Origin of the sequence: Pseudomonas sp. RG1 (assembly GCF_025910115.1) — a bacterium.
Taxonomy (GTDB): domain Bacteria; phylum Pseudomonadota; class Gammaproteobacteria; order Pseudomonadales; family Pseudomonadaceae; genus Aquipseudomonas; species Aquipseudomonas atacamensis.
Genome location: NZ_JAPCIK010000043.1, coordinates 1 through 57,671, shown reverse-complemented (window position 1 = coordinate 57,671; position 57,671 = coordinate 1). Strand labels below are relative to the sequence as shown.

General features: G+C 60.6%; 48 protein-coding genes and 2 pseudogenes (1 of these 50 running past the window's edge). 23 read left to right on the top strand and 27 right to left on the bottom strand.

The genetic code is table 11. From position 1 onward, the window contains the following. Nucleotides 1–692 carry the 3' portion of a quinolinate synthase NadA gene (gene nadA, locus OK411_RS21760; protein ID WP_024014083.1) on the top strand. Its footprint begins 367 nt before the window's first position, so only the last 692 of its 1,059 coding nucleotides appear in the window; its start codon lies beyond the left edge, outside the window; its stop codon occupies nucleotides 690–692. 177 nt (nucleotides 693–869) lie between these two features. On the opposite strand, the gene OK411_RS21755 is transcribed toward nadA, so the two are convergent. From OK411_RS21755 to arcD (OK411_RS21695), 12 genes are all read right to left on the bottom strand, one after another. Next, nucleotides 870–1,358, bottom strand: a complete 489-nt coding sequence (locus OK411_RS21755; protein ID WP_016773510.1) for an RDD family protein — start codon at nucleotides 1,356–1,358, stop codon at nucleotides 870–872. Nucleotides 1,359–1,455: 97 nt separating this feature from the next. Next, a complete protein-coding gene (locus OK411_RS21750) occupies nucleotides 1,456–1,668 on the bottom strand; it encodes a cold-shock protein (protein WP_003227496.1) in 213 nt (70 codons plus the stop codon). A gap of 403 nt (nucleotides 1,669–2,071) precedes the next feature. Further along, nucleotides 2,072–3,196: a glycine cleavage system aminomethyltransferase GcvT gene (gene gcvT, locus OK411_RS21745; protein WP_264365676.1), complete on the bottom strand. Its 1,125-nt coding sequence runs from the start codon at nucleotides 3,194–3,196 to the stop codon at nucleotides 2,072–2,074. A gap of 110 nt (nucleotides 3,197–3,306) precedes the next feature. Continuing rightward, nucleotides 3,307–4,683 carry an L-serine ammonia-lyase gene (locus OK411_RS21740; protein WP_024014080.1) on the bottom strand — a complete coding sequence of 459 codons (1,377 nt, stop codon included), beginning with the start codon at nucleotides 4,681–4,683 and terminating at the stop codon, nucleotides 3,307–3,309. Nucleotides 4,684–4,885: 202 nt separating this feature from the next. Further along, on the bottom strand, nucleotides 4,886–7,738 hold the full coding sequence (gcvP, locus tag OK411_RS21735; RefSeq protein WP_206421671.1) for an aminomethyl-transferring glycine dehydrogenase: 2,853 nt from the start codon (nucleotides 7,736–7,738) through the stop codon (nucleotides 4,886–4,888). 11 nt (nucleotides 7,739–7,749) lie between these two features. Beyond that, complete coding sequence (gene gcvH / locus OK411_RS21730; RefSeq protein ID WP_039758162.1) at nucleotides 7,750–8,133, bottom strand: glycine cleavage system protein GcvH; 384 nt, start codon at nucleotides 8,131–8,133, stop codon at nucleotides 7,750–7,752. A gap of 450 nt (nucleotides 8,134–8,583) precedes the next feature. Continuing rightward, entirely contained in the window at nucleotides 8,584–10,092 is a 1,509-nt protein-coding gene (locus OK411_RS21725; protein ID WP_264365675.1) for a sigma-54-dependent transcriptional regulator, read from the bottom strand. A gap of 246 nt (nucleotides 10,093–10,338) precedes the next feature. Continuing rightward, the gene (locus tag OK411_RS21720; protein WP_264365674.1) at nucleotides 10,339–10,701 is read right to left on the bottom strand and encodes a DUF5064 family protein; all 363 of its coding nucleotides are present in this window, start codon (nucleotides 10,699–10,701) and stop codon (nucleotides 10,339–10,341) included. Nucleotides 10,702–10,764: 63 nt separating this feature from the next. Next, on the bottom strand, nucleotides 10,765–11,694 hold the full coding sequence (arcC, locus tag OK411_RS21715) for a carbamate kinase (RefSeq protein WP_136492856.1): 930 nt from the start codon (nucleotides 11,692–11,694) through the stop codon (nucleotides 10,765–10,767). A gap of 191 nt (nucleotides 11,695–11,885) precedes the next feature. Continuing rightward, nucleotides 11,886–12,896 carry an ornithine carbamoyltransferase gene (locus OK411_RS21705; protein WP_024014074.1) on the bottom strand — a complete coding sequence of 337 codons (1,011 nt, stop codon included), beginning with the start codon at nucleotides 12,894–12,896 and terminating at the stop codon, nucleotides 11,886–11,888. A 69-nt stretch (nucleotides 12,897–12,965) separates the two neighbouring features. Beyond that, nucleotides 12,966–14,222 (bottom strand): arginine deiminase, encoded by a 1,257-nt coding sequence (gene arcA, locus OK411_RS21700; RefSeq protein WP_016773516.1) that lies wholly within the window; start codon nucleotides 14,220–14,222, stop codon nucleotides 12,966–12,968. Nucleotides 14,223–14,257: 35 nt separating this feature from the next. Continuing rightward, on the bottom strand, nucleotides 14,258–15,685 hold the full coding sequence (gene arcD / locus OK411_RS21695) for an arginine-ornithine antiporter (protein ID WP_016773517.1): 1,428 nt from the start codon (nucleotides 15,683–15,685) through the stop codon (nucleotides 14,258–14,260). Nucleotides 15,686–16,122: 437 nt separating this feature from the next. Here arcD (OK411_RS21695) and arcD (OK411_RS21690) point away from each other — a divergent pair, with 437 nt between their 5' ends. Further along, a complete protein-coding gene (arcD, locus tag OK411_RS21690; protein WP_122507699.1) occupies nucleotides 16,123–17,550 on the top strand; it encodes an arginine-ornithine antiporter in 1,428 nt (475 codons plus the stop codon). A gap of 194 nt (nucleotides 17,551–17,744) precedes the next feature. Here the strand turns inward: arcD (OK411_RS21690) and OK411_RS21685 are convergent, their stop codons facing one another. The 9 genes and pseudogenes from OK411_RS21685 to gap form a co-directional block, all read right to left on the bottom strand. Continuing rightward, the gene (locus OK411_RS21685) at nucleotides 17,745–19,094 is read right to left on the bottom strand and encodes a CoA transferase (protein ID WP_264365673.1); all 1,350 of its coding nucleotides are present in this window, start codon (nucleotides 19,092–19,094) and stop codon (nucleotides 17,745–17,747) included. A 185-nt stretch (nucleotides 19,095–19,279) separates the two neighbouring features. Beyond that, nucleotides 19,280–19,807: pseudogene (locus tag OK411_RS27235) on the bottom strand (methyl-accepting chemotaxis protein); the annotation flags it as partial. Between the two features lie 378 nt (nucleotides 19,808–20,185). Next, nucleotides 20,186–21,145: pseudogene (locus tag OK411_RS27230) on the bottom strand (chemotaxis protein); the annotation flags it as partial. Between the two features lie 441 nt (nucleotides 21,146–21,586). Further along, entirely contained in the window at nucleotides 21,587–21,997 is a 411-nt protein-coding gene (locus tag OK411_RS21675; protein WP_110602508.1) for a YbaN family protein, read from the bottom strand. A 161-nt stretch (nucleotides 21,998–22,158) separates the two neighbouring features. Then, entirely contained in the window at nucleotides 22,159–22,755 is a 597-nt protein-coding gene (locus tag OK411_RS21670; protein WP_217878722.1) for a biliverdin-producing heme oxygenase, read from the bottom strand. Nucleotides 22,756–22,864: 109 nt separating this feature from the next. Continuing rightward, the gene (locus tag OK411_RS21665) at nucleotides 22,865–25,450 is read right to left on the bottom strand and encodes a TonB-dependent receptor (protein WP_264365671.1); all 2,586 of its coding nucleotides are present in this window, start codon (nucleotides 25,448–25,450) and stop codon (nucleotides 22,865–22,867) included. Between the two features lie 122 nt (nucleotides 25,451–25,572). After that, a complete protein-coding gene (locus OK411_RS21660; protein WP_264365670.1) occupies nucleotides 25,573–26,538 on the bottom strand; it encodes a FecR family protein in 966 nt (321 codons plus the stop codon). 101 nt (nucleotides 26,539–26,639) lie between these two features. After that, the gene (locus OK411_RS21655) at nucleotides 26,640–27,167 is read right to left on the bottom strand and encodes an RNA polymerase sigma factor (protein ID WP_264365669.1); all 528 of its coding nucleotides are present in this window, start codon (nucleotides 27,165–27,167) and stop codon (nucleotides 26,640–26,642) included. A gap of 200 nt (nucleotides 27,168–27,367) precedes the next feature. Continuing rightward, on the bottom strand, nucleotides 27,368–28,369 hold the full coding sequence (gene gap, locus OK411_RS21650) for a type I glyceraldehyde-3-phosphate dehydrogenase (protein WP_016773526.1): 1,002 nt from the start codon (nucleotides 28,367–28,369) through the stop codon (nucleotides 27,368–27,370). 220 nt (nucleotides 28,370–28,589) lie between these two features. On the opposite strand from gap, the gene edd reads away from it, so the two are divergent. The 11 genes from edd (at nucleotide 28,590) to OK411_RS21595 (ending at nucleotide 42,430) form a co-directional block, all read left to right on the top strand. Continuing rightward, on the top strand, nucleotides 28,590–30,416 hold the full coding sequence (gene edd / locus OK411_RS21645; protein ID WP_016773527.1) for a phosphogluconate dehydratase: 1,827 nt from the start codon (nucleotides 28,590–28,592) through the stop codon (nucleotides 30,414–30,416). Continuing rightward, nucleotides 30,413–31,372 (top strand): glucokinase, encoded by a 960-nt coding sequence (locus OK411_RS21640; protein WP_125917157.1) that lies wholly within the window; start codon nucleotides 30,413–30,415, stop codon nucleotides 31,370–31,372. The genes edd and OK411_RS21640 overlap by 4 nt, the downstream gene beginning before the upstream one ends. Nucleotides 31,373–31,546: 174 nt before the next feature. Next, the gene (locus OK411_RS21635) at nucleotides 31,547–32,278 is read left to right on the top strand and encodes a response regulator (protein ID WP_016773529.1); all 732 of its coding nucleotides are present in this window, start codon (nucleotides 31,547–31,549) and stop codon (nucleotides 32,276–32,278) included. After that, nucleotides 32,268–33,737, top strand: coding sequence for an ATP-binding protein (locus OK411_RS21630; protein ID WP_264365668.1), 1,470 nt, complete (start codon nucleotides 32,268–32,270; stop codon nucleotides 33,735–33,737). The genes OK411_RS21635 and OK411_RS21630 overlap by 11 nt, the downstream gene beginning before the upstream one ends. A gap of 295 nt (nucleotides 33,738–34,032) precedes the next feature. Continuing rightward, the gene (locus tag OK411_RS21625; protein WP_264365667.1) at nucleotides 34,033–35,292 is read left to right on the top strand and encodes an AGE family epimerase/isomerase; all 1,260 of its coding nucleotides are present in this window, start codon (nucleotides 34,033–34,035) and stop codon (nucleotides 35,290–35,292) included. A gap of 118 nt (nucleotides 35,293–35,410) precedes the next feature. Continuing rightward, nucleotides 35,411–36,712 (top strand): ABC transporter substrate-binding protein, encoded by a 1,302-nt coding sequence (locus tag OK411_RS21620; RefSeq protein WP_024014061.1) that lies wholly within the window; start codon nucleotides 35,411–35,413, stop codon nucleotides 36,710–36,712. A gap of 119 nt (nucleotides 36,713–36,831) precedes the next feature. Further along, nucleotides 36,832–37,740 carry a carbohydrate ABC transporter permease gene (locus OK411_RS21615; RefSeq protein WP_016773533.1) on the top strand — a complete coding sequence of 303 codons (909 nt, stop codon included), beginning with the start codon at nucleotides 36,832–36,834 and terminating at the stop codon, nucleotides 37,738–37,740. After that, the gene (locus OK411_RS21610; RefSeq protein ID WP_039758116.1) at nucleotides 37,733–38,578 is read left to right on the top strand and encodes a carbohydrate ABC transporter permease; all 846 of its coding nucleotides are present in this window, start codon (nucleotides 37,733–37,735) and stop codon (nucleotides 38,576–38,578) included. Before OK411_RS21615 ends, OK411_RS21610 begins: the two co-directional genes overlap by 8 nt. Nucleotides 38,579–38,580: 2 nt before the next feature. After that, on the top strand, nucleotides 38,581–39,741 hold the full coding sequence (locus OK411_RS21605) for an ABC transporter ATP-binding protein (protein ID WP_073472036.1): 1,161 nt from the start codon (nucleotides 38,581–38,583) through the stop codon (nucleotides 39,739–39,741). A 194-nt stretch (nucleotides 39,742–39,935) separates the two neighbouring features. Beyond that, nucleotides 39,936–41,285 carry a carbohydrate porin gene (locus OK411_RS21600; protein ID WP_016773536.1) on the top strand — a complete coding sequence of 450 codons (1,350 nt, stop codon included), beginning with the start codon at nucleotides 39,936–39,938 and terminating at the stop codon, nucleotides 41,283–41,285. A 290-nt stretch (nucleotides 41,286–41,575) separates the two neighbouring features. Further along, nucleotides 41,576–42,430: a D-hexose-6-phosphate mutarotase gene (locus tag OK411_RS21595; RefSeq protein WP_073472039.1), complete on the top strand. Its 855-nt coding sequence runs from the start codon at nucleotides 41,576–41,578 to the stop codon at nucleotides 42,428–42,430. A gap of 122 nt (nucleotides 42,431–42,552) precedes the next feature. Here the strand turns inward: OK411_RS21595 and OK411_RS21590 are convergent, their stop codons facing one another. Continuing rightward, entirely contained in the window at nucleotides 42,553–43,413 is an 861-nt protein-coding gene (locus OK411_RS21590) for a MurR/RpiR family transcriptional regulator (protein ID WP_169842436.1), read from the bottom strand. Nucleotides 43,414–43,639: 226 nt separating this feature from the next. On the opposite strand from OK411_RS21590, the gene zwf reads away from it, so the two are divergent. The 4 genes from zwf to OK411_RS21570 all read left to right on the top strand — a co-directional run bounded on the left by zwf (nucleotide 43,640) and on the right by OK411_RS21570 (nucleotide 47,233). Beyond that, entirely contained in the window at nucleotides 43,640–45,106 is a 1,467-nt protein-coding gene (zwf, locus tag OK411_RS21585; RefSeq protein WP_016773537.1) for a glucose-6-phosphate dehydrogenase, read from the top strand. Next, on the top strand, nucleotides 45,093–45,806 hold the full coding sequence (gene pgl, locus OK411_RS21580; RefSeq protein ID WP_264365666.1) for a 6-phosphogluconolactonase: 714 nt from the start codon (nucleotides 45,093–45,095) through the stop codon (nucleotides 45,804–45,806). Before zwf ends, pgl begins: the two co-directional genes overlap by 14 nt. A gap of 17 nt (nucleotides 45,807–45,823) precedes the next feature. Then, on the top strand, nucleotides 45,824–46,489 hold the full coding sequence (locus tag OK411_RS21575; protein ID WP_016773539.1) for a bifunctional 4-hydroxy-2-oxoglutarate aldolase/2-dehydro-3-deoxy-phosphogluconate aldolase: 666 nt from the start codon (nucleotides 45,824–45,826) through the stop codon (nucleotides 46,487–46,489). A 171-nt stretch (nucleotides 46,490–46,660) separates the two neighbouring features. Next, nucleotides 46,661–47,233 (top strand): hypothetical protein, encoded by a 573-nt coding sequence (locus OK411_RS21570; protein ID WP_264365665.1) that lies wholly within the window; start codon nucleotides 46,661–46,663, stop codon nucleotides 47,231–47,233. Here OK411_RS21570 and OK411_RS21565 read toward each other — a convergent pair. Beyond that, the gene (locus OK411_RS21565) at nucleotides 47,230–48,411 is read right to left on the bottom strand and encodes an aminotransferase class V-fold PLP-dependent enzyme (protein ID WP_264365664.1); all 1,182 of its coding nucleotides are present in this window, start codon (nucleotides 48,409–48,411) and stop codon (nucleotides 47,230–47,232) included. The genes OK411_RS21570 and OK411_RS21565 overlap by 4 nt on opposite strands. A gap of 30 nt (nucleotides 48,412–48,441) precedes the next feature. After that, complete coding sequence (locus OK411_RS21560) at nucleotides 48,442–48,678, bottom strand: DUF3820 family protein (RefSeq protein WP_003227425.1); 237 nt, start codon at nucleotides 48,676–48,678, stop codon at nucleotides 48,442–48,444. A 206-nt stretch (nucleotides 48,679–48,884) separates the two neighbouring features. Here OK411_RS21560 and OK411_RS21555 point away from each other — a divergent pair, with 206 nt between their 5' ends. Next, on the top strand, nucleotides 48,885–49,352 hold the full coding sequence (locus OK411_RS21555; RefSeq protein WP_016773542.1) for a ferritin-like domain-containing protein: 468 nt from the start codon (nucleotides 48,885–48,887) through the stop codon (nucleotides 49,350–49,352). Between the two features lie 292 nt (nucleotides 49,353–49,644). On the opposite strand, the gene OK411_RS21550 is transcribed toward OK411_RS21555, so the two are convergent. Both OK411_RS21550 and OK411_RS21545 read right to left on the bottom strand, forming a co-directional pair. Continuing rightward, the gene (locus OK411_RS21550) at nucleotides 49,645–50,115 is read right to left on the bottom strand and encodes a MaoC family dehydratase (RefSeq protein WP_003227420.1); all 471 of its coding nucleotides are present in this window, start codon (nucleotides 50,113–50,115) and stop codon (nucleotides 49,645–49,647) included. 43 nt (nucleotides 50,116–50,158) lie between these two features. Continuing rightward, on the bottom strand, nucleotides 50,159–51,103 hold the full coding sequence (locus tag OK411_RS21545; RefSeq protein WP_217878713.1) for an alpha/beta hydrolase: 945 nt from the start codon (nucleotides 51,101–51,103) through the stop codon (nucleotides 50,159–50,161). A gap of 225 nt (nucleotides 51,104–51,328) precedes the next feature. Here OK411_RS21545 and fadD2 point away from each other — a divergent pair, with 225 nt between their 5' ends. Together fadD2 and fadD1 are read left to right on the top strand one after the other, a co-directional pair. Next, nucleotides 51,329–53,017, top strand: coding sequence for a long-chain-fatty-acid--CoA ligase FadD2 (gene fadD2 / locus OK411_RS21540; RefSeq protein ID WP_024014054.1), 1,689 nt, complete (start codon nucleotides 51,329–51,331; stop codon nucleotides 53,015–53,017). Nucleotides 53,018–53,364: 347 nt separating this feature from the next. Continuing rightward, a complete protein-coding gene (fadD1, locus tag OK411_RS21535; protein ID WP_024014053.1) occupies nucleotides 53,365–55,062 on the top strand; it encodes a long-chain-fatty-acid--CoA ligase FadD1 in 1,698 nt (565 codons plus the stop codon). 160 nt (nucleotides 55,063–55,222) lie between these two features. Here fadD1 and OK411_RS21530 read toward each other — a convergent pair whose 3' ends face one another. Beyond that, nucleotides 55,223–55,600: a hypothetical protein gene (locus OK411_RS21530; RefSeq protein ID WP_016775519.1), complete on the bottom strand. Its 378-nt coding sequence runs from the start codon at nucleotides 55,598–55,600 to the stop codon at nucleotides 55,223–55,225. A 194-nt stretch (nucleotides 55,601–55,794) separates the two neighbouring features. Here OK411_RS21530 and OK411_RS21525 point away from each other — a divergent pair, with 194 nt between their 5' ends. From OK411_RS21525 to def, 3 genes are all read left to right on the top strand, one after another. Further along, complete coding sequence (locus OK411_RS21525) at nucleotides 55,795–55,986, top strand: CsbD family protein (protein ID WP_016775518.1); 192 nt, start codon at nucleotides 55,795–55,797, stop codon at nucleotides 55,984–55,986. 163 nt (nucleotides 55,987–56,149) lie between these two features. Beyond that, nucleotides 56,150–57,106, top strand: a complete 957-nt coding sequence (locus OK411_RS21520; protein ID WP_123443670.1) for a YihY/virulence factor BrkB family protein — start codon at nucleotides 56,150–56,152, stop codon at nucleotides 57,104–57,106. Further along, complete coding sequence (def, locus tag OK411_RS21515) at nucleotides 57,103–57,642, top strand: peptide deformylase (protein ID WP_136492869.1); 540 nt, start codon at nucleotides 57,103–57,105, stop codon at nucleotides 57,640–57,642. The genes OK411_RS21520 and def overlap by 4 nt, the downstream gene beginning before the upstream one ends. Nucleotides 57,643–57,671 lie beyond the last annotated feature (29 nt).

Here is a 57,671-nt window from a genome sequence, read left to right as displayed (position 1 = left end):
ATGAGTTCTCGGCGTTCTGCGACCAGCACCCGGAACGTACCGTGGTGGTGTATGCCAACACTTCCGCCGCCGTGAAGGCTCGGGCTGACTGGGTGGTGACTTCGAGCTGCGCACTGGAGATCGTCGAAAGCCTGATGGACAACGGCGAGACGATCATCTGGGGCCCGGACAAGCACCTGGGCACTTACATTCAGCGCAAGACCGGTGCCGACATGCTGCTTTGGGACGGTGCCTGCATCGTCCACGAAGAGTTCAAGTCCAAGCAGCTCGAAGACATGAAGGCGCTGTACCCGGACGCAGCGATTCTGGTACATCCCGAGTCGCCGACTTCGGTGATCGAGCTGGCGGACGCGGTCGGTTCTACCAGTCAGTTGATCGCCGCCGCGCAAAGCCTGCCGAACAAGACCCTGATCGTCGCCACCGACCGTGGCATCTTCTACAAGATGCAGCAGCTGTGCCCGGACAAGGTCTTCATCGAAGCGCCTACCGCCGGTAACGGCGCGGCGTGCCGCAGTTGCGCACATTGCCCGTGGATGGCCATGAACACCCTTGAGCGCACGCTCAAGAGTTTGAAGGAAGGCACCAACGAGATCTTTGTCGATCCGGCGCTGATTCCCCAGGCGATTCGCCCGTTGAAGCGCATGCTCGACTTCACCCAGGCAGCGCGGATGAAGCTGGCCGGTAACGCCTGAGTACCCTTTGTAGAAGTGAGTCCTGTGGTGAGGGGATTTATCCCCGTTCGGCTGCGTAGCAGTCGTTAAGCAACGCACGCGGTGTGTCTGATACGCCGCGGTGGTTGATTTTGGGGCGGCTTCGCCACCCAACGGGGATAAATCCCCTCACCACAGGCCGACTCTTGAGTATGGAAATTATTTGCTCTTCTTAGGGATTCGCACCACACGGGTATCCGAATAGATGTCATGCCAGGTGCGCTTCTGCTTGTCGAACAGCGACCAGAAGAAACCCAACCCGATACACAACCACGACGCGATCGACACCATAAAGCGCAACAGCGCCTGCCAAAGGCTGATGGCCGTGCCGTTGGCGTTCTGCACGCGGATGCCCCACACCTGCATGCCCAGTGTCTGCCCGCCATGGGTCCAGAACTTGGCGAAGAAGCCGAACAATACCAACAGCAGCACCGTGGAATACAGCGGATCACCATCGAGCTGGCCGGCGTCGGTCATCACCCGCAGCCGTTCTTCGCCAATGATCGCGGCCTGGATCAACTTGTAGATGAATCCGGTGACGATCAGCAGAGCGGTGCACAGCAGGAAGTCGTAGAACATCGCCGCCAGACGACGACCGAGAGCAACGGGAGGAAAGTCCCCTTGCGGCGTGAGCAGGTGTTTCGACATGGCAGCCTCAAGGCGTGAATGGAAGCGCCATTTTACGGATTAGCGCGCACAAAAAAGCCCCTGATATCAATATCAGGGGCTTTTTCGTACCAGAAGATCAGGCTTCTGCTTGTACTTCGTCAGCCTGCATGCCTTTCTGGCCTTGCACAGCGACGAAAGTCACTTTCTGGCCTTCTTTCAGGCTCTTGAAGCCGTTGCCCTGAATGGCGCGGAAATGTACGAACAGATCCGGACCGCTTTCTGGAGTGATAAAACCAAAACCTTTCTCGTCGTTAAACCACTTGACGGTACCGCTCTGACGTGTGGACATTTCTTATTTCCTTTGACGCATAAATTGATGACAGCCCCTTTCACATGAAAGAGTACTGGAGCTGGTTGCAAGGAGTAAGAAGACGTCGAGCGGGATGTAGCTAACTTGTAGGCTACTGCCCAGGTCACGATTCCAAGCTGACCCATGCAAACACAGTGGACAAACTCTACGCCAACTACGGGAGAAAAAACAAGCCCTGGGAAGGCCCCGGTTTTACTGCTCTTCATGGCAGTTCGTCAGCAAACTAGTTCAGTCTTAGACGATTGTCTGGTTCTTTTTTCAGCAAGCGTTATAAGCAACGTTCATATTCGAAACGGATGTTAGAAAACGCACTGTTTTATGGCGATTGCGTTACACATTAGTGCACGTTTAACGCAATCGCGTTACTTATAGAAACAGTCGATCAACCGCGATAGTAGCGTTGTGGAACAAATGGCATTTTGCTTACAAGCATTTGCACCTTTTTCCCACGGACGATGGCCCACACGGGTGTATCGAGTGCGACGTAAGCGTTGTCGAGGTAACCCATCGCCAATGGCCCGCCCAAAGTCGGACCAAAGCCACCGCTGCAGACGCTGCCGATGATCTCGCCGGCCTCGTTGACGATTTCTGCGCCTTCACGCACCGGGGTGCGCTCCTGCGGCAGCAGGCCGACGCGTTTGCGTGCCACGCCATTTTGTTGCTGCGCGAAAATTTGCTCGGCGCCCGGGAAGCCCCCGGCCCGTGCGCCATCGGCGCGGCGGGGCTTGGAGATCGCCCACAGGAGGCTGGCTTCGATCGGTGTGGTCTCGGTGTTCATATCATGGCCGTACAGGCACAGGCCGGCTTCCAGACGCAGCGAGTCGCGGGCGCCAAGGCCGATGGCCTGGACCTCTGGCTCGGCGAGCAGGGCGCGGGCTAGTTTCTCCGCTTCAGCGGCCGGTACCGAGATTTCGAAACCGTCTTCACCGGTGTAGCCCGAACGGCTGACAAAGCAGTCCACGCCCAGCAACGACACACGGTTGAACTGCATGAACGTCATCTTCGCCACGTCCGGCGCAAGACGCGCCAGCACTGTGACGGCTGCCGGACCTTGCAGGGCGAGCAGGGCGCGCTCTTCGAACAGCGCCGTAATGGTGCACTGATCGCCGATGTGTTTTTGCAGATGCGCGAGATCCTGATCCTTGCACGCGGCGTTGACCACCAGGAACAACTCGTCGTTACCGAGGTTGGCAACCATCAGGTCATCGAGGATGCCGCCGCTTTCGTTGGTGAACATCGCATAACGCTGCATGCCCACCGGCAGGTCGATGATGTCCACCGGCACCAGGGTTTCTAGGGCTTTGGCCGCATTGGCACCGGTCAGGCGAATCTGGCCCATGTGCGAGACATCGAACAACCCGGCTTGCTCGCGGGTGTGCTGGTGTTCTTTCATCACGCCGAGCGGGTATTGCACGGGCATGTCGTAGCCAGCGAACGGCACCATGCGCGCGCCGAGTTCGAGGTGCAGTGCGTGTAGCGGGGTTTTCGAGAGTTGTTCGGTGGACATGCATGGCTCCTTTGAATTTGGGTTGCGGGTGAGAGGCAAGATCAAGAGCCCCTCACCCCAGCCCTCTCCCGGAGGGAGAGGGGGCTAGTTACGTTTGGCTGAGTTCGTAATCAGCATTCGATAATGTTGACCGCCAGGCCGCCGCGGGCGGTTTCCTTGTATTTGCTTTTCATGTCGGCGCCGGTCTGGCGCATGGTGCGGATGACTTTGTCGAGGGAGACGAAATGCTGGCCGTCGCCACGCATGGCCATGCGCACCGCGTTGATGGCTTTCACCGAACCCATCGCGTTGCGCTCGATGCACGGGACTTGTACCAGGCCGCCGATCGGGTCGCAGGTCAGGCCGAGGTTGTGTTCCATGCCGATTTCCGCGGCGTTCTCGACTTGTTGCACGCTGCCGCCGAGCACTTCGCACAGAGCGCCGGCCGCCATCGAACAGGCCACACCGACTTCACCCTGACAACCGACTTCGGCGCCGGAGATCGAAGCGTTTTCCTTGTAGAGAATGCCGATTGCGGCAGCGGTCAGCAGAAAGCGCACGACGCCATCGTCATTCGCGCCGGGGATAAAACGCATGTAGTAATGCAGCACCGCCGGAATGATTCCCGCCGCGCCATTGGTGGGCGCAGTAACCACGCGCCCGCCGTTGGCGTTTTCTTCGTTGACCGCCAACGCATAAAGATTGACCCAGTCGAGCACCGACAGCGGATCGCGCAGCGCCGATTCCGGGTTCTTGCACAATTGCCGATGCAGCGCCGCCGCCCGGCGTTTGACCTTCAAGCCGCCCGGCAAAATGCCTTCGTTACGGCAACCAGCGGCAACGCAGTCCTGCATCACCTGCCAGATTTTCAGCAGGCCGGCGCGGGTTTCGGCTTCAGGACGCCAGGCGCTCTCGTTGGTCAGCATCACCTGGCTGATCGACAGGCCATAGGTGGCGCAATGACCGAGCAAGTCCTTGGCGCTTTTGAAGGGGAAGGTCAGTGGCGTGGCGTCTTCGACGATGCGATCGGCGCCGGCGGCATCTTCATCGACAACGAAACCACCGCCGACCGAGTAGTACTCGCGACTGCGGATCTGAATCCCCGCTGCGTCGAAGGCGCGAAAGATCATGCCGTTGGGGTGATAGGCCAACGGTTTGCGGATCATCGCCAGATGTTCTTTCTCGTTGAACGCGATGTTGTGTTCACCGAGCAGATTCAGTCGGCCATTGCCGCGAATTTCTTGCAGGCGCGCGGCGACGGTCTCGGTGTCGACAGTGTCCGGGTGTTCGCCTTCGAGGCCGAGCAGCACGGCTTTGTCGCTGCCGTGTCCTTTACCGGTAGCGCCGAGCGAACCGTACAGCTCGACACGGACGCTGGCGGTGCTGGTCAGCAGGTTTTCCCGGCGCAGCCCTTCGGCGAAACGCGCAGCAGCACGCATCGGGCCGACGGTGTGGGAACTGGAGGGACCGATGCCAATCTTGAACAGGTCGAACACGCTTAACGACATGAGTGGTTCTCCGGTTTCTTGTTATGGGGATTGGCTGATCTTCGGGCTTAGCACATTCCCTGTGGGAGCGAGCTTGCTCGCGAAGGCGCAGTGTCAGTCACATCGAGGTTGGCTGACCTACCGCTTTCGCGAGCAAGCTCGCTCCCACAGGGTTTTGTGGTGTTGTGGAGAAAGGGGCGGGCGAACCCGCCCCCTCATTCCATTAAGCGTAGCTTTCGATCGACGGGCAGGCGCACACCAGGTTGCGATCGCCGAAGACGTTGTCGACGCGGCCGACCGGCGGCCAGTATTTGCCTTCGATCAGCGACGCGACCGGGTACACCGCTTGCTCGCGGCTGTACGGGTGGGTCCATTCGCCAACCAGTTCTGCTGCGGTGTGCGGGGCGTTTTTCAGTGGGTTGTCTTCCTTGTCCAGAGTGCCGTTTTCCACTGCGCGGATTTCTTCGCGGATGCGGATCATCGCGTCACAGAAGCGGTCCAGTTCTTCCTTGGATTCGCTTTCGGTCGGCTCGATCATCAGCGTGCCGGCGACCGGGAACGACATGGTCGGCGCATGGAAGCCGAAGTCGATCAGGCGTTTGGCAACGTCATCGACGCTGATGCCGCTGCTGTCTTTGAGCGGACGCAGATCGAGAATGCACTCGTGCGCCACCAGGCCGTTGCTGCCGGTGTACAGCACTGGGTAATGCTCTTCGAGGCGACGGGAAATGTAGTTGGCATTGAGGATCGCCAGTTGCGAAGCGCGCTTCAGACCAGCGCCACCCATCATGCGGATGTACATCCAGGTGATCGGCAGAATGCTCGCGCTGCCGAACGGTGCCGCGCAGACCGCGCCCTCCTTGCGTTCCATCTGGCCGTGGCCCGGCAGGAACGGGGTCAGGTGCGATTTGACGCCGATCGGGCCGACGCCCGGGCCGCCACCGCCGTGCGGGATGCAGAAGGTTTTGTGCAGGTTCAGGTGCGAGACGTCGCCGCCGAACTTGCCTGGTGCGCAGAGGCCGACCATGGCGTTCATGTTGGCGCCGTCGATGTACACCTGGCCGCCGTTGTCGTGAATGATCGCGCAGATCTCGCGGATGCCTTCTTCGAACACGCCGTGGGTCGACGGGTAGGTGATCATCAGCGCGGCGAGGTGTTCGCGGTGCTCGATGGCTTTGGCGCGCAGGTCTTCAATGTCGACGTTGCCACGGGCATCGCACGCGGTGACGACCACGCGCATGCCAGCCATTTGCGCGGTGGCCGGGTTGGTGCCGTGAGCCGACGACGGGATCAGGCAGATGTCGCGGCGCTCATCGCCTCGGCTCTGGTGGTAGGCGCGGATCGCCAGGAGACCTGCGTATTCACCTTGCGAACCGGCGTTCGGCTGCAGCGAAATCGAGTCGTAACCGGTGGCGGCGCAGAGCATCGCTTCCAGCTCATCGGTCAGTTGCTGATAACCGGCGCTTTGTGCGGCCGGGGCGAACGGGTGCAGCGCACCGAATTCGGCCCAGGTCACCGGGATCATTTCGCTGGCGGCGTTGAGTTTCATGGTGCACGAGCCCAGCGGGATCATGGTGCGATCCAGCGCCAGGTCCTTGTCCGCCAGTTTGCGCAGGTAGCGCATCAGCTCGGTTTCCGAGTGATAACGGTTGAACACCGGGTGGCTGAGGATCGGCGACTGGCGCACCAGCTCAGCAGGAATGGTGCTCTGCACCGAGGTGGCCAGCGCAGCGAAGTCCGGCAGGGTCTTGCCGTCGGCGAACAGGCCCCACAGGGTTTCGATATCAGCCTGAGTGGTGGTTTCGTCGACCGACAGGCCCAGACGTTCAGCGTCGATCACACGCAGGTTGATCTGCTGAGCGTGCGCCTTGTCGTGCAGCGCGGCGGTGTGTGCGCCGGTAGCAACGGTCAGGGTGTCGAAGAAGTTTGCCTGCTCGACTTGAGCGCCCAGCGCGGTCAGGCCCTTGGCCAGAATCGCGGTCAGGTGATGCACACGGTTGGCGATCTGGGTCAGGCCTTTCGGGCCGTGGTAAACGGCGTACATGCTGGCAATGTTGGCCAGCAGCACTTGGGCGGTGCAGATGTTCGACGTGGCCTTCTCGCGGCGGATGTGTTGCTCGCGGGTCTGCATCGCCAGACGCAGCGCTGGCTTGCCGAAACGGTCAACCGAGACACCGACCAGACGGCCCGGCATGTCGCGCTTGAACGCATCTTTAGTCGAGAAATAAGCGGCGTGCGGGCCACCGAAGCCCAGCGGCACGCCGAAGCGTTGCGCCGAACCGATGGCGACGTCGGCACCGAATTCGCCCGGTGCGGTCAGCAGCGTCAGGGCCAGCAAATCAGCGGCCACAGCGACCAAAGCGTTGGCGGCGTGGAAACGCTCGGTCAGCTCGCGGTAGTCGAACACATCACCGTTGCTCGCCGGATATTGCAGCAGCGCGCCAAAGAACGGCGTGACGTCAGTCAGTTCGCGCTCATCACCCACGACCACGTCAATACCCAGCGGCTCGGCACGGGTGCGCAGCACGTCGAGGGTTTGCGGATGGCTGTGGATCGAGGCGAAGAACTGGTGGCTGCCCTTGTTCTTGCTCAGGCGTTTGCAGAAGGTCATGGCTTCGGCAGCGGCGGTGGCTTCGTCGAGCAGCGAGGCGTTGGCGATCGGCAGGCCGGTAAGGTCGCTGATCATGGTCTGGAAGTTCAGCAGCGCTTCGAGACGGCCCTGGGAAATTTCTGGTTGGTACGGGGTGTAAGCGGTGTACCAGGCCGGATTTTCCAGCAGGTTGCGCAGGATCGGCGACGGCGTGTGGCAGTTGTAGTAGCCCTGGCCGATGTAGGTTTTGAAGAGTTGGTTTTTGCCAGCGATGGATTTGATCATCGCCAGGGCGTCGGCCTCGCTGAGGCCGTCGTCCATGCCCAGCACGCTGGTGCCCTTGATGCTTTCCGGGATGACGCTGGCGCTCAGGGCTTCGAGGGAATCGAAGCCGAGGCTGTTGAGCATGGCTTGCTCGTCACCGGCGCGCGGGCCGATGTGACGGGCGATGAATTCGTTGGCGGTACCGAGATTGATGGCGGTCATGGGGTAATTCCTCAGGCTTCGGCTTGGGCTTTGATCAGGCGGTCGTAAGCGTCCTGATCGAGCAATTTGCCGACAGCGGCGGCGTCGCTTGGCTGAAAGCGGAAGAACCAGCCTTCGCCCAGCGGATCTTCGTTGACCAGCTCAGGAGCGTCTTGCAGCGCCGGGTTGACTTCCAGCACGTCGCCATCGAGCGGCATGTACACGCCGCTGGCGGCTTTCACCGATTCCACGGTGGCGGCTTCTGCGCCTTTTTCGTAAGCCTGCAGCTCAGGCAGTTGCACGAACACCACGTCGCCCAGGGCGTTCTGCGCGAATGCGGTGATGCCGACAGTGACACTGCCGTCGGCTTCGGTGCGCAGCCATTCGTGATCTTCAGTAAAACGCAACTCGCTCATGGAAACTCCTCAGGGGCCAGACTCGTCTGGTGGACGCGGTGGAAAGCTTGGGGCGGGGAAGCCCTTTATAGATGAGAAGGCAGGTAGCAAGAATGCGGCCAAGGTTGATTTATCTATATAAATCAATGGATTGAGTGGTTTTTGTATTTATTGGAATGTTGCAGTTGTAGCGAAATCGCTACAGCTTCGGGCGAGGAGAAAAGCTTAATCGGATCAAAGCGTTGCGCAGCGCTGGTCACAGGCGGGTGTAGCGATATCGTTCCGCTGTAGCGCTTTCGGTACAGATGGAGGTCGTTTTTGGACGGATTTCGAATCCGCCATAAATCCTGTGGGAGCGAGCCTGCTCGCGAAGACGGTGTGTCAGGCGCCAGCTATTTTGCTGATAGACCGCTTTCGCGAGCAGGCTCGCTCCCACATGGGGAATTTCCTGCAATAGGGATGCGTGGTGAGTCAGGGTTTATTGGGAATGCCGTACTTGCGCAATCGGTGGGCAATGGCGGTGTGCGAGGTCTGCAAGCGGCTCGCCAATTGCCGGGTCGAGGGGTAGCTGACGTAGAGCTTTTCCAGCAGCTCTCTCTCGAACGATTCGACCGCTTGCTCGAGGCTGTCGACATCGGTATCGGCCTGGCGCGCCACCGAAGTGCCGGCGATGTCGAGGTCGCCGATATCGACCAGGCTGCTCTCGCAAATCGCCGCCGCACGGAAAATCACGTTCTGCAATTGCCGCACGTTGCCCGGCCAGCGATTGCCGAGCAGCGCCGGATAAGTCCCCGGTGCCAGGCGGCAGACCGGGCGCTGGATCTGCGCGCAGGCCTGCTGCATGAAGTAGCGCGCTAGCAGCAGGATGTCCTGACCGCGTTCACGCAGCGGCGGCACTTCGACGTTGAGCACGTTGAGGCGATAGAACAGGTCCTCGCGGAACAGGCCTTCGCTGACCATTTTTTCCAGATCGCGGTGGGTCGCGCTGAGGATGCGCACGTTGACCTTTACTTCCCGATCACCACCGACGCGGCGGAAGCTGCCGTCGTTGAGAAAACGCAGGAGTTTGGCCTGCAAGTACGGCGACATCTCGCCGATTTCATCGAGAAACACCGTGCCCTGGTTGGCCAGTTCCATCAGCCCCGGTTTACCGCCACGCGCCGCGCCAGTGAAGGCGCCGGGGGCGTAGCCGAACAGTTCGCTTTCGGCGAGGTTTTCCGGCAGCGCTGCGCAGTTCAACGCCAGAAAAGGAGCACTGTGCCGCGCACTGATCGCGTGACAGGCGCGGGCCACCAATTCTTTGCCAGTGCCGGTTTCGCCTTGAATCAACAGCGGTGCATCAAGGGCGGCGACGCGTTGCGCGCGGGCCTTGAGTGTGCGGATCGCCGGGGATTCGCCGAGCAGGGCGTCGAAGCCTTCGGCGTGATCGTGGTGCAGTGCCGAGAGTTGTTCGCCGATGCGGTTCGGTTGATACAGGGTCAGCAGGGCGCCGGCGTCGGTGATCGGCGTGGCGTCGAGCAGCAGGGTCTGGCCATTGACAGTGATTTCGCGCAACGGCAGGCGAAAGCCGTTTTCCAGCAGGATATCGAGCAGGCCGGGATCATTGAACAGCGCCGAGACGCTTTCGCCGGCCGGTTCGCGACCGTACAGGGCAATCAGCGCCGGGTTGGCCAGCAGCACCTTGCCGGCGCTGTCGAGGGCCAGCACCGGGTCGGTCATCGCCGCGAGCAGGGCATCTAGCTGCAGATGCCGACGCTGGCCGGGGAGGATATCGACCACGGTCACCGCTTCCACGCCGAGCACGCGAAACAGCGCGTCTTTGAGTTCTTCGAGCACTTGCGGGCTGAGGGTCGGCGCGTCGATGTAGACGTTCGGCGGGATCATCTCCACCGCATCCAGATTGAGATTGCGCCCACCGAGGATAGCCAGGACTTCCTGGGTGATGCCGACGCGGTCGATGAAGCTGACGTGAATACGCATGGGGGCGGTTCAGTGATCTGCAGAGCGGAGGGGGGCAAGTATGCCTTAAATCAACAACCCCCTCACCCCAGCCCTCTCCCGGAGGGAGAGGGAGCCGACCGAGGTTTCTGAGGTTATGCATCGACCTGAAAGTACCGGGCGATTATGGATTCAGTGATGCAGGATCAGTTCGACGCAATGCTGCAGCATCCCCCAATCGGTTCCCTCTCCCTCCGGGAGAGGGCTAGGGTGAGGGGCTTTTGATTTTTATTCGAAATGCTCGAGGTTCACCGGATCCCCCGACTGCATATTCAACTTCTGCCGAATGTCTTCAAACATCAGATCGTAATGCTTGTGCACCGAACCGATCTGGCTGTGGGCCTTGGGGATTCCGTACTTCTCGGCGATCCGGGTCACGTCGCGGGCGAAGTTGTAGGCCTCTTCCTTGGGCAGGAAAAACACCTCCTTCACGTCCTTGCCCTGCATGCTGCCGTGCAGGGTGAACTGAATCCCTTTGCCTTTCTGCGGGTCGGTGAACACTTCATAGTCGAGGCAGACGTTGTAATTGACGTCATCGTCGGTCAACGCGTGCCGCTCGATATGCAGATGACCGGGTTCGAATTGGGCCATTGAGCTACTCCTTTCAAGGCATGGGCGCGGGGCAGGCATTGAGTCTGCCCCGGCGTTTTATTGTTATCGGTAGCTGATTCCCGGCTTCGCCGTGCTGACCCGCGTACCGGCGGTGCCCTGGACGATGGCTTCGATATCGGCCAGCGAACCGATCACCGCAACCTTGCCAGTATGGCGCGCGAATTCACAGGCTGCCTGCACCTTCGGCCCCATCGAGCCGGCGGCGAACCCGAGGCGCTCAAGTTCGTCCGGATGGGCTTCGGCGATGGCTTTCTGCGTCGGCTTGCCGTAATCGATGAACGCTGCGTTGACGTCAGTGGCGATCACCAGCAGGTCGGCTTCCAGTTGCTCGGCAAGCAACGACGAACACAGATCCTTGTCGATCACCGCCTCGATGCCCTTGAGGTTGCGCTGCTCGTCGTACATGGTCGGAATACCGCCGCCACCAGCGCAAATGACGATGCTGCCCTTGTCCAGCAGCCACTTGATCGGGCGGATTTCGAAGATGCGTTTCGGCCGTGGACTGGCGACGACGCGACGGAATTTGTCGCCATCCGGGGCAATCGCCCAGCCTTTTTCGGCGGCGAGTTTTTCCGCTTCGGCTTTCTCGTAGACCGGGCCGATCGGCTTGCTCGGCTTCTTGAAAGCCGGGTCGTTGGCATCGACTTCAACCTGGGTCAGCAGGGTGGCGAACGGCACTTCGAAGTCGAGCAGATTGCCCAGTTCCTGTTCGATGATGTAGCCGATCATGCCTTCGGTTTCAGCGCCGAGCACGTCTAGCGGGTAGGGGGTGACAGAGGTGTAGGCCGCCGCTTGCAGCGACAGCAGACCGACTTGCGGGCCATTGCCGTGAGCGATGACCAGTTGGTTGCCGGGATGGATCTTGGCGATTTGCTCGGTGGCGATGCGGATGTTGGCGCGCTGGTTGTCAGCGGTCATCGGCTCACCACGGCGGAGCAGGGCGTTACCGCCCAGGGCTACGACGATACGCATGGTGCAATCCTTCTAAGCAGAGGAATGACAAACGATTCGATCTCCCTGCCGGAACCGGAATCCCTGTGGGAGCGAGCCTGCTCGCGAAGGCGTCAGATCAGTCGACATCGCTGTTGAATGACCCACCGCTTTCGCGAGCAGGCTCGCTCCCACATTGGGTTTCCGGTTCCTTCAGTGGGAGCGCTGTGGCGTTAGAGATCAGCCAAGGTCGAGACCAGAATCGCCTTGATCGTGTGCATGCGGTTTTCCGCTTGCTCGAAGGCGATGCAGGCTGGCGACTCGAACACGTCGTCGGTCACTTCGATGCCGTTTTTCAGGTGCGGATACTGCTCGGCGATTTGTTTGCCGACCTTGGTGTCGCTGTTGTGGAAGGCCGGCAGGCAGTGCATGAACTTGGTACGCGGGTTGCCGGTGGCTTTCATCAGGTCGGCGTTGACCTGATACGGCAGCAGTTGCTGGATACGCTCGGCCCAGGCTTCCACCGGTTCACCCATCGACACCCAGACGTCGGTGTGAATGAAGTCCACGCCTTTGACCGCTTCTTTCGGATCTTCGGTGAGGGTGATGCGTGCGCCACTTTCCTCGCCGTACTTTTTGCAGCGCGCCACCAGATCGTCCAGCGGCCACAGCGCTTTCGGTGCGCAGATGCGCACGTCCATGCCCAGTTTGGCGCCGATCAGCAGCAGCGAGTTGCCCATGTTGTTGCGCGCGTCGCCCAAGTAGGCGTAGCTGATTTCGTGGATCGGCTTGTCAGCGTGTTCACGCATGGTCAGCACGTCGGCGATCATCTGGGTCGGGTGATATTCATCGGTCAGGCCGTTGAACACCGGCACGCCGGCGAACTTGGCCAGCTCTTCGACGATTTCCTGTTTGAAGCCACGGTACTCGATGGCGTCGTACATGCGCCCGAGCACGCGGGCGGTGTCCTTCATGCTTTCCTTGTGGCCGATTTGCGACGAGTTCGGGTCGATGTAAGTGACGTTGGCGCCTTGGTCATAGGCCGCCACTTCGAAGGCACAACGGGTACGGGTCGAAGTTTTCTCGAAAATCAGGGCGATGTTGTTGCCCTTCAGATGCTGTTGCTCGGTGCCGGTGTATTTCGCGCGTTTCAGATCACGGGACAGGTCGAGCAGGTAACGCAGCTCACGTGGGGTGTGGTGTTCCAGGCTGAGCAGGTTACGGTTGTGAATGTTAAACGCCATGATGATTCTCCTTGGATTCGGTAATCGGCCCGGCCGCTACGGGATGGGTGCGGCCGGGGGGACGGTCGTTTAGTAATCGATAGGGTCGCGGATGATCGGGCAGGTCATGCAGTGGCCGCCGCCACGGCCGCGGCCGAGCTCGCCGGCGCTGATGGTGATGACCTCCACGCCAGCCTTGCGCAGCAGGGTGTTGGTGTAGGTGTTGCGGTCGTAGCCGATGACCACGCCCGGCTCCATCGCCACCACGTTGTTGCCGTCGTCCCATTGCTCGCGTTCGGCGGCGAAGCTGTTGCCGCCGGTTTCCACCACGCGCAGTTTCGGCAGGTTGAGCGCCGCAGCGACGGTGTCGAGGAAGCTGCCTTCTTCGCGGCGGATGTCGATGCCGCCCTGTTTGCTTTCGTCAGGGCGCAGGGTGAAGGCGACGATCTGGTTGACCACTTCCGGGAAGATCGTCACCAGGTCGCGGTCGCAGAAGCTGAACACGGTGTCCAGGTGCATTGCTGCGCGGGACTTCGGCAGGCCGGCGACGATGACTTTTTCCACCGCTTTGTTGTTGAACAGGTTCAGCGCCAGTTGGCCGATGGCCTGACGCGATGAACGCTCGCCCATGCCGATCAGCACCACACCGTTGCCGATCGGCATGACGTCGCCGCCCTCAAGGGTGGAGTTGCCGTGGTCCTTGTCCGGGTCGCCGTACCAGATCTCGAATTCGGCGTTGGTGAACTGCGGATGGAATTTGTAGATGGCGGTGGTCAGCAGGGTTTCCTGACGGCGCGCCGGCCAGTACATCGGGTTCAGCGTCACACCACCGTAGATCCAGCAGGTGGTATCGCGGGTGAACTGGGTGTTGGGCAGCGGTGGCAGGATGAAGCTGGAGTGGCCGAGGAAATCGCGGAACATCTGGATGGTCTTGCCACCGAAGCTGTCCGGCAGATCATCGGCCGAGACGCCGCCAATCAGGAATTCGGCGATGTGCCGTGGCTCGAGGCTTTTCAGCCAGGATTTCACTTCGCTGATCAGGCCCAGGCCCACCGAGTCGGCGGTCACCTTGCGCTCAAGAATCCAGTCCAGCGCTTCGGGGATGGCGACGATGTCGGTCAGCAGGTTGTGCATTTCCACCACGTCGATGCCGCGCTCGCGCATCTTGGTGACGAAGTCGAAATGATCGCGCTTGGCCTGCGCTACCCACAACACGTCATCGAACAGCAGTTCATCGCAGTTGTTCGGGGTCAGCCGCTGATGGGCCAGACCTGGGGAGCAAACCATGACTTTACGCAGTTTCCCGGCTTCGGAGTGGACGCCGTACTTCACTTTTTCCGTGGTCATTTCTGTGTTCCTCCAGATGACAATTCAATCAGGGGTTACAGCGTCAGGAAGCCATCGTAGAGACCGTAGGCCGCCACCACGGCGCCCACGACCACTGCGGCGAAAATCAGCTTCTCGACGTTGGTGAAAACCGGTTGTTTGAGTTCCAGCTTGGCCTTGGCGAACAGGATCGCGCCGGGCGCATAGAGCAGGGCCGACAGCAGCAGGTACTTGACCCCGCCGGCGTACAACAACCACACCGCATAGATCAGGGCGATACCGCCGATGATCAGATCCTTGCGCCGCTCGGCGGCAAAGCCTTCGTAGCTCTCGCCGCGCACCGCCAGCAGCAGGGCATAGGCCGCCGACCACAGGTACGGCACCAGAATCATCGAAGTGGCGAGGTAGATCAGTGACAGGTAAGTGCTGGCCGAGAACAGGGTGATGATCAGGAACACCTGCACCATCGCGTTGGTCAGCCACAGGGCGTTGACCGGCACATGGTTGGCGTTTTCCTTGCGCAGAAACTCCGGCATGGTGTGGTCTTTGGCGGCGGCGAACATGATCTCCGCACACAGCAGCACCCACGACAGCAGGGCGCCGAGCAACGAGATGATCAGGCCGACGCTGATCAGCACCGCCCCCCAGTGACCGACCACATGCTCAAGCACGGCGGCCATCGACGGGTTCTGCAGTTTCGCCAGTTCCGGCTGGGTCATGATGCCCAGCGACAGCACGTTCACCAGCACCAGAAACAGCAGCACGGTGATGAAGCCGATCACGGTGGCCTTGCCGACATCCGAGCGCTTCTCGGCGCGGGCGGAAAAGATGCTCGCGCCTTCGATGCCGATGAACACCCAGACGGTGACCAGCATCATGTTGCGCACCTGGTTCATCACACTGCCCAGATCGGGGTTTTTCACGCCCCAGATGTCGGCGGTGAAGATGTCCAGTCTGAACGCGAAGACTGCGATCAACACGAACAGCAGCAGCGGCACGACCTTGGCGACCGTGGTCACCAGGTTGATGAACGCCGCTTCCTTGATCCCGCGCAACACCAGAAAATGCACGCCCCACAGCAGCAAGGACGCGCCGATCACCGCCGCCGGGGTATTGCCTTCGCCGAAGATCGGAAAGAAATAGCCAAGGGTGCTGAACAGCAGAACGAAGTAGCCGACGTTGCCCAGCCAGGCGCTGATCCAGTAGCCCCAGGCTGATGAGAAACCCATGTAGTCGCCGAATCCGGCCTTGGCGTAGGCGTAGACACCGCCGTCCAGGTCAGGCTTGCGATTGGCGAGGGTCTGAAAGACAAATGCGAGGGTGAGCATGCCGACTGCGGTGATGGCCCAGCCGATCAGCACTGCACCGACGTCGGCGCTGGCGGCCATGTTTTGTGGCAACGAAAATATCCCGCCGCCAATCATTGAACCGACTACCAGTGCAACCAGTGCACCGAGTCTTAGTTTTCCGGGCGCTTCAGACATTTGCATGACTCCATTGCAGGAAAGGAGAGCTCACAGCCTAGTACTGTTGTCTGTTCGAACAGCTGACATGGATCAGTGCATGGTCACATTCCATTGTTAATGAATGACTTGTCCGCCCGTTGCGGGCATAACGCTGTAGCCTAAAAGGCCCATTCCAGAGCCATTTCGCTGAGGCAGTCGAGAATAGCTATTAATGCTTTCGAACTATGACGCTAGTTGCTTTTCAGCGATTGGCAAATGTCGGTCATCTGTTTTCAGCACAGAATCGAATAATCAAGATCGGCGCACAAAACTGACTTAATGTGCTACGCCTTATCGTGGTCGGCTATATATAACGCTGCGAGATTCGGCATTACCTGATAAACGTCATCTACCCTTAGGCTTTTAGTCGGGTGTTGTTACAAATAAACAACAACGACTCTTTCAAGGAGATCTGCATGTCGCAACCGACGCAAAAGCTGCGCCTTGGTGCGTTGATCGCGCTGGTGGTGGGGTCGATGATCGGCGGGGGGATTTTCTCGTTGCCGCAAAACATGGCGGCACGCGCCGATGCAGGGGCGATCCTGATCGGTTGGGGCATTACTGCGATAGGCATGCTGACGCTGGCGTTCGTCTTTCAGACCCTGGCCAATCGCAAGCCGGAGCTTGACTCGGGCGTCTACGCCTACGCCAAGGCCGGGTTCGGCGACTACATGGGCTTTTCGTCGGCGTGGGGTTACTGGATCAGCGCCTGGCTGGGCAACGTCGGCTATTTTGTGTTGCTGTTCAGCACCCTCGGTTATTTCTTTCCGGTATTCGGCCAGGGCAACACGCCGATCGCCATCGGCTGCGCCTCGGTGCTGTTGTGGGCGGTGCATTTTCTGGTGATGCGCGGGATCAAGGAGGCGGCGCTGATCAACCAGTTGACCACCGTGGCCAAGGTCGTGCCGCTGATCATGTTCATCGTCATCGCTGCGGTGGCATTCAAGGCTGACATCTTCACCCGCGACATCTGGGGCCGCAGCAACCCGAACTTCGGCGGGGTGATGGATCAGGTGCGCAACATGATGCTGGTCACCGTGTTCGTGTTCATCGGCATCGAAGGCGCCAGCGTCTATTCGGCTCGCGCAGAAAAACGCAGCGACGTCGGCCGCGCCACGGTGATCGGGTTTCTCGGTGTGCTGGCGCTGCTGGTGCTGGTCAATGTGCTGTCGCTGGGGATCATGAGCCAGCCGGAACTGGCCAACCTGCAGAACCCTTCACTGGCAGCGGTGCTCGAGCACATCGTCGGGCCGTGGGGCGCATTGCTGATCAGCGTCGGGCTGGCGATTTCCCTGCTCGGTGCATTGTTGTCCTGGGCCTTGCTCTGCGCGGAAATCCTCTTCGCCACGGCCAAGGACAAGACCATGCCAGCGTTCCTGAAGAAGGAAAACAAGAACCACGTGCCGGTCAACGCGCTGTGGCTGACCAATGTGATGATCCAGATTTTCCTGCTGATCACGCTTTTTTCGGCGGGCACTTACACCAGTCTGATTTACCTGGCCTCGTCGATGATTCTGGTGCCGTACCTGTGGTCGGCGGCCTACGCGGTGCTGCTCAGCGGGCGCGGCGAAACCTACGAGCACGCGTCGGCCGAGCGCACCAAGGATCTGCTGATTGGCGGCATCGCCCTGGTTTATGCGGTGTGGCTGTTGTATGCCGGTGGGGTGAAGTATCTGCTGCTGTCGGCGCTGCTGTATGCGCCGGGGGTGATTCTGTTTGCCAAGGCCAAGCATGAACAGGGCCAGCCGGTTTTTACCACGGTGGAGAAAGGGATTTTTGCCTGCGTGGTGATCGGCGCGGGGCTGGCGGCGTATGGGTTGTATAGCGGGGTATTGTCGTTGTGATCTGAAAAGCAGCCCCTCACCCTAGCCCTCTCCCAGAGGGAGAGGGGACCGACCGAGGTGTCTGGCGCTATACATCGACCTGAGCGATCGAGTCGATTATGGATTCGACAAAAATCTTTCACGTCGGCGTAACTCTCCAGTATCCCCCAATCAGTCCCCTCTCCCTCTGGGAGAGGGCTAGGGTGAGGGGCTTCTCATGGCCAACAGGGAGGATGCGAGCCCAACTCCGTCGCCGGCCAATTCCACTGCACCGCCGTCCCGCTGATCTGCACCGGCACGCGCAACCTTCGCGCCGGCCCCCACGCGGTGTGTTCAATCGCCGGATCCTGATCCAGTGCATCTTCGGCCCGCAGCAGGTCATGCGTCCCCGGGCCATGCTCGACCAACAGCTTCGCCGTACGCGCCAGCGACAACCGCGCCGAACCTCCGCAACCGTTGGCCAGTCGTTCAGTCAGCAGCCTTATCGCGCTCGCCGCCAGCAGATACCCGGTTGTATGATCCAGCGCCTGCACCGGCAGCGGCGTCGGTTTATCGCTGTGCTTCCAATGCTGTCCGGCCTCGGCGATGCCGCTGCTCATCTGCACCAGGCTGTCGAAGCCCCGGCGGTTCTGCCAGGGGCCGCTCCAGCCGTAGGCATTGAGGCAGACGTCGATCAGCCCCGGTGCCAGTTGCCTTCGGCGTTCAATACCAAACCCCAGATGTTCCAGCGCATCGGCGCGGTAGCCGTGCAGCAGAATGTCGGCGTCTTTCAACAGGCCTTCAAACACCGCGCGATCCGCAGGAGCCTGCAGATCCAGCCGCGCACAGCGTTTGCCCACGGTCATTTCCGGGACCACACCGGGTTCGTTCCAGCTCGGTGGATCGATGCGCAGCACGTTGGCGCCCAGTCCAGCGAGGAAGCGGCTGGCGGTGGGACCGGCGAGGACGCGGGTCAGGTCGAGCACCTTGATCCCGGCCAGCGGTCGTGCGATCGAACCTTGCCATGGGCTGCGGTTCTCGTCCGTCTGCTCGATGAATTGCACCAGCGCTTCGGCATTCACCGCCAGCCCTTGCGGATGCTGCTGCCACTGCGCCCAACTGCGCATCTCGGCGGCGCAGCCCTTGGCGTCGACCACCGCCTGCTCAAGCTCCGCGCTCGCCCACTGTGCGACTTTCGCCGCCATTGCGGCACGATCGGCGCAGGCGCCGAGCACGCGTTCAGCGGCGGCGCGGTGGTGCGGGGCGTTGGTGTGCAGACGGATCCAGCCGTCCCGGGTCGCATAGTCGCCGGCGATCGCATCCCACAAGGGCGGCACTTGCCAGCCGATCGGGCGCAGCGAGGTGGAGAACCACAACGAGGCCAGACGGCGGTCGACTGCAACTGCAGGCAGGTGCCCGGTTTGCTGGTGAAGCAATTCGCTGAGCGCTTGCCCGGCAGCGGCGATGCTGGCGCAGGCCAGTTCAGTGACGGCGAACGCCGAGGGCAACGCGCCGTCACCGTTGAAGGGGATCGGCGTGTGGGGCAGGCCGAGTGCGGTTTGGATGGACGTGAGCAGATCAGTCATCGAAGGCCCTCCGGAACGAGAGGGCGATGATAGTGCAAAACATAACCGGGCTGGATTGAGGATCGTTCCCACGCTCCGCGTGGGAATGCCGCCCGGGACGCTCTGCGTCCCAATCGAAAGCTGGAACGCGGAGCGTCCCATGATGCATTCCCACGCGGAGCGTGGGAACGATCGATGCTGGATTGTTACACGCGAAACTGATCCATCAATTTCATCTGCTGGCTCGCCAGGCTGTTGAGCTGGCTGCTGATCGCTGCCGATTCGGTGGCCTGTTCGGTCAGGGTTTCGGTCACGGTGCGAATCGCCGAGACGTTGCGGTTGACCTCTTCGGCCACTGCGCTTTGCTCTTCGGCGGCACTGGCGATCTGCAGGTTCATGTCGCTGATCACCGTCACCGCGTCGCTGATCTTGCCCAGCGCATCAACGGCCTGACGAATCTGCCCGGCGTTGTTGTGCGCCTGGGTCTGGCTTGAGTGCATGGTCGCGACCACGCCACGGGTGCCGGTCTGGATGCGCTCGATGACGATGCGGATTTCTTCCACCGAATCCTGCGTGCGCTTGGCGAGGTTGCGCACCTCGTCGGCGACCACGGCAAAACCGCGACCGCTTTCGCCGGCGCGGGCGGCTTCGATGGCGGCGTTGAGGGCCAGCAGGTTGGTCTGTTCGGCGATGCTGCGGATTACTTCCAGCACCGAACCGATCTGCTCGCTGTTGACCGCCAGCGCTTCGACTTCGGTCACCGCTTTGCTGACTTCATCGGCCAGCTGATTGATGTCGCGGGTGCTGCGCTCGATGATCGCCATGCCGTCCTTCGCCGACTGGTCGGCACCCTTGGCCGCGTTGGCCGCGTTCGAGGCACTGTTGGCAACGTCGTGGGCGGTGGCGCTCATTTCGTTGGACGCGGTGGCGACCTGATCGATTTCGCGGAACTGCACCTGCATGCCTTCGCTGGTCTGGCGGGCAATTTCCGACGACTGATCGGCCGTGCCGCGCGCTTCGGTGATGCTCTGTTTGATCTGCGCGATGGTCGGCTGAAGCTTGTCGAGGAAGCGGTTGAACCAGTTCACCAGTTCGCCCAGTTCATCTTTCTTGCTGTAGTTCAGGCGCTGGGTCAGATCGCCTTCGCCGCTGGCGATGTTCTTCAGCATCTCAGCAACGCTGTTGATCGGACGGGTGACGCCGGAGGCGGTGAGCCAGATCAGCAGCAGGCCGACCAGACCGGCCACGCCCGCTACCAGCAGGGCAGTGATCACGCCGGTTTGTTGTGCGTCATCGAGTACCGCTTGCAGCTTCACCGAGTCGGCCAGCAGCACGTGCTCGGGCAGGTCGATGACCACGCCCCAGGCGCGGGAATTGCCGATCGGATCAACCGGGTAAACCGCGCGGATCAGGTCGCCCTGTTCGAGGATTTTCGCCGTACCGCTGCCGACCAGTTGCAATACATCCTTGCCATCGGCGCCGAGGGTGTCGCCGATTTTTTTGCCGACCCGCGTCGCGTCAGCACTGTCGGCCGCCAGCACACCGCTGCCGGAGACGATAAGCATGTGCCCGGCGTTGTTGAACAGGCTGCGCTGCGAGTCGACGGCGGCGGCTTGCAGGGCGTCGAGCGCGATGTCGACACCGACCACGCCGATCGCTTTGCCGTCGACCAGCAGCGGCACGGAAATGGTCGTCATGAGCATTTCCTTGCCACCGACGGTGTCGGCATACGGGTCGAGCAGGCAGGTGCGTTTGTTGTCGCGAGGGCAGGTGTACCAACTGTTGTACGGCGTGCCGCTGACGCTGAGGGTGGTTTTGGTCAGGTCGTCTTCGACCATGATCGTATTCAGCGCGGCGCCGGCGGCACGGCTCCAGTACGAGGCGAAGCGCCCGGCCTCGTTAGACTGCCGCGCGGCATCGTTGGCGAATTCGCTGTCCTTGCCGTCGAGGCCGTTGGGTTCGAAGGCCAGCCAGATGCCAAGGACCTTATCGTTGCGCTCGAAAGCGGTTTTCAGACTCTGGTTCAACTCTTCCCGAACGGCGCCGGCTTCGAGTGAACGCTTGGCCGCCATCGTCCGCAGATCCTTGATCTGGTCGGCGAGGGCGGTGACCACGAGCAGGCTTTCGCCAAAGGTTTTCTGCACCCGCACCGCTTGTTCGGCGGCCTTGGCCTGCAGCAGGTTCTGCACGCTGGCGGTGAGCAACTGGTTGCTGGATTGACTGACCAGCGCATCGTTCTGGTTGGTCTGGTAGATGTTCATGCTGACAATCAGTGCCACCACTCCGAGCAGGCACAGGCCGGAGAGCAGGACGATTTTCAGGCGAATGGAAAGAGAGTCGAACATGGGGCGATCTCGCGAATGGAATAAACAGGTGGCTGGGCCGGGAGCCCGGTTTGCCAAATCCATTCAGCGCCATTCAATCCTCATCGGCGTTAAGCGAAACGGCATGAGGCGCTTGCCGACGGACGGTCGCTGCTAAACGTTTGCGCAGGGGAAAGTGCTGAAAAGGCTTTAATTACAGGGATGTTTCACTACCGCGACGGGCGTCTCCGGGCGCGACCAGATCCACAGGTTGCCCAGGCCCATGCCGGCAATCGCCAGATAGATCGGCCAGCCGTGGTCGAGCATCACCAGCATCAACGTCGCACACAGCAGCATGCTGACGGTGGCGCTGACTTTGGCCTTACGCGCGATGATCCTGCCGTTGCGCCAGTTACTGAGGATCGGCCCGAAGAGGCGATGATTTTCCAGCCAGGCGCTCAAGCGCGGCGAACTGCGGGTCGCGGCCCACGCGGCAAGGAGAATGAACTCGGTGGTCGGCAGGCCGGGCACGACGATGGCGACCAGGCCAATGCCGAGGCTGACATAGGCCAGCAGGCCGAACAGCAGACGGGCGAGTTTTGATGGGGCGGGTGCGGGCATGGCTCAGCGGTGGCTTCTGAAGCGGAACGGGGATCTTACAGATTTGTGGTGAGCCCTGTGGGAGCGAGCCTGCTCGCGAAAGCGGTTGATCAGGCACATTGATGTTGAATGTGCTGCCGTCTTCGCGAGCAGGCTCGCTCCCACAAGGGATAAGAGTTGCTTCAGGCCACTTCGGCTTCTATGGCATAAGCCCGTTCCAGCAGCACGGTAAAGCGGTTGAACGCATCCAGTGCACCTTGCTCAACTTCAGCCTCTTCCTCAGCGGTGAACGGCAACGCATCGAGGGTGCGCACAAAGCTTTTCCAGCCCTCGGCGCGGCCACCTTGCGGTTCCGCCAGATGCCGGGCGCCAAAGGTTTCGCTCAGATCGAGCGCCACCGCGCGCTTGATCAGAAACGCCGCGCCGAGCTTGGAACCCTCGGAAACAAAGATCCAGCCCAGCGCCCGCGCCTTGCTCGGGTTTTTCAGCGCGCCGGCAACCGGGGGCGGGACATCGGTGTCGAGGTCGGCGAGGTCAGCCCTGGCCGCTTCAGCGCGGCAACGGGCCGGCAGATCCGGGACGATCGCGGTCAGTTCGGCATCGTTGTACAGCTCGACCAGTTCCGCCTGGAACAGGTATTGCGCGACGACGAAACGGGCGAAGCTGGCGCGGGTTTCGAATGGTGCGTGGGCTTTGACCAGCGCATCGAGTTTGCTGTGCGGCTCATGGGTGATCTGGTTCAGGCGTTGCGAACGCAAGGTTTTTTCCGAGGCAGTCATGGGGTGTCCTTGATAAATGAGGCGCTTGATAACAAGACGTACGGGCGGGCGGCGGACAGTAAAAAAACCTCACTGCGCGGCGCGAACACGCGCAATGAGGCCGGGCGGATCAGATGTCCCAGATCAGGTTGATCGCGAAGTTGCGTCCCGGTTGGGTCAGCCGATCGAGGTTGGCCGGTTGCGTCACCGAGGCTTCGCCGACGCTGTCGTAACCGCGCACGTCATCCCACAGCCAGTACTTCTTGTCGGTCAGGTTGTAGACGCCGCCGCTGACGGTGACGTCGTCGGTCACCTTGTAATAGCCGGCCAGATCGAGAATGCCGAAGCCCGGGGTTTTGAACTGACTGCTGACGCCGTCCGGCGATTTGAAATTGCTGTCGTCGACGCGGTCCTTTTTCTTCACCACGGTCCAGCTCAGCAGACCGCCATAGTTGTCCTGGTCGTAACCGAGACCGAACACGCCGGTGAGCGGGTTGACGCTGTTGATCGGCTCGCCGCTGTCGTTGTTGCGCCCGTAGGCGTAGGCGATCGAGCCTTGGGTATACAGGCCTTGCGGCGCGCCGAACGCATCCAGGTTCAAGCGACCTTTGACTTCCGCACCCTTGATGGTGGTGCGCTTGATGTTGTTGCTCTGGAAGGTCAACTGATCGTCGCCCGGCTTGACCGCGTCCTCGTTGATGAAGTCGCGGTACTTGTTATAGAACACCGCGACGTCGAACGAGCCCTGCTCGAAATTCCCGCGCAGGCCGGTTTCGAAACCTTTGCTTTTTTCCGGCTCAAGGTCGGAGTTGGGCGCCACGGTGTAGCCGGTGGTGTTGTTCTCGAAACGCCCGTACAGCGATTTTGCCGTGGGCGTGCGGAAGCCTTCGGCGTACTGGCCGTACCAGGTGTAGTTGTCCGTCAGTGCATAGGTCAGGCCGAATTTTGGCGAGACTTTGTGCCAGGTCTTGTTCTTGTCGCTGACCGTGCCCTGGCCGTCGGCATTCACGGTGTTGAGGAATTCCTCGGTGATGTGCGGCTTGAGCTGGGTGTAGTCGTAGCGCAGGCCCGGCAGGAAGGTCCAGTCGTTCCAGCTGATCTGATCCTGGGCGAACAGGCTGTAGGTGTTGATGGTCGGATCGGGGAAATCAGAGGCCTTGGCCAGCACGTCCGCCGCACTGGTCGCGCCAATCGCCGTGCAGCCGCGACCGACGGCCACGCAGGTGCCGTCGCCGCTGCGTGAACCGGTGACTTTCTGCTGTTTGATCGTGGTGCCGTAAGTCAGCAGGTGATCGGTGTCACCGATGGCGAAAGCCTTGTCCAGTTGCGCGTCGAACACCCACTGTTTTTCTTCGTAGATCGTGTCGCGGGTACGCAGCACTTTACGAGTGATCGGGTAGTACAACTCTTCGGTGCTCTGGTCGGTCTTGGCGATCTGGTGATTGAGGCTCCACTTGACGTTATCGACCAGCAGGCTGTCGAGGGCGAACGAGTGTTCGATACCGAAACGCTCGCGGGTGATGGTGTCGTTGCCGGTGCGCCACTGGTACATGCCGCCGGGCAGGACGCTGCTCGGAATGGTCGGCGCGCCGTTGAAATACGGGCCGCCGTAGGCACTTTTCTGGTCGGTGTCGCGATCGTCCTTGTACTTTTCATAGGTCAGGCCCAGGCGCGAATCGTCGTTGTAGTTCCAGCCGAGCTTGGCCAGGACGTTGGTCGCGCGCACGTCTTCCGGGTTGGCGGCGGTGCGCTCAAGGCCAGTGCCGTTGTTGCCACCAAAGGATTCGCTTTCGTGACCGTCGCGCTGGCTGTAATGCAGCAAGCCGTCGAACTCACCGCTGCGGCCGGCGACGGTGGCGGACTTCAGCCAGCTGTCATCGGCGGAGCTGTAACCGCTTTTCAGACGCGCGCCGACGTCCTTGCCCGGTTTGATGATGTCGTCGGCGTCCAGCGTGTAGTAACTGACCGCGCCGCCGATGGCGTTGCTGCCGTACAGCACCGAGGCCGGGCCACGGAGAATCTCCACGCGTTTGACGATTTCCGGGTCGACGTAGTTGCGCTGGCTCTTGGCATACGGGCCGTTGAAGAAGCCGTTGGGGATTTCCACGCCATCGACTTGAGTCAAGATGCGGTCGCCGTCGATACCGCGAATGTTGTAGCCACTGATGCCGCCGCGCTGACCGGCACCGCCAACGGAAACGCCCGGCTCGTAGCGCACCAGATCCTTGATGGTATTGACGTTGTTGCGGTCAAGCGCTTGGCGATCATGCACGCTGACCGTCGAGGGCACGCTGTTGACCGACTGTTCCTGGCGAGTGGCGCTGATGGTCACCTGATCGAGATTGAGCGTGCCGCTGCTGTTGCGTTTTTCCAGCACGACATTGTTGTTGCTCAGTTTGCGGAAGCTCAGGTTGGTCCCCACCAACAGGCGCTCGAGGGCTTTTTCCGGCGGCAGCGAACCGCGCACGCCCGGCGACGAGACGTTCTGCCCCAACTCGGCCGGCAAACCGACCTGCCAACCGGTCACGGCGGTAAAGGCATTCAATGCCGAAACCAGTGGTTGCTGGCCGATGGCGAAGGCGTAATCGCCCATGTTGCGCGCCGGTTGCTCGGCGGCGGCGAGCAGCGGCGCGGTGCCGGCCATGAGAATCGCCGCAGTCAGCAGCGACAGTACGCGGGAAGGGGAGGAAGTCTGGCGGGTAAGGCGTGAGGACATCGATAGCGCTCCGTGTCGCACGAATCTTTATAGGTGCTGATCGGCATGGTTAGATGCGAATCAATTGCATTGGCTATAACGAGACGTACTGCCATTGGCTATCGAGTAAAAATAATTCTCATTCAGTTCAGAATCACCAGCGCAGGGAATTCCTGCAGGCGCGCCGAGGTGATGTGGGCGAGGGAGCGGACCACATCGAGCGGCTGGTCGAGACGGTAATTGCCGGTGACGGCGACGTCGGCCAGTTGCTCGTTGTTGTTGATGATCCAGCCCGGATAGTAGCGGCGCAGCTCGGCCAGCACCTGATTCAGCGGGCAGTTCTCGAACACCAGACGGCCTTCAACCCAGGCCAGATCGGCATTGGCGTCGAGCTTGGCCGGGCGATCAAAACCGTTGGGGCCGATGCGAATGCTTTCCCCGGCACGCAGGCGCACCCGGGCATCATTGTGGGTGGCGCGCAGATCGACATCGCCACGCTGCACGTTCACTTGTGCGACCCCGTCGAGGTAGCGCACGGCAAATGCGGTGTCGTGCACGCTTGCCTGCACCGGGCCTGCGTCGATCTCCAGCGGCTGATTGCGCCCGCTGGCGATCTCGAAAAACGCCTCGCCCTGAAACAGCCGGGCCACGCGCTGTTGATCGTTGATGGTGCTGGAAAACGCCGAGTTGGTATTGAGCAGGACCTTCGAGCCGTCCTCCAGTTGCAGCCGCTGACGCTCGCCGACCACGGTCAGATGATCGGCCTGCAGGCGCATCGGCAGGTTGCTGAAACTGAATAGCCCGAGGATCAGCACCGCAGCTGTAGCCAGCGGTTTCCAGTGCGGGCGCAAGCGCTTGAGAAAAGTGATTTTTACCGGTTTTGCCGCCAGGGCTTCGGCGCACAGTGCGACTTGCGGGCCATCCCAGATGGCCTGGGCCTTGGCGAATGCCTCGGCATTCAACGGATCAGCCGCCAGCCAGGCATGAAATTGCCGGGTCTGTTCCTCATCCGGGCTGCTGAGCACGATGAGCCAGTCCAGCGCCTGGTCCATTGCAGCTGCAGCGTCCCGCGCCGAATCGGGCGAAGGCGAGCGGTGGGTGTCCGTCACGGTGGTTCCTCAGGGCTTCTGGCGAAGCAGTTTCTAGCTTCAAGCTGCAAGCTGCAAGCCGGATGCAATACTGCTTTTTGTTTTTACTTGTAGCTTGCAGCTCAAAACTTGCCGCTGCCGTTATGTCGTTCGGCAATGCCGATGCAGATCGACATGATCAGTTTCAGTTCCTTCTGCACGGTGCTCAGCGAAACATCAAGTTCATCAGCGATTTCCTGATAGCTGTGCCCGTGCAAACGGCTGAGGATGAAGATCTGCTGCTGGCGCGGGCTGAGTTGGCTGAGGCTCACGTTCAAACGCTCCAGCAGTTGTTCGGCGTGGGCGGCGTCTTCAGCGCTGCTGGCGGGCGCGGCGATGCTCTGCACGACATCTTGCGGCACGTCGTCGACCATGGTCCGCGCATGAATCTTGCGCGCGCGCAAATGATCCAGCGCCAGATTGCGCGCGGTCTGGAAGACAAAGGGTTCAAGGTGATCGATGGCCCGTTCGCTCAACGCCCGGGTCACGCGCAGGTAGGTCTCCTGCAACAGGTCTTCAGCGGTACTGTGATTGTTGACCATCCGTTCCAGCGTGCGCAGCAGTGAAGTGCGCTGCGCGAGGAAGACGTGGTTGAAGCGCGATTGACTCACGGGAGGACCTGATCCATTTCGAGCGAATGATAATGCTTATCATCCAGCTGAATGGTCAAGCGTTGATTTTAATTTGAAATCAGAAACCCCTGTGGGAGCGAGCTTGCTCGCGAAGACGGAGTGTCAGGCGCTTGAATGTCGACTGAGGAACCGCTTTCGCGAGCAAGTTCGCTCCCACAGGGATTGAGGGCCGGCTGAGATTATTCGGCGTTACACAACGCCAGGCAGTTATCCAGCATGCGGTTGGAGAAGCCCCATTCGTTGTCGTACCAAGCCAGCACTTTCAGCAACTTGCCACTGACTTTGGTGTGGTTGGCGTCGAAGATTGACGACAGCGGGTTGTGGTTGAAGTCGCTGGAAACCAGCGGCAAGGTGTTGTAACCGAGAATCTTCGAATGCTGGCTCGCCGCTTTCAGCAGGGCGTTGACTTCGTCGGCACTGGCTTCTTTCTTCAGTTGCACGGTGAGGTCGACCAGCGACACGTTGATCACCGGCACGCGCACGGCCATGCCGGTCAGTTTGCCCGCCAGTTCCGGCAGCACCAGACCTACCGCTTCGGCTGCGCCGGTCTTGCTCGGGATCATGTTCTGCGTGGCCGAGCGGGCACGGTACGGGTCGCTGTGATAGACGTCGGTGAGGTTCTGGTCGTTGGTGTAGGCGTGGATGGTGGTCATCAGGCCGCTTTCGATGCCCAGCTCGCGATGCAGCACCTGCGCCACTGGCGCGAGGCAGTTGGTGGTGCACGAAGCGTTGGAAATGATCTGGTGCGACTGACGCAGAATGTCGTGGTTGACGCCATAAACGACGGTGGCGTCGGCGCCTTTGGCCGGGGCAGAAATGATCACCTTGCGGGCGCCGGCGCTGATGTGCGCGGCGGCTTTGGCACGGTCGGTGAACAGACCGGTGCATTCGAACACTACGTCGATTTTTTCAGCGGCCCACGGCAGGTCGGCCGGGTTGCGAATGGCGCTGACCGCGATGCGGTCGCCATTGACCGTCAGGCTTTCGTTATCGTGCGCCACTTCGGCGTCGAAAGTGCCGTGGACGGTGTCGTATTTAAGCAGATGGGCATTGATCGAACTGTCACCCAGATCGTTGATCGCGACGATCTGCAGGTCTTGACGATAGCCTTGGGTATACAGTGCGCGCAGGACATTACGGCCGATGCGGCCGAAACCATTGATTGCAATTCGAAGAGTCATGGAACAGCGCCGCCGTCGTTTTGTTGTTGGAATTACAAGATTATTCGCATAAAAATAGAAAACAAGCCTTTTTAGTGGCAATATTTTGTTTTATCTACAACGAGTGACCTGAATCAACTGGTCCGAATGGTCAAAAAAGCCGTCTGTCATTCCAACAACAACGGCGTTTGATCAGCATAGACAATCAGGTCGCCACATCCGTTAGCCTGGAGTTCTACACATGCATCCCCGCGTTCTTGAGGTCACCGAACGGCTTATCGCCCGCAGCCGCGCCACGCGTCAGGCTTACCTTGCATTGATTCGCGGCGCCGCCACCGACGGCCCGATGCGCGGCAAGCTGCAATGCGCCAACTTCGCCCACGGCGTGGCCGGTTGCGGCACTGAAGACAAGCACAGCCTGCGGATGATGAACTCGGCGAACATCGCCATTGTGTCTTCGTATAACGACATGCTTTCGGCGCACCAGCCGTACGAAGTCTTTCCACAACAGATCAAGAACGCCCTGCGCGAAATCGGCTCGGTCGGCCAGTTCGCCGGCGGCACTCCGGCCATGTGCGATGGCGTGACCCAGGGTGAGCCGGGCATGGAACTGAGCCTGCCCAGCCGCGAAGTGATCGCGATGTCCACCGCCGTGGCGTTGTCGCACAACATGTTCGACGGCGCGCTGATGCTCGGCATCTGCGACAAGATCGTTCCGGGCCTGATGATGGGTTCGCTGCGTTTCGGTCATCTGCCAACGATCTTCGTACCGGGCGGGCCGATGGTTTCGGGGATTTCCAACAAGGAAAAAGCCGACGTCCGCCAGAAGTACGCCGAAGGCAAGGCCACCCGCGAAGAACTGCTGGAATCGGAGATGAAGTCCTACCACAGCCCGGGCACCTGCACCTTCTACGGCACCGCCAACACCAACCAGTTGCTGATGGAAGTCATGGGCCTGCACCTGCCGGGCGCGTCTTTCGTCAACCCGAACACGCCGCTGCGCGACGCGCTGACCCGCGAAGCCGCGCATCAAGTCACGCGCCTGACCAAGCAGAATGGCAACTTCATGCCGATCGGCGAAATCGTCGACGAGAAGGCGCTGGTCAACTCCATCGTTGCCCTGCACGCCACCGGCGGCTCGACCAACCACACCCTGCACATGCCGGCCATCGCCATGGCCGCTGGCATTCAACTGACCTGGCAGGACATGGCCGACCTCTCCGAAGTCGTCCCGACCCTGAGCCACGTCTACCCCAACGGCAAAGCCGACATCAACCACTTCCAGGCAGCGGGCGGCATGTCGTTCCTGATCCGCGAACTGCTCGGCGCCGGCCTGCTGCATGAAGACGTCAACACTGTGCTCGGCCATGGCCTGAGCCAGTACACCAAAGAGCCGTTCCTCGATAACGGCGAGCTGGTCTGGCGCGAAGGCCCGACCGACAGCCTCGACGAAAACATCTTGCGTCCGGTGTCCCGTGCGTTCTCGCAAGAGGGCGGCTTGCGGGTGATGGAAGGCAACCTCGGTCGCGGCGTGATGAAGGTTTCTGCCGTTGCGCTGGAGAACCAGATCGTCGAAGCACCGGCGATGGTGTTCCAGGATCAACAAGACCTGGCGGACGCATTCAAGGCCGGTCTGCTGGAGAAGGATTTTGTCGCCGTGATGCGCTTCCAGGGCCCGCGTTCCAACGGCATGCCCGAGCTGCACAAGATGACGCCGTTCCTCGGCGTGTTGCAGGATCGCGGCTTCAAGGTGGCGCTGGTGACTGACGGGCGCATGTCCGGCGCGTCGGGGAAAATCCCCGCAGCGATTCACGTCAGCCCGGAAGCTTATGTCGGTGGCGCTTTGGCGCGCGTGCAAGAGGGCGATATCATCCGCGTCGATGGCGTCAAAGGCACCTTGGAACTGAAGGTCGACGCCGCAGAATTTGCAGCGCGCGAACCTGCCAAGGGCCTGTTGGGCAACAACATTGGCAGCGGCCGCGAGCTGTTTGGCTTCATGCGCATGGCCTTCAGCTCGGCGGAGCAGGGCGCCAGCGCCTTCACTTCTGCCCTGGAGACGCTTAATTGAAACTGGCTTTGGTCGGTGACATCGGAGGCACCAACGCGCGGTTCGCGTTGTGGCAAAACCAGCAACTGCAATCGGTTCAGGTGCTGGCCACGGCCGACTTTGCCACCCCGGAAGAGGCAATCGCCTTGTACCTGAGCGGGCTCGGCCTGGCGCCGGGTTCGATCGGCTCGGTATGCCTGTCTGTGGCAGGTCCGGTGAGTGGCGATGAATTCAAGTTCACCAACAATCACTGGCGGCTCAGCCGCAGCGCGTTCTGCAAGACCTTGCAGGTCGAGCAGTTGTTGCTGACCAACGACTTCTCGGCGATGGCGCTGGGCATGACCCGCTTGCAGCCCGGCGAATTCCGCGTGGTTTGCGAAGGCACGCCGGAGCCTCTGCGCCCGGCAGTAGTCATCGGCCCGGGCACTGGCCTGGGTGTCGGCACCTTGCTCGATCTCGGCGAAGGGCGCTTTGCCGCGTTGCCGGGCGAGGGCGGCCACGTCGATCTGCCGCTGAGCAGTCCGCGCGAAACGCAACTGTGGCAACACATCTACAACGAGATCGGCCATGTCAGCGCGGAAACCGCGTTGAGCGGCGGCGGCCTGCCGCGGCTGTACCGGGCGATCTGCGCGGTGGATGGCCATGAGCCGAAGCTTGAGACGCCGGAAGCGATCACCGCCGCCGGTCTGGCCGGTGATCCGATTGCTTTGGAAGTGCTCGAGCAATTCTGCTGCTGGCTGGGTCGCGTCGCCGGCAACAACGTGCTCACCACCGGCGCGCGCGGTGGCGTGTTCATCGTTGGCGGGGTGATTCCACGCTTCGCCGATTTCTTCCTCGCCAGCGGCTTCGCCCGCTGCTTCGCCGACAAAGGCTGCATGAGCGATTACTTCAAAGGCATCCCGGTGTGGCTGGTGACCGCGCCGTACTCCGGCCTGGTCGGCGCCGGTGTGGCGCTGGATCAAGCAACAACTGCATAGAGATCGTTCCCACGCTCCGCGTGGGAATGCCTCAAGGGACGCTCCGCGTCCAGTGACGCGGAGCGTCACGGGCTGCATTCCCACGCAGAGCATGGGAACGATCAACAGGCGACAAATTTTCCAGGTTCATCAGGCATAATCCGCCCCAACTCCAACAACAAGGATGCCTTCGAAGTGAGCTCAGTCAACAAGTCGATATTGTTGGTCGATGACGACCAGGAAATACGCGAGTTGCTGGAAACCTACCTGACCCGCGCCGGGTTTCAGGTGAGGGCCACCGCCGATGGTGCCGGTTTTCGTCAGGCGCTCAACGAGGCGCCGAGCGATCTGGTGATCCTCGATGTCATGCTGCCCGACGAAGACGGTTTCAGCCTGTGCCGCTGGGTACGCCAGCATCCGCGTCAGGCGCAGGTGCCGATCATCATGCTGACCGCCAGTTCCGACGAAGCCGACCGGGTGATCGGTCTGGAACTTGGCGCTGATGACTACCTCGGCAAACCGTTCAGCCCGCGCGAACTGCAAGCGCGGATCAAGGCCCTGCTGCGTCGCGCACAATTCGCCCACGAACGCAGCGGCAGCGAAGTGCTGGTCTTCGACGACTGGCGCCTGGACACGGTCAGTCATCGGCTGTTCCACACCGACGGCGAGGAAGTGATTCTTTCCGGCGCTGATTTCGCTCTGCTGAAACTGTTCCTCGATCATCCGCAGCAAATCCTCGACCGCGACACCATCGGCAACGCCACCCGTGGCCGCGATCTGATGCCGCTCGATCGCATCGTCGACATGGCCGTCAGTCGTTTGCGCCAACGCCTGCGCGACACCGAAAAACCGCCACGGCTGATCCGCACCGTACGTGGCAGCGGTTATCAGTTGGCAGCCAATGTGGTTGCCGGCAATGCTCACTGAGGCGCTGCGCAAATTTGCCAACCGCATACCGGTGCCGCGCTCACTGCTCGGGCGGATGCTGCTGCTGACTCTGCTGGCGGTGCTGTTCGCGCAGACGCTGTCGAGCGTGATCTGGGTGTCGCAACTGCGCGCCACCCAGCTCGAAGGCCTGGTCACCAGTGCCCGCAGCCTGGGGCATTCGATGACCGCCAGCGTCAGCTATTTCCGTTCCTTGCCGGTCGCCTATCGGCCGCTGGTGCTCGATCAGTTGCGCAGCATGGGCGGCACCCGATTTGTCGTGACGCTCAATGACAAACCGCTGGGCATGGACGTGCTGCCGGTGACGCCGCGCAAGGCTGCGGTAATGCAGGCGGTGGACGAAGTGCTGCGCCAGTCTCTGGGCCATGACACGGATATTTCGGTGACCTTCGTCAGCCCCGAAGATCTGCGGATTTTCAACGCCGGACTGAAACTTGATGAATTGCCGCGCTCCTGGGCGCATTACGCGCTGACCCTGGAGCCGGTGAATCCGCCGGTGCTGGTCACGCAGATTCAAATGGCCCCGGGCGAGTGGCTGTACATCGCCTCGTTGCTGCCCGAGCCGTACACCAGTCTCGAAGAGCAAGGCCTGCCGGCGCAGCAGGTGTGGTTTATCGTCCTCACCAGCGGCTTTTTGCTGTTGTTCATCGGCCTGCTGGTGCACTGGCAGAGCCGGCCGCTCAAGCGTCTGGCGCGGGCAGCGCGGGATCTGTCGCTGGGTGCCGACGTCGAGCCGGTGGCGGAGGGCGGTGGCAGTGAAGTGGTCGAAGTCGGTCGCGCGTTCAACACCATGCGCGAACGCATCAGCCGCTACCTGATCGAACGCAGCCAGTTGTTCAGCGCGATTTCCCATGACCTGCGCACGCCAATCACCCGCCTGCGCTTGCGCGTCGAGCTGCTCGAGGACGAACAGCTGCAAGCCAAGTTCGGCCGCGATCTGGATGAGCTGGAGCTGCTGGTCAAAGGCGCGCTGCAATGCGTGAAAGACACCGACATCCACGAGAACATCGAGCCGGTGGATCTCAATCATGTCCTCGATTGCCTGGTCGAGCCGTATCTGGCGCCGAACGGCAATGGCCGCGTCACTCAGCATGGCCGCGCGCTGTCGGCATACCCGGGCAAACCACTGGCGCTCAAGCGCTGCATCGGCAACCTGATCGACAACGCCTTGAAGTACGGGCAGAACGCGCATCTGCACATCGATGACGACGACAGCGCCTTTGTTCTGCATGTCGATGATGAAGGGCCGGGCGTGCCGCAGCAGCGGCTGGAGCAAGTGTTCGAGCCGCACTTCCGCTTGGCGGGGCAGCAGCAGGGTTATGGCTTGGGCCTTGGCATTGCGCGCAACATTGCGCATAGCCATGGCGGCGAGGTGACGTTGCAGAACCTGCGTGAAGGTGGGTTGCGGGTGACGTTGCAGTTGCCGCGGTCTGTGGATTGAGTCAAAGCTTTCCCTCACCCTAACCCTCTCCCGGGGGGAGAGGGGACTGATCGGGGGATGCTGCAGACATAGGCCGACCTGACCGTACAACGCCGAATCCATAATCGACTCGGTATTTCAGGTCGGCGGAAAGCTCATTACAACTCGGTCAGCCCCCTCTCCCTCCGGGAGAGGGTTGGGGTGAGGGCTGCTCTTTGTCACGGACTGGTGACAAACCCCGTCCCCTTCGTTACAAGCCCGCCCCGGCCCGTTGTTTAGACTGCCCGCAGTCCTAACAACAAAAAAGGGTCACGCCATGGACACCTTTCACCCAGACTTCAGCAGTTGGCTGAACGCCCCTGCCCACCAGCAATGGCTCGCCGCCGAAGGCCTGCGTCTGCTGGATTTCGCCAAGGCATCACGACTGCCCGAAGGCTTCGGCAATCTCGACGAACGCGGCCGTTTGCCGGCGCAAGCGCAAGCCGAAACCATGAACACCGCGCGCATGACCCACAGCTTCGCCATGGCGCACATTCAGGGCCTGCCGGGGTTTGCCGAGCTGGTCGACCACGGTATCGCCGCGTTGCGCGGGCCACTGCGTGATGCGCTGCACGGCGGCTGGTTTGCGGTTGCCCAGCATCGCGACGACAACACCGGCAAGAACGCCTATCTGCATGCCTTTGTCGCCCTCGCCGCCAGCTCCGCCGTGGTCGCACAACGGCCCGGCGCTCAAGCCTTGCTCGATGACGCAATCGACATCATCGACACTTATTTCTGGAGCGAAGAAGAGGGCGCCATGCGCGAATTCTTCAATCGCGACTGGAGCGAAGAAGAAGCCTATCGCGGCGCCAACAGCAACATGCACGCGACCGAAGCATTCCTCGCGCTGGCTGATGTCACCGAAGATCCGCGCTGGCTGGTGCGCGCCCAGCGCATCGTCGAGCGGGTGATCCATGGCCACGCTGCTGCCAACGACTACATGGTCATCGAACACTTCGATCGCGACTGGCAACCGCTGCGCGAATACAACCACGACAACCCCGCCGACGGTTTCCGTCCTTACGGCACCACGCCGGGCCACGGTTTCGAGTGGGCGCGCTTGCTCCTGCACCTTGAAGCCGCACGGGTACAGGCCGGCATGCTTACGCCGGGCTGGCTGGCGACTGATGCGCAAAAACTCTTCGAAAACAATTGCCGGCACGGCTGGGATGTCGATGGCGCGCCGGGCATTGTCTACACCCTCGACTGGGATAACCGGGCCGTGGTCCGCCATCGCCTGCACTGGACGCATGCCGAAGCCAGCGCCGCCGCCAGTGCCTTGCTCAAACGCACCGGCGACGGGCAATACGAAAGCTGGTACCGGCTGTTCTGGGAATTCTGCGAGACGAATTTCATCGACCGTTGCAACGGCAGCTGGCACCACGAACTCAATCCGCAGAATGTGCCAAGTGCCGATATCTGGCCGGGCAAGCCCGATCTGTATCACGCCTGGCAGGCTGTGCTGATTCCGCGATTGCCGCTGGCGCCGAGCATGGCCACGGCTTTGGCGCGGTTGTCCCGGCCTGTTGCTGTGTAACCATGTCGTGACATTTACGCGTCCCTTCGTTACCTGCGAAGCGAAACGCTCTGTTTAAACTCCGTGCAGCGCAAGCACCAGACTTGCAATGCATAACAACAAGAAAGGTACATCTCGAATGAATGCGATTTCTCGCCTCGCTACTGTCATTTCTGTCGCCTCCCTGTTCCCGCTCGCAATCCTGCCGCTCAGTGTCTCCGCTGCCGATTCCAAAGGTTCGGTCGAAGTCGTGCACTGGTGGACTTCCGGTGGCGAAAAAGCCGCTGTCGATGTGCTCAAGGCCCAAGTCGAAAAAGACGGTTTCACCTGGAAGGACGGTGCTGTCGCCGGTGGTGGCGGTGCGACTGCCATGACCGTGCTGAAAAGCCGTGCCGTTGCCGGCAACCCGCCAGGCGTTGCCCAGATCAAAGGCCCGGACATCCAGGAATGGGCGTCGACCGGCCTGCTCGACACCGACGTTTTGAAAGACGTCGCCAAGTCGGAAAAGTGGGACAGCCTGCTCGACAAGAAAGTCTCCGATACCGTGAAGTACGACGGTGATTACGTGGCCGTGCCGGTGAACATTCACCGCGTGAACTGGCTGTGGATCAACCCGGAAGTCTTCAAGAAAGCCGGCATCACCAAGAATCCAACCACCCTCGAAGAGTTCTACGCAGCCGGCGACAAGCTGAAAGCGGCGGGCTTCATTCCGCTGGCCCACGGCGGTCAGCCTTGGCAGGACAGCACCGTGTTCGAAGCCGTGGTGCTCTCGGTCATGGGCGTGGATGGCTACAAGAAAGCCCTGGTCGATCTCGACAACAAGGCGCTGACCGGCCCGGAAATGGTCAAGGCGCTCACCGAGCTGAAGAAAGTCGCGACCTACATGGACGCGGACGGCAAAGGCCAGGACTGGAACCTCGAAGCGGCCAAGGTCATCAACGGCAAGGCCGGCATGCAGATCATGGGTGACTGGGCCAAGTCCGAATGGACCGCCGCCAAGAAAGTCGCCGGCAAGGACTACGAGTGCGTAGCGTTCCCGGGCACCGACAAGGCATTCACCTACAACATCGACTCGCTGGCCGTGTTCAAGCAGAAGGACGCAGGCACTGCGGCCGGTCAGCAGGACATCGCCAAAGTCGTGCTGGGTGAGAACTTCCAGAAAGTCTTCAGCATCAACAAAGGCTCGATCCCGGTGCGCAACGACATGTTGAACAACATGGATAAGCTCGGCTTCGATTCCTGCGCACAAACCGCAGCCAAGGACTTCCTCGCGGACGCCAAGTCTGGCGGCCTGCAACCAAGCATGGCGCACAACATGGCGACCACGCTGGCGGTGCAGGGCGCGTTCTTTGACGTAGTCACCAACTACATCAACGACCCGAAAGCCGACCCGGCTGATGCGGCGAAGAAACTCGGCGCGGCGGTTCAGTCGGCCAAATAGGCGCCTTGACGGCGAGCTGCAAGCTTCAAGCTTCAAGCTGCAAGTTAAAGGCTTGCGCGCTGCTGGTCTTGTAGCTTGCAGCTTGCAGCTGTTCTTCTCTTTCTTTTCTGGATTTCCCCATGAGTTCTGTTGCTGTGTTCAGCAAGGCCTCGCCGTTCGATGCGTTGCAGCGCTGGCTACCGAAACTGGTGCTGGCGCCGAGCATGTTCATCGTGCTGGTGGGCTTCTATGGCTACATCCTGTGGACGTTCATTCTGTCGTTCACCACCTCGACCTTCCTGCCCAACTACAAGTGGGCCGGTCTGGCGCAATACGCGCGGTTGTTCGACAACGATCGCTGGTGGGTGGCGAGCAAGAACCTCGCCGTGTTCGGCGGCATGTTCATCGGCATCACTCTGGTGATCGGCGTGTTGCTGGCGGTGTTCCTCGACCAGCGCATCCGTCGCGAAGGCTTTATCCGCACCATTTACCTGTACCCGATGGCGCTCTCGATGATCGTCACTGGTACCGCGTGGAAATGGCTGCTCAACCCGGGCATGGGCCTGGACAAATTGTTGCGTGACTGGGGCTGGGAAGGTTTCCGTCTGGACTGGCTGATCGACCCTGATCGCGTGGTCTACTGCCTGGTGATTGCCGCTGTGTGGCAAGCCTCGGGCTTCATCATGGCGATGTTCCTCGCCGGCCTGCGTGGCGTCGATCAATCGATCATCCGTGCTGCGCAGATCGACGGCGCGAGCATGCCGCGCATCTACTGGAAAGTCGTGCTGCCAAGCCTGCGTCCGGTGTTCTTCAGTGCGGTGATGATCCTCGCGCACATCGCGATCAAGAGTTTCGACCTCGTTGCGGCAATGACCGCCGGCGGCCCGGGTTATTCCTCCGACCTGCCAGCGATGTTCATGTATTCCTTCACCTTCAGTCGCGGCCAGATGGGCATGGGCTCGGCCAGTGCGATTCTGATGCTCGGTGCGATCCTCGCGATCATCGTGCCTTACCTGTATTCCGAGCTGAGGACCAAGCGTCATGACTAGTCTTGCTGCCAAACCCGCTATCAGCTTGAGCCGCATCGCGATCTACGCGGTGCTGATCCTTGCGGTGTTCCTCTATCTGGTGCCGCTGGTGGTGATGTTGCTGACCAGCTTCAAGACCCCGGAAGATATCAGCACCGGCAACCTGTTGAGCTGGCCGACCGTGGTCAGCGGCATCGGCTGGGTCAAGGCCTGGGCCACGGTTGACGGCTACTTCTGGAACTCGATCAAGATCACCGTACCGGCGGTAATCATCTCCACCGCGATCGGTGCGTTGAACGGTTACGTGCTGTCGATGTGGCGCTTCCGTGGTTCGCAGTTGTTCTTCGGTCTGTTGCTGTTCGGCTGCTTCCTGCCGTTCCAGACCGTGCTGCTGCCAGCCTCGTTCACCCTCGGCAAGATGGGCCTGGCGAGCACCACCACCGGCCTGGTCTTCGTGCACGTGGTCTACGGTCTGGCGTTCACCACGCTGTTCTTCCGCAACTACTACGTGAGCATTCCCGATGCGCTGGTCAAGGCTGCGCGTCTGGATGGCGCCGGGTTCTTCACGATTTTCCGCCGCATCATTCTGCCGATGTCGACGCCGATCATCATGGTCTGCCTGATCTGGCAGTTCACCCAGATCTGGAACGACTTCCTGTTCGGTGTGGTGTTCTCCAGCGGTGATTCGCAACCGATCACCGTGGCGCTGAACAACCTGGTCAACACCAGCACCGGCGCCAAGGAATACAACGTGGATATGGCAGCGGCGATGATCGCCGGCCTGCCGACCCTGCTGGTCTATGTGGTCGCAGGCAAGTATTTCGTGCGCGGGCTGACGGCCGGCGCGGTCAAGGGGTAATCATGGCTACGCTTGAACTTCGCAACGTAAACAAGACCTACGGGGCCGGCCTGCCGGACACCCTGAAGAACATCGAACTGTCGATCAAGGACGGCGAATTCCTGATCCTCGTCGGCCCGTCGGGCTGCGGCAAATCGACCTTGATGAACTGCATCGCCGGTCTGGAAACCATCACCGGCGGCGCGATCATGATCGGCGACCAGGATGTCAGCGGCATGAGCCCCAAGGATCGCGACATCGCCATGGTGTTTCAGTCCTACGCGCTGTACCCGACCATGAGCGTGCGCGAGAACATCGAGTTCGGCCTGAAGATCCGCAAGATGCCCCAAGCAGCGATCGACGAAGAAGTCGCCCGCGTGGCCAAGCTGTTGCAGATCGAACACCTGCTCAATCGCAAGCCGGGCCAGCTCTCCGGTGGTCAGCAACAGCGCGTGGCGATGGGCCGTGCCTTGGCGCGGCGGCCGAAGATCTATCTGTTCGACGAACCGCTGTCGAACCTCGACGCCAAGCTGCGCGTCGAGATGCGTACCGAAATGAAACTGATGCACCAGCGCCTGAAAACCACCACGGTCTACGTGACCCACGACCAGATCGAAGCGATGACCCTGGGCGACAAGGTCGCGGTGATGAAGGACGGCATCATTCAGCAGTTCGGTACGCCGAAAGACATCTACAACAACCCGGCCAACCTGTTCGTGGCGAGCTTCATCGGTTCGCCGCCGATGAACTTCATTCCCCTGCGTTTGCAGCGCAAGGACGGTCGTCTGCTGGCGCTGCTCGACAGCGGCCAGGCGCGCTGCGAATTGCCGATGAGCATGCAGGACGCCGGGCTTGAAGACCGCGAAGTGATCCTCGGCCTGCGCCCGGAGCAGATCGTGCTGGCGAACGGCGAGGGCAATGGTCTGCCAAGCATCCGCGCCGAAGTGCAGGTCACCGAACCGACCGGTCCGGACACCTTGGTGTTCGTCAATCTGAACGACACCAAGGTCTGCTGCCGACTGGCGCCGGACGTGGCACCGCAGGTAGGCGAAAGCCTGACGCTGCAGTTCGATCCATCGAAAGTGTTGTTGTTCGATGCCAATACCGGCGAGCGTCTGGGCGTTGCGGGCCAGGTGCAGACAGAGACCCGGTCGGCGAATGTGGCGCAGTTCAAAGGGCGCTGAAGTACAAAATGTGGGAGCGAGCCTGCTCGCGAAAGCGGTCTGACATCCAGCATTGATGTCGCCTGATACACCGCATTCGCGAGCAGGCTCGCTCCCACAAAGGAGCACGCGGTGTCCGGCCTGTCGAGCACCGCACTTTATGTAAACCGCGTTAGATAAAAACAGTTAATAACAATAAAGACGAGGATGTAGGGATGAAAAAGAAACACGTCAATGCCCGGTTGATCTGCCAGGTTTCTGCGGCAGCTGCACTGGTGCTGGCCGGTAATGCGATGGCGGCGGATGCGTTCAGCTCCGACTCCAAGTGGATGACCGGCGACTGGGGCGGCGAGCGCACCAAGCTGATCGAGCAGGGTATCGACATCAAGGCCGACTACGTTGGCGAGATGGGCGCCAACCTGAACGGTGGCTACAACGACGACAAGACTGCGCGTTACGCCGACCAGTTCGGTCTGGGCGTGGCCCTCGACCTGCAGAAACTGTGGGGCTGGGACAACACCCAAGCGAAGATCCAGCTGACCAACCGTAACGGCTACAACATCTCCAACGACCGCGTTGGCGATCCGCGTGCCGGCACCCTCAGCTCCTCGCAGGAAGTCTACGGCCGTGGCCACATGGTGCGTCTGACCCAACTGTGGATCCAGCACCAGTTCTTCGACAACAAGCTCGACGTCAAGGCCGGTTACTTCGGCGAAGGCGAAGACTTCAACACCTTCCCGTGCGACTTCCAGAACCTGGCGTTCTGCGGTTCGCAAGTGGGTAACTGGGCGACCAACATCTGGTACAACTGGCCCGTCAGCCAGGCCGCGATCCGTGTGAAGTACAACATCAACGACGAGCTCTACGCGCAAATCGGTGCGTACAACCAGAACCCGTCGCAGCTGGAACACGGCAACGGCTTCAAGCTCAGCGGCAGCGGCACCAAAGGTACCGTGCTGCCGGTTGAATTGGTCTGGTCGCCGAAGGTCAACAGCCTGCCGGGCGAATACCGCGTCGGTTACTACAAGAGCACGGCCGATGCCGACGACGTTCGCGAAGACGTCAACGGTCTCGATGCGGCAACCACCGGTGATGACTACAAGTCGCACAACAGCAAAAGCGGTTACTGGTTCGTTGCGCAACAGCAACTCACCAGCCACAACGGTGATGCCACTCGCGGCCTGAACATCGCCGCCAACGCGACCTTTCACGACAAGGACACCAACTTCATCGACAACTACCAGTCGGTGATGTTTGTCTACAAAGGCCCGTTCGATGCACGTCCGAAGGATGACATCGGTATCGGCGCTGCGCGTATCCACGTCAACAAGGACGTCAAGCGCAACGCTGAACTGCTGAACGCTGCGAACGGTGTGTCCGACTACGACAACGCCGCGTTCTCGCCGATTCGTGAGACCGAGTACAACTACGAACTCAACTACGGCATCCATGTCACCAACTGGCTGACTGTGCGTCCCAACCTGCAATACATCACCCATCCGGGCGGTGTGGATGAAGTGGACAACGCTTTGGTCGCTGGCCTGAAAATTCAGTCAACGTTCTGACGCGTCTGCGATAAGCTCCTCTCTATGTGCGCATTTTGCGGACAGCCAAGGCTGTCCGCTTTTTTTTGCGAGACCCGCAGAAAGAGTTATGTCGTACCCATTGTGGTGAGGGGATTTATCCCCGCTGGGCTGCGAAGCGGCCCCAAGTCCGATAAGCACAATCTGGCTGATACACCTCGGTGAATGGTTTTCAGGGCCGCTTCGCGACCCAGCGGGGATAAATCCCCTCGCCACAGTATTCAAGGGTCACAAAGGTAATTGTACCCCCATGATTTTCAGGACCGTAGCCAATGCATGAGCATCCGCTGCAACGCTTCTTCAAATCCCTGCGCGAGCGGCCGGTGTTCGCCTGGGAGCGCTATCAGATGCGCGACGTGTTGGTGATCGATCATCCGCTGTGTCAGGCGGTGTTCAGTCGTCAGGGCGCGCAGTTGCTGCATTTTCAGCCGCGCGGGCAGAAGCCGTGGTTGTGGTGCGCGGCGAAGTGGCCGCATGTCGGCGCGATTCGCGGTGGCGTGCCGGTGTGCTGGCCGTGGTATGGCCGTCATCCGAGCGAAAACGCGTGGCCGTCCCATGGTTGGGCGCGACTGCTCGACTGGAAACTGCTCGACAGCAGCAGCGCCGAGGATGGCGTGCGCCTGCACTGGCAATTGCAGCTGTGCGATTGGCAGGTCGACCTGCACGCGCATCTGGGCGAACGCATGGAATTACGCCTGAGCACCGAGCATCAGGACGACATGCCGTGCCAGTTGAGCCAGGCTTTGCACGCTTACTGGCGTATAGGCGATGTTGGTGAGATAGCGCTGTCTGGCCTCGAAGGCGCTCAGGGTTATGACCAGTTGAATCGCCAGGTTTGCCAGCAAGAAGGTGAGTTGCGCGTCGATGGCGGCTGTCAGCGGGTGTTCCAGCATGACGGCGAATTGCAGCTCAAGGATCACGCCTGGCAGCGCGAGTTGTGCATCGATACCGGTGACAGCGGCGACACCGTCGTCTGGCATCCCGGCGCGCGGCCGTTGCTGGGGGTGAGCTGGGACGAGGTATCGGAATTCGTTTGCGTAGAAGCAGCAGCGGGCGGCACCGACAGCCTGCACCTGGCGCCGGGGGAGAAGGCGCATTTGAGTTTGCAGGCGTGGGCGGCGGCCTGATCGTTCCCACGCTCTGCGTGGGAATGCAGCCCGGGACGCTCTGCGTCCCTTTCGGAGCCGGAACGCGGAGCGTCCCTTGAGGCATTCCCACGCATAGCGTGGGAACGATCAGCCTTCAGAGATCAATTGAACTCGTCACCCACCGGATACCGGCTCGCATTCAAACTCTCTTTGATCTTGCGCAGATGCGGCTGGAAATCCACGCCACGGCGCAAGGTCATCCCCGTCGCCAGCACATCCAGCACGGTCAACTGAATGATCCGCGACGTCATCGGCATGTAAATGTCGGTGTCTTCCGGCAACGGAATGTTCAGGCTCAAAGTACTGGCCTTGGCCAGCGGTGAGTTCTCCGCCGTCAGGCCCAAAACCGAAGCACCGTTCTCCCGGGCGATCCGCGCCACTTCCACCAGCTCGCGGGTACGCCCGGTGTAGGAAATGATCACGAACAGCTCACCGGTGTGCGCCACCGAAGCAATCATTCGCTGCATCAGCACATCGGCATGCGCAGTGACCGCAAGGTTGAAGCGGAAGAACTTGTGCTGCGCATCCAGCGCCACCGGGGCAGAGGCGCCGAGGCCGAAGAAGTGGATCTGCCGGGCCTGGATCAACAGGTCGACGGCGCGGCTGATCAGGTTCGGGTCGAGTGCCTGGCAAGCACTATCCAGGGAAGCGATGGCGCTGCCGAAAATCTTCTGCGTGTACGCCTCGGGATTGTCGTCAGCCTCGACCGCGCGGCTGACATACGCCGCGCCACTGGCCAGGCTCTGCGCCAATTGCAGCTTGAGCTCGGGATAGCCGCTGACACCGAACGAACGGCAGAAACGGTTGACCGTCGGTTCGCTCACCGAGGCGGCCTGGGCGAGGGCGGCGATGCTGAAGCGGGTGGCCTGCTGCGGGTTGAGCAGGATCACCTCGGCGACCTTACGTTCGGCCTTGTTCAGCTCTTCAAGGCGACTCTGGATCTGTTCCAGTAAATTTCGCACGCGGTCCATATGGAATTCCTGATTCACCGACGCAGAGTTGCGTCGGGCTATGCAAATTGGGCCTTTGATATGGCCCGTGACGGTGGCCTATCCTACTGATGCGTCCGGGCGACCACCACTCGGAATGAGTATTCTGCGAAAATGTTGTGGTTATTACTACATTTTCCCTTGAGTGATGCCTTGAAAAAAGGTATTTGTAGCTTAACTTGATAAAAGAACAAACATCATGCCTTCCATTACGGTTGAACCGTGCACCTTTGCCTTGTTCGGCGCGCTTGGCGATCTGGCCCTGCGCAAGCTGTTTCCTGCCCTGTATCACCTTGACGGTGCCGACCTGCTGCACGAGGACACGCGCATCATCGCGCTGGCCCGTGAGCCCGGCAGCGAGCAGCAGCACATGGCGTTCATCGCCGCCGAATTGCGCCGTTACGTCGGTAAAGAGCTGAACGAAACCGTAGCCGAGCGCTTTCTCGCGCGCCTGACCTATCTGCACGTCGACTTCCTCAAGGCTGAGGATTACGTGGCGCTGGCGGAACTGGCCGGCAGCAGCCAGCGCATGATTGCCTACTTCGCTACTCCGGCGGCGGTATACGGCGCGATCTGCGAAAACCTCGAGAAAGTCGGTCTGGCCGAGAACACTCGCGTGGTGCTGGAAAAACCGATCGGCTCTGACCTGGAGTCGTCGCGCAAGGTCAACGATGCCGTCGCGCAGTTTTTCCCGGAAGACCGCACCTACCGCATCGACCACTACCTGGGCAAAGAAACCGTTCAGAACCTGATCGCCCTGCGCTTCGCCAACAGCCTGTTCGAAACCCAGTGGAACCAGAATTACATCTCCCACGTGGAAATCACCGTGGCCGAGAAGGTCGGCATCGAAGGCCGTTGGGGCTATTTCGACAAGGCCGGCCAGCTGCGCGACATGATCCAGAATCACCTGTTGCAGCTGCTCTGCCTGATTGCCATGGATCCGCCGGCCGACCTGTCCGCCGACAGCATCCGTGACGAGAAAGTGAAAGTGCTCAAGGCGCTCGCGCCGATCAGCCCGGAAGGCCTGACCACACAAGTGGTGCGCGGCCAGTACATCGCCGGCCACAGCGAGGGCAAATCCGTTCCGGGTTACCTCGAAGAACCGAATTCCAACACCCAGAGCGACACCGAAACCTTCGTCGCCCTGCGTGCCGACATCCGCAACTGGCGCTGGGCCGGCGTGCCGTTCTACCTGCGTACCGGCAAGCGCATGCCGCAGAAGCTGTCGCAGATCGTCATCCACTTCAAGGAACCGTCGCACTACATCTTCGCCCCGGAGCAGCGTCTGCAGATCAGCAACAAACTGATCATCCGCCTGCAACCGGACGAAGGCATTTCCTTGCGCGTGATGACCAAGGAGCAGGGCCTGGACAAGGGCATGCAACTGCGCAGCGGGCCGCTGCAACTGAATTTCTCCGACACCTGGCGTAGCGCGCGGATCCCCGATGCCTACGAGCGGTTGTTGCTGGAAGTGATGAACGGCAATCAGAACCTGTTTGTCCGTAAAGATGAAATCGAAGCCGCGTGGAAGTGGTGTGACCAGCTGATCGCCGGGTGGAAGAAATCCGGTGACGCGCCCAAGCCGTATGCGGCCGGGTCGTGGGGGCCGATGAGCTCCATTGCTTTGATCACGCGGGACGGGAGGTCGTGGTATGGCGATATCTGATGTGCAACTGCCGACGGGCGTGACTGCCCGCGAATTCAACAGCCCGGTGCTGCTCGCCGAAGGCCTGGCGCTGAACGTTGCCAAGCAACTGAGCGAGGCCATTGCCGCGCGCGGCAACGCGGTGCTGGTGGTGTCCGGCGGGCGCAGCCCGGTAGCGTTCTTCCAGCACCTGGCCAAGCAGGAGCTGGACTGGTCGAAGGTCGTCGTGACCCTGGCCGACGAACGCTGGGTACCGGTTGAACATGCCGACAGCAATGCCGGCCTGCTCAAGCAGTATCTGCTCAAAGGCCCGGCAGCCAAGGCGCAGTTCCTCAGCCTCTACAGCGCGGCGGCCAACGTCGAGCAGGCTGCGGAACAGGCCGATCGTCTGCTCGGCGAACTGCCGCCGATCGACGTGCTGGTATTGGGCATGGGCGATGACGGTCACACCGCGTCGCTGTTCCCCGACAGCCCGAACCTCGGCGAAGCCCTGCAAGCCGATGGCACGCGCCGCTGCTGGCCGATGCTGGCACCCAGCGTGCCACGTCAGCGCCTGACCATGAGCCGCGCGCTGCTGGCCTCGGCCCGGCACAAGATTCTGTCGATTTCCGGTCAATCGAAACTGACCACCCTGAATGCCGCGCTGGCATCCGATGACGTTGCGGCCATGCCGGTGCGCGCGTTTCTGCAACCTACGTTAGAGATTTACTGGTGCCCATGAGCCAAGGAACAGCCGCTATGACAACCCCATCCCCGACCGTTTCCATGGCGGACAAAGTTGCCCTGATCGACAGTCTCTGCGCCAAGGCGCGGATCCTGCCAGTGATCACCATCGCCCGCGAACAGGACGTGCTGCCACTGGCCGACGCCCTCGCCGCCGGTGGCCTGACCGCGCTGGAAGTGACCCTGCGTTCGCAGTTCGGCCTCAAGGCCATTCAGATCCTGCGCGAACAGCGCCCGGAACTGATGACCGGTGCCGGCACCGTGCTCGACCGCAATATGCTCGCAGCGGCGGAAGCGGCCGGTTCGCAATTCATCGTCACCCCGGGCATCACCCGTGACCTGCTCGAGGCCAGCGTCGACAGCCCGATTCCGCTGTTGCCGGGCATCAGCAACGCTTCGGGGATCATGGAAGGCTACGGTCTGGGCTATCGCCGCTTCAAGCTGTTCCCGGCGGAAGTCAGCGGTGGCGTGGCGGCAATCAAGGCGCTCGGCGGCCCGTTCGGCGAAGTGAAGTTCTGCCCGACTGGCGGCGTCGGCCCGGCCAATATCAAGAGCTACATGGCGCTGAAAAACGTCATGTGCGTGGGCGGTAGCTGGATGCTTGATCCGGAGTGGATCAAGAACGGCGACTGGGCGCGCATTCAGGAATGCACCGCCGAGGCCCTGGCGCTGCTGGACTGATCTTTACCCCTACACCTCGTTGTGTGCTTTACGGCTTTATGGTGCGCTTGGTCGGCGCACCTTTTTTTTGCGCTGAAAAAACTGCCGATACATGCCGCGATACATAGTTACTGCACGCTGGCTTTTTCACGGGGTTAATCTGCGTCCATCTTATGGAAGAGAGAACGCCTCATGGACGACCGTCAGTCTCTGACCCTTACACCACAATCCCGTTATCAACCGAAGCAACTTCCCCTCGGTCGCCCCGCAGCCGATTCCCAAGTGCGCAATATCAGCCAGGGGGTCGAAGGCCTGCCGCTGATCCTGCGTCTGTCGCTGGTCGATGCGATGACCAGCGAGCCGGTCATCGGCGCGCTGGTGCGCATTCAACAGCGTGTCGATGGCGACACCAGCCTGGGCGGCAGTCAATCGACCGACAGCCATGGCATCGTCCGTTTCACCAGTGTCTATCCGGATCGGCCGGCGCACGGGGCTGCTTGCCTGAAGCTGAACGTATTCATTCACGGCGACGAAGCAGGAGCGCAAGCTCACCACGAGGCCTGGGCCGGCACCTTGCACCTCCCAGGTCGCTGCGGCTGTGAAGGTGCCGCCGAGGACGCCTTGCAGTTGGTATTGCAGCCGATCGCCGGCGCCGATCTTGAAGACGGCGCCTTCGCCTGCCAGACCCTCGGCATCGACACCTTCGCCGTGTCGTCGCAGCTTGGCCTCGAAGGCTACGAAAAAAACTCCGGAGCGCCGTTCTAGCGCAGTTGGTCCAGCGCCCGAACCAACTGCTCGATCTCGCCAGCCGTGGTGGTCAGCCCCGGGGTGATGCGGATACAAGGACCGCACGCGGCGCCGGTGCGCACCACGGTGAACAGGTTGAATTCGCTGAGCAGACGCTCGGCCATGACCTGCTGATCGGCATGCCGGGTGAAGCGCAGCGCGGTGATCCCGCAATACAGTTGCGGGTCGTCCGGCGTCAGCACCTCGATGCCCGGCAGGTGTCGCACGGCGCTGACCCACAGGTTGCGCAGGTAATTCAGGCGAGGGCTTTTGGCTGCGGCGCCGCCGAGCGCGTCGTGCTCTTCGAACACCAGCGGCAAGGTCATCAGCGCCGGGATGTTCGGCGTGCTGTACGAGGTGCGTGCGCGGATATCGGTAACCGGGTAATGCATCTCGCCCATGTCCGGATCGATGTCGGCCAGACGCTGCGGGGCGATATAGATGAAGCCGAGGGTCAGCGGTGCGCCGATCCATTTGTGCAGGTTGTAACCGGCAAAAGCGATGCCCAACGCTTGCAGGTCGAATTCAATCTGGCCGAGGGCGTGGGCACCGTCGAGGATGATGTCGACGCCATGCTCTTTGGCCAATGCGGCGATGGCTTGCACCGGCATGACCAGACCGGTGCGATGGGTGACATGGGTCAGGGCCATCAGTTTGAGTTTCGGGTGGCGGATGAAAGCTTCGCGGTAGCTTTCCAGCAGGCTGTCGAAACTGGCGGGATGGTGGTGGGTAATCTCGATGACCTCAACGCCACGCTGTTGCGCCAGCCAGCGCATGGCGCCCTTGACCGTGTCGTACTCAAGATCACAGATCAGCACCTGATCGCCCGGTTGCAGGCTATTGTAATTGCGGATCAGCGATTGCAGGCCTTCGGTGGCATTGCGCGTCAGCGCCACGCTTTGCGCGCGCACGCCGATCAGTTCGGCCAGTTGCGCGCGGATTTCGAGGTTGTCGTGCTGCTCAAAGCGCTGGCGTGCATAAATCGAGTTACTGGTGTTGATCAGCTCGATGTTGCGCTGGTATTCCTCGATCACTGTGCGCGACATGCGCCCGAAGTAACCGTTTTCCAGGTTGACCGGGCCGGGCTGCACATCGTATCGGTCGGCAAAGGTTTGCCAGAAGGCTTCGTCACGGGCGCGGCGGGTGTTGTCAGGCATGGTCGGCAAGGCTCAAGAGGGAAGGGCGCGTCAGTGGCGCGGGGCGGGTTTGCCGTGTTTGGCGCGCAGCGGCTCGAGCAGGTCGGACAGGCCGTTGTGGTCGATCTCCTGCATCAACGCCAATAGGCCACCGAGTTCACCGTGGGGAAAGCCTTCACGGGCGAACCAGTTCAGATAGGGGCCAGGCAAGTCGGCAATGATCCGCCCTTTGTATTTGCCGAAGGGCATCTCGCGGGTGATCAGCAGTTCGAGTTTTTCCGGATTCATCAGCACGCTTCATCGATTCACATGACAGCCTGGAAAATACAGGCATTCTGCATGCAGGCCAAATGACAGATCATGCAAAAAACCAGCATACAGATGGTTCAATCTTTATTAAGTCACTGAAAACAAAGATATTTTTATCTGAAGCGAAGCTGGCACGCACACTGCAATATCCCTTGCATCTTCAACCCATCGCAAGGAATTGAAAAATGACCGACATGAATAAAGAAGCCATTTCTGTACTCAACGACCTGATTGAAACCTGCAAGGACGGTCAGGAAGGGTTCAAGACTTGCGCCGAAGACATCAAGCACCCAGAACTGAAAACCCTGTTCGTGCAGCGCTCCGCCGATTGCGCCACCGCAGCGGCCGAGCTGCAGGCTCAGGTACGTTCGCTGGGCGGTGATCCGGAAACTTCGACCAGCGTTGCCGGTGATCTGCACCGTCGCTGGGTCGACGTCAAATCCATGTTCACCGGTAAAGACGAAGAGGCTGTGCTGAACGAAGCCGAGCGCGGTGAAGATCATGCACTGAAGGCTTATCGTGAAGCGATCGAGAAGATCAACAAGCACAATCTGGTTGGCATCAAGGATCTGGTTGAGCGTCAGTACCACGGCGTACAACGCAACCACGACCAGGTGAAAGCCCTGCGTAACCAGGCTCGTGCGAACTCGTAAGAGTTAGTCGGCTGAAAAAAAACGCCAGCTTGTCTGGCGTTTTTTTGTGCCCGCAGGAAAAGCCCCTCACCCTAGCCCTCTCCCGGAGGGAGAGGGGACTGACCGAGGTGAATGCCGGAGTTACGCCGACTTGAGCGATCTGAGTTGAACTCTGGTTCTGGAAGGTCTTGAAGATCGCCCGCGCCGAGCGCAGGATTTGAATCCGATGCAGATCAGCTCCCTTTTCCCCTCGCCCCCTTGGGGGAGAGGGCTGGGGTGAGGGGGTAGCAATCTACCTGACACTTCCCAATCATCAGCCAATACTGATCGCCGGCAATGTCGGCAACGTCACCGTCTGCTGTTTGCGCGGTGCGAGAATTTCGGCCTCGCCATCCACCACCAATTCATCACGCTGATTGAATACCCGAGTAGCAATGCGCACGCGGAATTTCGGCAGTTTCTCCAGAATCTCCAGGCGCACCGTCAACGTGTCGCCGATCTTCACCGGCTTCTGAAAGCTCATCTGCTGACCGATATAGATAGTGCCCGGCCCAGGCAATTCACAGGCCACCGCTGCGCTGATCAGCGCACCGCTGAACATGCCGTGGGCGATGCGTTCCTTGAACATGCTGGCGGCGGCAAATTCGGCGTCCAGGTGCACCGGGTTGTGGTCGCCCGACATCGCGGCGAACAGCTGAATGTCGCGCTCTTCGACAGTCTTGCTGTAGCTGGCGGTCTGGCCGACTTCAAGGGCTTCGTAAGGGATGTTGGTAACCTGGGTCATCGGTTTCGATTCCTGTGACGGATTTCAGTCAATCCACAAAAAATTATTCGCTGCGCTGTGGGCGCCGGTGGCTCAGGGCCTGGTCGATCCAGGCGAGCACATCGGTAGTCACTTCGTCGCGATTGCTTTCATTGAACAATTCGTGCCGGGCCTGCGGGTAGATCTTCAGTTGCAGGTGCTGGCTGCCGGCCCTGCGCAAGGCATTGGCCAGATCTGTCAGACGCTTGCCCTCGCTCACCGGATCACATTCACCGCCAATCACCAGCAGCGGCAGGCCCGGATCGATCTGCGCGAGATTGGACGCTTTGCTGATTTGCTGCAACCCACCGAGCAGGTCGATCCACAGCTGATTGGTGCAGCGAAAGCCGCACAACGGGTCGGCGGCGTACTTGTCGACCTCGGCCGAGTCGCGGCTCAGCCAGTCGAAACGGGTGCGCACCGGTTTGAATTTATTGTTGAACGAGCCGAACGACAGCCACTCGATCAACGCACTGCGGCCCTTGCCGCCCTGACGCAGTTTTTCCAGCCGGGCAATCTGCCGGGCGGCGCGATAGAGGGCCACCGGCTGGAAATTCGAGCCGCTGAGAATCGCCCCGTGCAGACTGGCGCTGTGGTGCAGCAGATAGGCCTGGGCGATGTAGCTGCCCATGCTGTGGCCGAGCAGGATGATCGGCACGCCGGGATGTTGCTGGCCGATGTGCTGATTGAGGCTGGCCAGATCGCCAACCACCTTGCACCAGCCATCGTCATCGGCGAAATGGCCAAGGGTGCCGTTGTCGGCGGTACGACCATGGCCGCGCAGATCCGGGGCGTAGACGCCATAGTCTTTGTCGCAAAACGTGTCAGCGAGCCGCGTGTACCGAGCGCTGTGTTCGGCCATGCCATGGGCCAGCAGAATCACCGCTTTCAATGGCGTGGCTGGCAGCCAGCGGTTGACGTACAGGCGGCTGCGGTCACTCGCGTCCAGCCAGAAGGTGTCGTGGGTCATGGCGATTCCTTTGCTCAGCATCGCCACAGTGTATAGCGCGTCTGATCAGCTCACGCCACGGCAGGAAGATTCACGGGATCAATGAGGGCTTGCGTCATATTTGCCTCAATGGCCATAGCTGCTAGTGTCCGTGAAGCTCCGCTTTGTGCTTTTCGCCTTCCATGGACGAAGCAGAAACGACAGAAAGCGGCTCCCGGATCGGCTCAGGTAACGAGGACAAGAACAATGCAACCTGATTTCTGGAATGACAAACGCCCGGCCGGCGTACCGCTGGACATCGACATGGGCGAGTTCAAGTCGGTCATCGAAGTGTTTGAGCGTTCCTGCAAGAAGTTCGCTGACCGCCCGGCGTTCAGCAGCATGGGCATCACCCTGACCTACGCCGAACTCGAGCGCCAGAGCGCGGCGTTCGCCGGTTATCTGCAGGCCCATACCGATCTGGTGCCGGGGGATCGCATTGCGGTGCAGATGCCCAACGTTCTGCATTATCCGATTGCCGTGTTCGGCGCGCTGCGCGCCGGGCTGATCGTGGTCAATACCAACCCGTTGTATACGCCACGGGAAATGCGCCACCAGTTCAAGGATTCCGGCGCGCGCGCGCTGGTCTATCTGAACCTGTTCGGGCAGAAAGTCCAAGAAGTGCTGCCCGACACTGACATCCAATATTTGATCGAAGCGAAGATGGGCGACCTGATGCCCACCGCCAAAGGCTGGCTGGTCAACACCGTGGTCAGCAAAGTGAAGAAACTGGTTCCCGAGTATTCGCTGCCGCAGGCCACTTCGTTCAAAAGCGCGCTGCGCATGGGCCGCGGCCTGGGCATCAAGCCGCTGAACGTCGGCCTCGATGACATCGCCGTGCTGCAATACACCGGCGGCACCACCGGCCTGGCGAAGGGCGCGATGCTCACCCACGGCAATCTGGTGGCGAACATGCAGCAGGTGCGCGCCTGTCTGGCTCAGCTCGGCCCGGACGGTCAGCCGCTGTTGCGCGAAGGCCAGGAAGTGATGATTGCGCCGCTGCCGCTGTACCACATCTATGCCTTCACCGCGAATTGCATGTGCATGATGGTCTCGGGCAACCACAACGTGCTGATCTCCAATCCGCGCGACATCGCCGGCTTCATCAAGGAACTGAAAAACTGGCGCTTCTCGGCGCTGCTGGGTTTGAACACCTTGTTCGTTGCGCTGATGGATCACCCTGATTTCAAGACCCTGGATTTCTCCAGCCTCAAGCTCACCAACTCCGGCGGTACCGCGCTGGTCAAAGCCACCGCCGAGCGCTGGGAGCAGATGACCGGTTGCCGTATCACCGAAGGCTACGGCCTGACCGAAACCTCGCCGGTGGCGTGCACCAACCCTTACGGCGATCAGTCGCGCCTGGGCACTGTCGGCTTGCCGGTGCCGGGCACGCTGGTGAAAATCATCAACGATGACGGCGTCGAACAGCCGCTGGGCGAGCGCGGCGAGCTGTGCATCAAAGGCCCGCAGATCATGAAGGGTTACTGGAACAAACCCGAAGCCACCGCCGAAGTGCTGGATGCCGAGGGCTGGTTCAAGTCCGGCGATATCGCCGTGATCGACCCGGACGGTTTTGTGCGCATCGTCGATCGCAAGAAGGACATGATCATCGTCTCCGGTTTCAACGTGTACCCCAACGAAATCGAAGACGTAGTCATGGCCCACCCGAAAGTCGCCAACTGCGCGGTCATCGGCGTGCCGGACGAACGTTCGGGAGAGGCGGTGAAGCTGTTTGTGGTGGCGCGGGAGAGCGGGGTCAGCCTGGAAGAGCTGAAGGCGTACTGCAAAGAGAATTTCACGGCCTACAAGGTGCCGAAACACATCGTGCTGCGTGAGTCGTTGCCGATGACGCCTGTAGGGAAAATTCTGCGGCGCGAGTTGCGGGATATCGCCTAGGTCTGAACCGCAGCGCTTGTGACATTCGCGAGCAGGCTCGCTCCCACAGGTATCGATGGTTTCTGTGGGAGCGAGCCTGCTCGCGAATCTTTTGTGCCCGCTGAATTCGGGGGTTTTGGGGAGTTATAGGATTTTTGCTCTAAAATGACCGCTGGCAAGTCTTGAGTCATCAATATGACTGTAGGGGCCTCTTTTGGCTCTGGTCGACCCTTGGCAAAGCTGCTACTCTCGGCGCGCTTTGTGACTTCTCGGCCTGTAAAACGCCGGATTCACCAATACAAAACACACACCAATAATAATCGCATCAAATGCGGTGAAGAATTCGCGTTGCTGAGGAGTGGGCTTCCATGATCGAAGACTTTTGGAAGGATAAGTACCCGGCTGGAATCGCAGCCGAGATCAATCCAGACGAGTATCCGAACATTCAGGCAGTGTTGAAGCAATCCTGCCAACGCTTCGCCAACAAACCGGCTTTCAGCAACCTCGGCAAGACAATCACCTACGGTGAGCTGTACGAGCTGTCCGGGGCCTTTGCCGCGTATCTGCAACAGCATACCGACTTGCAGCCCGGTGATCGAATCGCCGTGCAACTGCCCAACGTCCTCCAGTACCCGGTCGCGGTCTTCGGTGCCATTCGCGCCGGGCTGATCGTGGTCAACACCAACCCGCTGTACACCGCGCGGGAAATGGAACACCAATTCAACGACTCCGGCGCCAAAGCCCTGGTGTGCCTGGCGAACATGGCGCACCTGGCCGAAGCCGTGGTGCCGAAGACCGGCGTCAAGCACGTCATCGTCACCGAAGTCGCCGACCTGCTGCCGCCGATCAAGCGCCTGCTGATCAACAGCGTCATCAAGTACGTGAAGAAAATGGTCCCGGCCTATCACTTGCCCAAAGCCATCAAATTCAACGACGTCCTGAGCAAGGGCCACGGCCAGCCAGTGGCCGAAGCCAACCCGGACAGCGGCGATGTCGCGGTGCTGCAATACACCGGCGGTACCACCGGCGTGGCCAAGGGCGCGATGCTGACGCACCGCAACCTGGTCGCCAACATGCTGCAATGCAAGGCGCTGATGGGCTCCAACCTCAACGAAGGCTGCGAGATCCTGATCACGCCGCTGCCGCTGTATCACATCTATGCGTTCACCTTTCATTGCATGGCGATGATGCTGATCGGCAACCACAACATCCTGATCAGCAACCCACGCGACCTGCCGGCGATGGTCAAGGAACTGTCGAAGTGGAAGTTCAGCGGTTTTGTCGGTCTGAACACGCTGTTCGTGGCGCTGTGCAACAACGAAGGTTTCCGCAAGCTGGATTTCTCCGCGCTGAAAGTCACCCTGTCCGGCGGCATGGCCCTGCAACTGGCTGCGGCCGAGCGCTGGAAAGCCGTGACCGGTTGCGCCATCTGCGAAGGCTACGGCATGACCGAAACCAGCCCGGTGGCCACGGTCAACCCGATCCAGCACATCCAGATCGGCACCATTGGCATTCCGGTACCGTCGACCCTGTGCAAAGTCATCGACGATGCCGGTGTCGAGCAGCCGCTGGGTGAAATCGGCGAGCTGTGCGTCAAGGGCCCGCAAGTGATGAAGGGTTACTGGCAGCGTCAGGAAGCCACCGATGAAATGCTCGACAGCGACGGCTGGCTGAAAACCGGTGACATCGCGCTGATCCAGCCGGACGGCTACATGCGCATCGTTGATCGCAAGAAGGACATGATTCTGGTGTCTGGCTTCAATGTCTATCCGAACGAACTGGAAGACGTGCTGGCGACTTTGCCGGGCGTATTGCAGTGTGCGGCGATCGGCGTGCCGGACGAGAAATCGGGTGAGGCGATCAAGATTTTCATCGTCGCCAAACCGGGCGTGACCCTGACCAAAGAGCAGGTCATGGACCACATGCGCGCCAACGTTACCGGCTACAAAGTGCCGCGTTCGGTGGAGTTCCGCGATGCGCTGCCGACCACCAACGTCGGCAAGATCCTGCGCCGCGAATTGCGGGATGAAGAACTGAAGAAGATCAAGGCCAAGTCTGCCGCGTAATAAAAAGCCCCGCAGATGCGGGGCTTTTTGTTGGTGAACTGATCGTTCCCACGCTCCGCGTGGGAATGCCGCCCCGGACGCTCCGCGTCCAGCACTGCAGGGACGCAGAGCGTCCCGAGATGCATTCCCACGCAGAGCGTGGGAACGATCAAGTGCAATCCTACTGACGAAACGGTGCAAAATTCACATTGGTTCCGGCCGGTCGCATGTCCTGCAGATACGAATCCTTGTCCGCACTCAATTCCAGGCTCAGCGCCGCCTTGCGTTTGCCTTCGTTGCGAATCACCAGGCCTTCGAGCTTTTCGCGCAGGAACACCGTCGGCACTTTCAGGTGCAGCAACTCATCGGTGGCCGGGGTGTGCAGCAGCAAGTGAATCCACTCGTACTGACCGATGGCCAGACGCGACACCGGCAGGTCGAACCACCAGATGTTGCGGTTACGGTTCAGTTCGGCGAAGTGGCAGTTGTTGGTGCCGAGCACGGCGCCGCCCAGTTCCTGGTTGCGACGGGCGATGGCCTGGGTTTTATTGAGCTTCATGACATTCCTGCGAATCGGTGTGCCGGGCTCAGCGCCCGTAGGCTGAGCATTCTCGGGGCAACGCCGGCAAACATAAAGCGCAACCTGCATGCCACGACGAAATGCCAGCAAAATAAATGAAACTCGGCGCAAAGCGCACCGGTCAATCGTTACGTAATGACTTTTCTTCCCTTTATGCTTCACGGAGAAACACCATGAGTAGCACAGGCGATAAAGTAAAAGGCATGGCCAACGAAGCCGTCGGCAATATCAAGCAAGGCGTCGGCAAAGCTACTGATAACGACAAGATGCGCGCCGAAGGCAAGGTTCAAGAGAAAAAAGGTGAAGCCCAGCAAGCGGTTGGCAACGCCAAGGACGCTGTGAAAAAGGGCGTCGACAAGGCGTAAGCGAGCCTTGAACGAATCACACGAGCGGCCATCCAAGGATGGCCGTTTTTGTATCAGAACCCTGCGGTCATCCGCCAAAGGATCGCCAAGTAGGCTACCTTGAGGTAAAAAACGGCCCCTGAGTCGCCACGACTTCAACCTTTTGCGGCGCAAGGAGACGCGAATGATATTCCCGGACATGAAAGGTCTGCCCCTGCACCGGGTGATGGTGCGCACGGTCACTGAGTTCGTCGATGACGAAATGTCGACCTACGCCTCGGCACTGGCCTACCAGATGCTGTTCTCGCTCTTCCCGTTCATTCTTTTCCTGATCGCCCTGATCGGTTTCCTGCACCTGCCGGATTTCTTCTCCTGGCTGCGTCTGCAATCCGAACTGGTGCTGCCGCCGCAGGCGCTGGAGCAGGTCAATCCGGTGATCGATCAGTTGCAGCAATCCAAGGGTGGCCTGCTGTCCATCGGTATCGTCATCGCCCTGTACACCGCGTCCGCCGGCGTGCGCCTGATGATGAGCGCGATGAACGCCGCTTACGACGTGGTCGAAGGCCGGCCGATCTGGAAGCGTTTCCCTTTGTCGATCGTCTACACCGTCGGCATCGCCGGCATGCTGCTGATCGCCGCTGCGCTGATGGTGCTCGGGCCGCAGGTGATGGGCTGGATTGCCGCACAAGTGGGGCTGGAAGACTTCATCGTCACGGTGTGGACGATTGCGCGCTGGCCGGTGATCGTGATTCTGATGATGGTCGCGGTGGCGCTGATCTATTACGTGATGCCCGACGTCAAACAGGACTTCCGCTTCATCACCCCAGGTTCGGTGCTGGCTGTAGTGGTGTGGATCCTAGCCTCGTTGGGGTTTGCCTTTTACGTGAAAACCTTCGCCAACTACAACGCGATGTATGGCAGCATCGGGGCGATCATCGTGCTCTTGCTGTATTTCTATATTTCCGCGGCGGTGCTGTTGCTCGGCGCAGAAATGAATGCAGTGATCGAGCACATGTCCGCCGAAGGCAAGGACAAGGGCGAAAAGGCCCCTGGCGAGCCCGACGAATCCACCAAACAACACGTCTCGGGCCTGGGCCGCGATCATTCGCTCAAGCCGGACACTGACGAAGCGCGACCATGATTCGTGAAATTCTGAAAATGGGTGATGAGCGCCTGCTGCGCATCGCCGCGCCGGCACCACCGGAAATGTTCAACAGCGCCGAGCTCTGGCAATTGATCGACGACATGTTCCAGACCATGGAAAGCGTCGGCGGCGTTGGCTTGGCGGCGCCGCAGATCGGCGTCGACCTGCAACTGGTGATCTTCGGCTTCGAACACAGCGAGCGTTACCCGGATGCTGAAGCAGTGCCGCAGACGATCCTGATCAATCCGCTGATCACGCCGTTGAATCCGCTGATGGAAGAGGGCTTCGAAGGCTGTCTTTCGGTGCCGGGCCTGCGCGGCGCGGTGGATCGTTATCAGCAGATTCGCTACGAAGGCTTTGATCCCAAGGGCGAGCCGATCGTGCGCGTGGCATCGGGGTTTCATGCGCGAGTGGTGCAGCATGAATGCGATCACCTGATCGGCCGGCTGTACCCGTCGCGAATTACCGATTTCAGCAAGTTCGGCTTTACCGAAGTGCTGTTTCCGGACCTTGATCCCATGGCTGACGACTGATTGTCAGAACACCATCAACCCCTGTGGGA

Bases quoted from the DNA above. Each gene is read 5' to 3' on its own strand.
- OK411_RS21755 (WP_016773510.1), bottom strand. From the start codon at position 1,358: ATGTCGAAACACCTGCTCACGCCGCAAGGGGACTTTCCTCCCGTTGCT.
- OK411_RS21750 (WP_003227496.1), bottom strand. From the start codon at position 1,668: ATGTCCACACGTCAGAGCGGTACCGTCAAGTGGTTTAACGACGAGAAA.
- gcvT (WP_264365676.1), bottom strand. From the start codon at position 3,196: ATGTCCACCGAACAACTCTCGAAAACCCCGCTACACGCACTGCACCTC.
- OK411_RS21740 (WP_024014080.1), bottom strand. From the start codon at position 4,683: ATGTCGTTAAGCGTGTTCGACCTGTTCAAGATTGGCATCGGTCCCTCC.
- gcvP (WP_206421671.1), bottom strand. From the start codon at position 7,738: ATGACCGCCATCAATCTCGGTACCGCCAACGAATTCATCGCCCGTCAC.
- gcvH (WP_039758162.1), bottom strand. From the start codon at position 8,133: ATGAGCGAGTTGCGTTTTACTGAAGATCACGAATGGCTGCGCACCGAA.
- OK411_RS21725 (WP_264365675.1), bottom strand. From the start codon at position 10,092: ATGCGTATTCACGTCAGCTTCATCGACCGCGTCGGCATCACCCAGGAA.
- OK411_RS21720 (WP_264365674.1), bottom strand. From the start codon at position 10,701: ATGGCCCAATTCGAACCCGGTCATCTGCATATCGAGCGGCACGCGTTG.
- arcC (WP_136492856.1), bottom strand. From the start codon at position 11,694: ATGCGTATCGTCGTAGCCCTGGGCGGTAACGCCCTGCTCCGCCGTGGT.
- OK411_RS21705 (WP_024014074.1), bottom strand. From the start codon at position 12,896: ATGGCGTTTAACATTCACAACCGTAACCTGCTCAGCCTGGAACACCAC.
- arcA (WP_016773516.1), bottom strand. From the start codon at position 14,222: ATGACCACGGAAAAAGTGAAGTACGGCGTCCACTCCGAAGCCGGGAAA.
- arcD (WP_016773517.1), bottom strand. From the start codon at position 15,685: ATGTCTGAAGCGCCCGGAAAACTAAGACTCGGTGCACTGGTTGCACTG.
- arcD (WP_122507699.1), top strand. From the start codon at position 16,123: ATGTCGCAACCGACGCAAAAGCTGCGCCTTGGTGCGTTGATCGCGCTG.
- OK411_RS21685 (WP_264365673.1), bottom strand. From the start codon at position 19,094: ATGACTGATCTGCTCACGTCCATCCAAACCGCACTCGGCCTGCCCCAC.
- OK411_RS21675 (WP_110602508.1), bottom strand. From the start codon at position 21,997: ATGCCCGCACCCGCCCCATCAAAACTCGCCCGTCTGCTGTTCGGCCTG.
- OK411_RS21670 (WP_217878722.1), bottom strand. From the start codon at position 22,755: ATGACTGCCTCGGAAAAAACCTTGCGTTCGCAACGCCTGAACCAGATC.
- OK411_RS21665 (WP_264365671.1), bottom strand. From the start codon at position 25,450: ATGTCCTCACGCCTTACCCGCCAGACTTCCTCCCCTTCCCGCGTACTG.
- gap (WP_016773526.1), bottom strand. From the start codon at position 28,369: ATGACTCTTCGAATTGCAATCAATGGTTTCGGCCGCATCGGCCGTAAT.
- edd (WP_016773527.1), top strand. From the start codon at position 28,590: ATGCATCCCCGCGTTCTTGAGGTCACCGAACGGCTTATCGCCCGCAGC.
- OK411_RS21630 (WP_264365668.1), top strand. From the start codon at position 32,268: ATGCTCACTGAGGCGCTGCGCAAATTTGCCAACCGCATACCGGTGCCG.
- OK411_RS21625 (WP_264365667.1), top strand. From the start codon at position 34,033: ATGGACACCTTTCACCCAGACTTCAGCAGTTGGCTGAACGCCCCTGCC.
- OK411_RS21620 (WP_024014061.1), top strand. From the start codon at position 35,411: ATGAATGCGATTTCTCGCCTCGCTACTGTCATTTCTGTCGCCTCCCTG.
- OK411_RS21615 (WP_016773533.1), top strand. From the start codon at position 36,832: ATGAGTTCTGTTGCTGTGTTCAGCAAGGCCTCGCCGTTCGATGCGTTG.
- OK411_RS21610 (WP_039758116.1), top strand. From the start codon at position 37,733: ATGACTAGTCTTGCTGCCAAACCCGCTATCAGCTTGAGCCGCATCGCG.
- OK411_RS21605 (WP_073472036.1), top strand. From the start codon at position 38,581: ATGGCTACGCTTGAACTTCGCAACGTAAACAAGACCTACGGGGCCGGC.
- OK411_RS21600 (WP_016773536.1), top strand. From the start codon at position 39,936: ATGAAAAAGAAACACGTCAATGCCCGGTTGATCTGCCAGGTTTCTGCG.
- OK411_RS21595 (WP_073472039.1), top strand. From the start codon at position 41,576: ATGCATGAGCATCCGCTGCAACGCTTCTTCAAATCCCTGCGCGAGCGG.
- zwf (WP_016773537.1), top strand. From the start codon at position 43,640: ATGCCTTCCATTACGGTTGAACCGTGCACCTTTGCCTTGTTCGGCGCG.
- pgl (WP_264365666.1), top strand. From the start codon at position 45,093: ATGGCGATATCTGATGTGCAACTGCCGACGGGCGTGACTGCCCGCGAA.
- OK411_RS21575 (WP_016773539.1), top strand. From the start codon at position 45,824: ATGACAACCCCATCCCCGACCGTTTCCATGGCGGACAAAGTTGCCCTG.
- OK411_RS21570 (WP_264365665.1), top strand. From the start codon at position 46,661: ATGGACGACCGTCAGTCTCTGACCCTTACACCACAATCCCGTTATCAA.
- OK411_RS21565 (WP_264365664.1), bottom strand. From the start codon at position 48,411: ATGCCTGACAACACCCGCCGCGCCCGTGACGAAGCCTTCTGGCAAACC.
- OK411_RS21560 (WP_003227425.1), bottom strand. From the start codon at position 48,678: ATGAATCCGGAAAAACTCGAACTGCTGATCACCCGCGAGATGCCCTTC.
- OK411_RS21555 (WP_016773542.1), top strand. From the start codon at position 48,885: ATGACCGACATGAATAAAGAAGCCATTTCTGTACTCAACGACCTGATT.
- OK411_RS21550 (WP_003227420.1), bottom strand. From the start codon at position 50,115: ATGACCCAGGTTACCAACATCCCTTACGAAGCCCTTGAAGTCGGCCAG.
- OK411_RS21545 (WP_217878713.1), bottom strand. From the start codon at position 51,103: ATGACCCACGACACCTTCTGGCTGGACGCGAGTGACCGCAGCCGCCTG.
- fadD2 (WP_024014054.1), top strand. From the start codon at position 51,329: ATGCAACCTGATTTCTGGAATGACAAACGCCCGGCCGGCGTACCGCTG.
- fadD1 (WP_024014053.1), top strand. From the start codon at position 53,365: ATGATCGAAGACTTTTGGAAGGATAAGTACCCGGCTGGAATCGCAGCC.
- OK411_RS21530 (WP_016775519.1), bottom strand. From the start codon at position 55,600: ATGAAGCTCAATAAAACCCAGGCCATCGCCCGTCGCAACCAGGAACTG.
- OK411_RS21525 (WP_016775518.1), top strand. From the start codon at position 55,795: ATGAGTAGCACAGGCGATAAAGTAAAAGGCATGGCCAACGAAGCCGTC.
- OK411_RS21520 (WP_123443670.1), top strand. From the start codon at position 56,150: ATGATATTCCCGGACATGAAAGGTCTGCCCCTGCACCGGGTGATGGTG.
- def (WP_136492869.1), top strand. From the start codon at position 57,103: ATGATTCGTGAAATTCTGAAAATGGGTGATGAGCGCCTGCTGCGCATC.